Here is a 55,469-nt window from a genome sequence, read left to right on the forward strand (position 1 = left end):
GCCTCGTTCGGGAAGCTCATCTCGAAGAGCACCCGACCCGGCTTGATGTTGGCCACCCACCACTCCGGCGAACCCTTACCGGAACCCATGCGGGTCTCGGCGGGCTTCTTGGTCAGCGGGCGGTCCGGGAAGATGTTGATCCAGACCTTGCCACCACGGCGGATGTGCCGGGTGATGGCGATACGAGCCGACTCGATCTGCCGGTTGGTCACGTAGGCGGGCTCCAGAGCCTGGATGCCGTACTCGCCGAAGGTGACCTTCGTGCCGCCCTTGGCAGCACCGGACCGTCCGGGGTGGTGCTGCTTGCGGTGCTTAACCCTGCGCGGGATGAGCACGACTCAGCCCTCCGTCTTCTCTTCGGTCGGTGCGGCGGCCTGGTCGCCCGCAGCGGCCCGGCCGGCCTCGGTGCTCGTCGCCGTGGTGCCGCTGGCGCCGGAACGACGCGCCCGGTTCGGGCGGTCGGCGCGGTCGCGACGCGGCGCGCGGTCGGCCGCCGGGGCGGCGTCGCGCTCGCGCTTGGCGCTGATGCCACCGACCACGTCACCCTTGTAGATCCACACCTTCACGCCGATCCGGCCGAACGTGGTGCGGGCCTCGAAGAAGCCGTAGTCGATGTCGGCGCGCAGCGTGTGCAGCGGCACGCGGCCATCGCGGTAGTGCTCGGAGCGGGACATCTCGGCGCCGCCGAGACGGCCGCCGCACTGCACGCGGATGCCCTTCACCTGGGGCGAACGCATGGCCGACTGGATGGCCTTGCGCATCGCGCGGCGGAACGCCACGCGGTTGGACAGCTGCTCGGCCACGCCCTGCGCGACGAGCTGCGCGTCCGACTCCGGGCTCTTCACCTCGAGGATGTTGAGCTGCACCTGCTTCTTGGTGAGCTTCTCCAGCTCACCGCGGATGCGGTCGGCCTCGGCGCCGCGGCGGCCGATGACGATGCCCGGACGGGCGGTGTGGATGTCGACGCGAACCCGGTCACGGGTGCGCTCGATCTCCACCTTGGAGATGCCGGCCCGCTCCATGCCCTTGGAGAGCAGCTTGCGGATCTTGACGTCTTCCGCCACGTACTCGGCGTACTGCTTGTCGGCGTACCAGCGGGACTTCCAGTCCGTGGTGATACCAAGTCGGAAGCCGTGCGGGTTGATTTTCTGGCCCACTACCGAGCCCCCTTCCTGTCAGCGCCGGCCTTCGCGCTGGTCTTCTTCGGACGGCTCTCCACCTCGACGGTGATGTGGCTCGTCCGCTTGCGGATCCGGTAGGCGCGGCCCTGGGCGCGCGGGCGGAACCGCTTGAGGGTCGGACCCTCGTCCACGTAGACCTTCGACACCCACAGGGTGTCGGGGTCGAGGGACAGGTTGTTCTCGGCGTTGGCCACGGCGCTCTGCAGCACCTTGCGGACCGGCTCAGATGCCGCCTGCGGCGCGAACTGGAGCACGGCCAGGGCCTCGCTGGCGCTACGACCCCTGATGAGCTCGACGACGCGACGCACCTTCATGGGCGTGTCACGGACGTAGCGAGCCCGAGCCACGGCGCGCGGGAACTCCGGCGCTTCGGCTTCGTTACGGGCGTTCATCGCTGCTTCCCCTTGCTCTTCCTCTAGTTCGTCGCCTAGCGACGGCGCGACTTCCGGTCGTCCTTGATGTGGCCCTTGAACGTGCGGGTCGGGGCGAACTCGCCGAGCTTGTGCCCGACCATCGCCTCCGTCACGAACACCGGCACGTGCTTGCGGCCGTCGTGCACCGCGATCGTGTGGCCCAACATGTCGGGGATGATCGTCGACCGGCGGGACCAGGTCTTGATGACGGTCTTCTTGCCCGACTCGTTGAGGACGTCCACCTTCTTGAGCAGGTGGTCGTCCACGAAGGGGCCCTTCTTAAGGCTGCGAGGCATCCTTCACTCCCTCCCTGCTCAGCGCTTCTTACCGGTGCGACGACGCCGGACGATGAGCTTGTCGCTTGGCTTGTTGCGGCGGCGGGTGCGACCCTCGGGCTTGCCGGCCGGGTTCACCGGGTGGCGACCACCGGAGGTCTTGCCCTCACCACCACCGTGCGGGTGGTCGACCGGGTTCATGGCGACACCACGCACCGTGGGCTTGCGGCCCTTCCAGCGCATGCGGCCGGCCTTGCCCCAGTTGATGTTCTGGTGCTCGGCGTTGCCGACCTCGCCCACCGTGGCGCGGCACCGGACGTCCACGTTGCGGATCTCGCCCGAGGGCATCCGCAGCTGGGCGTAGGGGCCGTCCTTGGCGACGAGCTGCACGCTGGCGCCCGCGGACCTGGCGATCTTCGCGCCGCCGCCGGGGCGGAGCTCGATCGCGTGGATCACGGTGCCGACCGGGATGTTGCGCAGCGGCAGGTTGTTGCCCGGCTTGATGTCAGCCTTCGGGCCGTTCTCCACCATGTCGCCCTGCTGCAGCTTCGACGGGGCGATGATGTAGCGCTTCTCGCCGTCGAGGTAGTGCAGCAGCGCGATGCGCGCGGTGCGGTTGGGGTCGTACTCGATGTGAGCGACCTTGGCCGGCACGCCGTCCTTGTCGGTGCGGCGGAAGTCGATCAGGCGGTAAGCCCGCTTGTGACCGCCACCCTTGTGCCGCGTCGTGATCTTGCCCGACGCGTTGCGACCACCACGGCCGTGCAGCGGGCGGATCAGCGACTTCTCCGGCGTCGTCCGAGTGATCTCGGCGAAGTCGGAGACGCTCGCACCGCGACGACCGGGGGTCGTCGGCTTGTACTTGCGAATGCCCATCTCTACGCAGTCCTCGTCGTCATCAGGCGGCCGGGCCGCCGAAGATCTCGATCGGCTTGCTCTCGGCGGACAGCGTCACGATGGCGCGCTTGGTGTCCTTGCGCTTGCCGTATCCCGTGCGGGTCCGCTTGCGCTTGCCCTGGCGGTTGATCGTGTTGACGCTGACGACCTTGACGCCGAAGACCTTCTCCACGGCAATCTTGATCTGGGTCTTGTTCGAGCCGGGAGCCACCACGAAGGTGTACTTGTTCTCCTCGAGCAGCCCGTAGGACTTCTCGGAGATGACCGGCGCGAGCAGGATGTCCCGGTGGTCGGGGATCACTTCGCGGCCTCCTCGTCGGCGTCGGACGACGTCGCGGTGGCCTCGGCGGAACCCTGCCCGTGCTGGGCCTTGCTCGCCAGGAACACGTCGAGCGCGTCCTTGGTGAACACCACGTCGTCGTTGACCAGCACGTCGTAGGTGTTGAGCTGGTCCGGCGCGATGATGTGCACGTGCGGCAGGTTGCGCAGGCTGACCCACGAAACCTCGTCGGTGCGCAGCAGCACGGCCAGCACGCGGCGGGCCTCGGTCACCGACTCCAGCACCTTGCGGGCCGACTTGGTCGACGGCGCGTCGCCCTCGACGAAGCCCGTCACCACGTGGACCTGGCCGGCACGCGCCCGGTCGGAGAGGGCGCCACGCAGGGCGGCGGCCTTCATCTTCTTGGGGGTGCGCTGGGTGTAGTCACGCGGCTGCGGGCCGTGGACCGTGCCACCGCCGGCGAACTGCGGCGCGCGGGTCGAGCCCTGGCGGGCGCGACCGGTGCCCTTCTGCCGGTACGGCTTCTTGCCACCGCCGCGGACGTCGCCGCGGGTCTTGGTGGCGTGCGTGCCCTGGCGGGCCGCGGCCAGCTGGGCCACGACGACCTGGTGCAGCAGCGACACGTTCGCCTGCGCGTCGAAGATCGCGGCGGGCAGCTCGACGGAGCCGTCGGACTGGCCGGCCGGGGTGCGGATCTCAACGGAAGTCATGATCAGGCACCACCCTTCGCAGCGGTCTTGATGAACACGGTGCCGCCCTTGGGGCCGGGCACGGCGCCCTTGATCAGCAGCAGGCCGGACTCGCCGTCCACGCGGTGCACCTTCAGGTTCTGGGTGGTCACCCGGACGTGGCCCATCCGACCGGCCATCCGCAGGCCCTTGAACACGCGGCCGGGCGTGGCGCAGCCGCCGATGGAGCCCGGGGAGCGGTGCTTGCGCTGCGTGCCGTGGCTCGCGCCGAGGCCGCGGAAGCCGTGGCGCTTCATGACACCCGCGGTGCCCTTGCCCTTGCTGGTGCCGACCACGTCGACCACCGCGCCGGCCTCGAAGACCTCGGCGGTGATTTCCTGGCCGACCGTGTACTCGGACGCGTCCGTGGTGCGCAGCTCCGCCAGGTGGCGGCGGGGCGTGACGCCCGCCTTGGCGTAGTGGCCCGCGACGGGCTTGTTGACCTTGCGCGGGTCGATCGCGCCGAAGGCCAGCTGCACGGCCGAGTAGCCGTCGTTCTCCTGGGTCCGAACCTGGGTGACCACGTTCGGCTCGGCCTTGACGACGGTCACCGGAACGATCCGGTTGTTCTCGTCGAAGACCTGAGTCATGCCGAGCTTGGTGCCCAGGAGGCCCTTAACCTGCCTGTCAGACATGGGTCTCGTTACTCTCCGCCCCAAATGGGATCAACACTGCCGCGTCCAACGCTTACTGGATGTTGACGTCGACGCTCGCCGGCAGGTCGATGCGCATGAGCGCGTCCACCGTCTTCGGCGTCGGGTCGAGGATGTCGATCAGACGCTTGTGCGTGCGCATCTCGAAGTGCTCGCGCGAGTCCTTGTACTTGTGCGGCGAGCGGATGACGCAGTAAACGTTCTTCTCAGTGGGCAGCGGCACAGGCCCGACGACCCGAGCGCCGGTGCGCGTCACGGTCTCGACGATCTTGCGCGCGGACGCGTCGATCGCCTCGTGGTCGTAGGCCTTGAGCCGGATGCGGATCTTCTGTCCCGCCATGATGGCTTGCCGTTCCTCTGCTTCTAGTACCGCTGCGGTGCGGGCACCTTGCACGAGGTCACGGGACCTCCGGCGCGCTCCGCCCCCTATTCAGGACTGACACCGAGCGGTGTCACGGTGCCCGGTCCACGCGGTCGGGCGTGTCGCGCCCCAACCCATAGACCGGTCCCACTGATGAAACCTGTGGGATTGTCTTGCTCGATCAAACCCCGCTCGTGGCGGGGCGGCCGAGTCCAGAACTCGAACCGGCCGCCCCGACGAGCAACCCGTCAATGGTCGCACACGAGGGTGCGCAGACCAAATCGGGGGGTGAGTTTTAGAGCCAGGTCACTTGAGGATCTTGGTGACCGAACCCGCGCCGACGGTGCGGCCACCCTCGCGGATGGCGAACCGCAGGCCCTCGTCCATGGCGATCGGCTGGATCAGCTTCACGGACATGGAGGTGGTGTCGCCCGGCATGACCATCTCGGTGCCCTCGGGGAGGGTCACGACGCCGGTCACGTCGGTGGTGCGGAAGTAGAACTGCGGGCGGTAGTTGTTGAAGAACGGCGTGTGGCGGCCGCCCTCGTCCTTGGACAGGATGTAGACCTGCGCCTCGAACTCGGTGTGCGGGGTCGTGGTGCCCGGCTTCACGATCACCATGCCGCGCTCCACCTCCTCGCGCTTGATGCCGCGCAGCAGCAGGGCGGCGTTGTCGCCCGCCTGGCCCTCGTCGAGGAACTTCTTGAACATCTCGATCGAGGTGACAGTCGTCTTGCGCGACTGCTCCTTGATGCCGACGATCTCGACTTCCTCGTTGACCTTGATGATGCCGCGCTCGATGCGGCCGGTCACCACGGTGCCACGACCGGTGATGGTGAACACATCCTCGACCGGCATCAGGAACGGCCGGTCGACCTCGCGCTCGGGCTCCGGGATGTTCTCGTCCACGGCGTCCATGAGGCCGATGAGCTTCTCGCCCCACTCGGCGTCGCCCTCCAGCGCCTTCAGCGCGGAGACGCGGACGACCGGCAGGTCGTCACCGGGGAACTCGTACTCGGAGAGCAGCTCGCGCACCTCGAGCTCGACGAGCTCCAGGATCTCCTCGTCGTCCACCATGTCGGCCTTGTTCAGCGCGACCACGATGTAGGGCACACCGACCTGGCGGGCCAGGAGGACGTGCTCCTTGGTCTGCGGCATCGGGCCGTCGGTCGCCGCGACCACCAGGATGGCGCCGTCCATCTGCGCCGCACCGGTGATCATGTTCTTGATGTAGTCGGCGTGACCGGGGCAGTCGACGTGCGCGTAGTGGCGCTTGTCGGTCTGGTACTCGATGTGCGCGATCGAGATCGTGATGCCGCGCTGCTTCTCCTCCGGCGCCTTGTCGATCTGGTCGAACGGCGTGAAGGGGTTCAGGTCCGGGTACTTGTCGTGCAGGACCTTGGAGATCGCAGCCGTCAGCGTCGTCTTACCGTGGTCGATGTGACCGATGGTGCCGATGTTGACGTGCGGCTTCGTCCGCTCGAACTTCGCCTTCGCCACTGGAATGTCCTCCTGGACTTCTATTGCTTAGCCCGGCGGGCGGGTTCCCACCCGCCGAGCTTCACGTCAGGGTCGGTTGTGCGGACCCCGGGGCATCCCCCCGGAGAGCCCGCGTGGTGCTGCGGTGCTCCGGTTGGGGTTACTCGCCCGTCGCCTTCGCGATGATCTCCTTCGCGACGTTCGCGGGAACCTCGGCGTAGGAGTCAAAGGTCATCGAGTAGTTCGCGCGACCCTGGGTCTTGGACCGCAGGTCGCCGACATACCCGAACATCTCCGACAGCGGGACCAGCGCCTTGACGACGCGGGTGCCGCTGCGCTCTTCCATGGCCTGGATCTGGCCACGGCGGGAGTTCAAGTCGCCGATCACGTCGCCCATGTACTCCTCGGGCGTGGTGACCTCGACCGCCATCAACGGCTCCAGGATCGCCGGGCTCGCCTGCCGCGCGGCTTCCTTGAGCGCCATGGAGCCCGCGATCTTGAACGCCATTTCCGACGAGTCGACCTCGTGGTAGGCGCCGTCGACCAGCGTCAGCTTGACGCCCACCAGCGGGTAGCCCGCCAGCACGCCGTACTGCATCGCGTCCTGCGCGCCCGCGTCCACGGACGGGATGTACTCCCGCGGGATGCGACCACCGGTGACCGCGTTGACGAACTCGTAGAGAGCGCCGTCCTCGTTCTTCTCCAGCGGCTCCAGGTCGATGAGGACCTTCGCGAACTGGCCGGAACCACCGGTCTGCTTCTTGTGGGTGTAGGAGTACTTCTCCACCTTGCGGCGGATCGTCTCCCGGTACGCCACCTGCGGCTTGCCGATGTTGGCCTCGACCTTGAACTCGCGGCGCATGCGGTCCACCAGGATGTCCAGGTGGAGCTCGCCCATGCCGGCGATGATCGTCTGGCCGGTCTCCTGGTCCAGGTTGACCCGGAACGTCGGGTCCTCCTCGGCCAGCTTCTGGATCGCGGTGCCCAGCTTCTCCTGGTCGGCCTTCGTCTTGGGCTCGATCGCCACCTGGATGACCGGCTCGGGGAAGGTCATCGACTCCAGCACGATGGGCGCCTGCGGGTCGCTCAGCGTCTCACCGGTGGTGGTGTCCTTCAGACCGATCACGGCGTAGATGTGACCGGCGATGGCCTCGTCGACCGGGTTCTCCTTGTTGGCGTGCATCTGGAAGATCTTCCCGATGCGCTCCTTGCGGTCCTTGGTCGAGTTGATGACCTGGGTGCCGGAGGCCACCCGACCCGAGTAGACCCGGATGTAGGTGAGCTTGCCGAAGAACGGGTGCACGGCGATCTTGAACGCGAGCGCGGAGAACGGCTCGGTGCTGTCGGCCTTGCGGAAGGCCGGCGTCTCGCCGTCCTGCAGCGTGCCCTCGACCGGCGGCAGGTCCAGCGGCGACGGCAGGTAGTCGATCACCGCGTCGAGCATGGGCTGCACGCCCTTGTTCTTGAACGCGGAGCCGCACAGCACCGGGTACGCGGTGCCCTCCGCGACGATCCTGCGGATGCCCGTCTTGATCTGCTCGACCGTGAGCTCCTCGCCACCGAGGTAGGACTCCATCAGGGCGTCGTCGGTCTCGGCGACGGCCTCGATGAGCTGCTCGCGGTACTCCTGCGCCCGCTCCAGGAGGTCCGCGGGGATCTCCTCGACGGTGTAGTCCTCGCCCTTCTGGACCTCGCCGCGCCAGGTCAGCGCGCGCATCTCGACCAGGTCGACGACGCCGATGAAGTCGCTCTCCGCGCCGATCGGGATCTGGATCGGCAGCGGCTTCGCGCCGAGGCGCTCGGAGATGGTGCGGATGGTGAAGTAGAAGTCCGCGCCGAGCTTGTCCATCTTGTTGACGAAGCAGATGCGCGGGACGTCGTACTTGGTCGCCTGGCGCCAGACCTGCTCGGACTGGGGCTCGACGCCCTCCTTGCCGTCGAACACGGCAACGGCGCCGTCGAGGACGCGGAGGTTGCGCTCCACCTCGACGGTGAAGTCGACGTGGCCCGGCGTGTCGATCAGGTTGATCTGGTGGTTCTTCCAGAAGCAGGTCGTCGCGGCCGACGTGATCGTGATGCCGCGCTCCTGCTCCTGCTCCATCCAGTCCATGACCGCGGCGCCGTCGTGGACCTCGCCGATCTTGTAGCTGATCCCGGTGTAGAACAGGATCCGCTCGGTCGTCGTGGTCTTGCCCGCGTCGATGTGGGCCATGATCCCGATGTTGCGGACCTTGGCCAGGTCGGTGAGCACGTCCTGTGCCACGGGTGTCTTCCCCTGTCTTGAGCTAGCTGGGTAGCAGGCTCACTAGGGCTGGGAGAGCCCCACCGGTCCTCGGGGAACCGGCGGGGCGTCACATCACCAGCGGTAGTGGGCGAAGGCCTTGTTGGACTCGGCCATCTTGTGCGTGTCCTCGCGGCGCTTGACGCTCGCGCCCAGGCCGTTGCTCGCGTCGAGCAGCTCGTTCATCAGGCGCTCGATCATGGTCTTCTCGCGGCGCTGCCGGGAGAAGGTGATCAGCCAGCGCAGCGCGAGCGTGGTGGAGCGGCCCGGCTTCACCTCGACCGGCACCTGGTAGGTGGCGCCACCGACGCGGCGGGACTTCACCTCGAGGGCGGGCTTGACGTTGTCGAGCGCGCGCTTGAGCGTGACGACCGGGTCCGTGCCGGTCTTCTCGCGGGCACCTTCGAGGGCGCCGTACACGATCCGCTCGGCCACGGAGCGCTTGCCGTCGACCAGCACCTTGTTGATGAGCTGGGTCACCAGCGGAGAGCTGTAGACCGGGTCGGAGATCAGCGGCCGCTTCGGGGCCGGTCCCTTGCGGGGCATCAGCTCTTCTCCTTCTTCGCGCCGTACCGGCTGCGAGCCTGCTTGCGGTTCTTCACGCCCTGCGTGTCGAGGGAACCGCGGATGATCTTGTAGCGGACACCGGGGAGGTCCTTCACACGACCGCCGCGCACGAGCACCATCGAGTGCTCCTGGAGGTTGTGGCCCTCACCGGGGATGTAAGCCGTGACCTCGATACCGCTCGTCAGCTTCACGCGGGCGACCTTGCGCAGAGCCGAGTTCGGCTTCTTGGGCGTGGTCGTGTAGACGCGGGTGCACACACCGCGCCGCTGCGGGCTGCCCTTGAGCGCCGCGGTCTTCTGCTTGGCGACCTTGTCCTGCCGGCCCTTGCGGACCAGCTGCTGGATCGTTGGCATACGCCGGCTGCTTCTTCCCTTTACGTGCCCGCCGCGTGGGCGACGAGCCCTGTTTACTTGGTCCCTCTCTGCACCCGAGGTCGGGCGTGTCGCCGCTCTCGGCACCGCCGAAAGTACGTGCACAGCGCCCCAGGTCCGCAGGCGACATCCCAGGATGCCCCTACGCGTGGAGGTCACCGCGGCCGGCTTTCCAGCACCACTGGCGCGTAGGCACGCGGAGCGGCCCGACATCGGTCGGGCACGAGTACCAAAGATACCCCGCCTGGTTCCCACGGGTCAAAACGGATCCACCACCGGGCCTGTTCGCGGGGGCGGCGCAGTGGTAGCCGGCCCACCGCAGGCAGTTTTGTGACCATTCTCGCAGCCGTCGCCCGGTCGGACCCCGCCGGCGGGGCACTGGAGCGACTCACCGGCCATCAGAACACAGACCGGCGGAACGCGCCGGTCGACGTGACCGCAATTTCACTCGATCGAGTAGTGCGCGGGGTCGGGCCCTGATCGGGTCACACTGGTCCGGTGAACTCCGATCTCATCGCGGGCATGGCGGCGCTGGTGGCCGCCGACGCCTCGCCCGAGGTGCTCGCGGTGCGCGGCGACGTCGTGGTGGTCCGGGTCGCCGACGTGGTGCTCAAGGCGCACGAGCCCGGCACGGACCCGACCCTGCTCGCCGCCCGGCTCCGGCTGGCCGCCGACCCCCGGCTGGGCGAGCTCCTGCTCGCGCCCCGGTCGGCGCCCGCGGTGGTGCTCGGCCGGGTCGTGACGGCGTGGCCGATGGGCACGCCGGTGCCGCAGGGCGAGCCCGAGGACCTGCCGATGGAGGCCGCCGGGCGGATGCTGGCCGCGTTGCACCGGTTCCGCGCGGCGGACTTCGCGCCGCCGGTGCCGCCGGCGGGCGCACGGTCGCGGATGGAACGGGCGGTGCGCGAGTTGACCGTGGACACGCCGGCTGCCGACCTGGTGCGACGGGCGTTCGCGACGTTGCCGGAGTTCGGCGAGGGGCCGCCGACGCTCATCCACGGCGACTGGCACCTGGGCCAGCTCGTGTGGCGCGACGGGTACCGGCTGATCGACGTGGACGACCTGGGCGTGGGCGACCCGGCGTGGGACCTGGCGCGGCCGGCCGCGCTGCACGCGGCGGGCGTGCTCGACCCGGTCGCCTGGGGACGGCTGCTCGGGGCCTACCTCGACGCCGGTGGCGCGGGCGTGCCGCGCGACGACCCGTGGTCGGTGCTGGACGGGCCGGCGCGCGCATTGGTCGTGCAGATGGCAGCGCGTGCGCTTTCCGCTGCGCAGCGCGACGGAACTCGGTTGAACGACGCGCAAGAAGCATTGATCGACGCTTGCGACCGGATCGTGTCGACACACGAACCCATTCGGCGCGGCTAATATCGAATCCATCGCGTCAAGAGCAGGAGGCTCACACGATGCAGTGTCCCAAGTGTCATGCGAACATGCGCACCTTCGACCGCATGGGCGTGCACATCGAGCAGTGCGATGGCTGCCGCGGGGTCTTCCTCGACTACGGCGAGCTCGAGGCCATCACCCGGCTCGAGCAGCAGATGGCCCCTCCGCCGCCCCCGCCGCCCGTCGCGCCTCCTGCGCAGGTGCACTACGTGCAGCAGCCGGCCCCGCAGCCGGGTTGGGGCTACGGCGGCCACTACGGCCACCGCAAGCACCGCGGCCTGGGCGGGTTGTTCTTCTCGTCCTGATCTTCACCCTTCGGTGGCCCCGCACCCCTCGGTGCGGGGCCACCGTTGCTACTACCGAAAAACCGGGCGATAATCGGTAGTGACCCGAGGAGGCCCGTCATGTCCGTCGCCACCGAGGCTGCGCAGATCCGCGACCTGTTCGACCAGATCGAGGAGATCGAAGAGGTCGCGTCGAGCTTGTCGGAGGACGACGAGCGGCGGCGCAAGCTGCACGGCGTGGTGGCGAAAGCCCTGCGCAAGGCCCCTCCGGTGCGGCCGGTCGTGGCCGGTGAGCTGCTGGACCTGACCGAGAAGACGGTCAAGGCGTGGGCGCGCGAGGGCGTGCTCGCGATCCACAGCCAGGAGCCCCGGATGCTGTTGGACGCCGTGCGGCTGCACGAGGTGCTGCACGTCGTGACGGAGTTGAGGCGCGCGGGCAAGAGCCGCGCGTTGTTGGACGAGGTGCACCGGCGGTTGAGCGACGCGGCCCTGCTCGACCGCGACGACCTCGCCACCAGCCTGGAGCAGATGCACCGCGGCGAAGGGCGCGTAGTTCGCTGATCACCGTCGTCGAAACGCCCGTCGCGGCCGTTCAGGCCGCCGGCCTGCGCGGTGCCGCCCGGGTCGCCTACGACCGGTTCCTGGACGAGCTGGCGCACAGCGGCTGCCTGGCCCTCGGCTACCGCGTCACCGGCCCCGAGCCCCTGCCCCGGCTGTGCGTCAAGCACCTGCGCGGTGCCGACCGCGTCGTCGTCGCCTTCCCCGCGCCGAGCACCGCGTGGATCCTGCTCGTCGGCCCGCACGACGACGACCCCGGCCGCGACCTCTACGAGACGCTGTACGAACTGGCCGGCGTCCGCCCGAAGCTGACCGAGAAGCGCACCAAGCCGCCGTGCTGCTCGGACGCCACTCCCCCGGTCGCGGACTCGGACCTGGTCGACGACCTGGTCGCCCGCGCCCGCTCCCTGGCCAAATCCCGCCGCCGCCCCACCTGACCCGCGTGTCGAGCGTTCACGCGGGACCTGGACGTTCGACACGCGGAAAGGGAAAGGCCCCCGGAGCGGGAGGCTCCGGGGGCCTTTCGGTCGACTGGCTGCGTCAGCGGTAGTCGCGGCCGAAGTCGTAGTCGTCCAGCGGGACCGCGGCACCGGTGCCCGTGCCGAAGACGTCCGGCGTGTAGTAGCCGTCGTCGTAGCTCGGGATGGCGTACGCCGCCGCACGCGCTTCCTCGGTCGGCTGCACCTGGATGTTCCGGTACCGGTTGATGCCGGTGCCGGCCGGGATCAGCTTGCCGATGATCACGTTCTCCTTCAGGCCGATGAGCTTGTCCGAACGCCCGTTGATGGCGGCGTCGGTCAGCACCCTCGTCGTCTCCTGGAAGGAGGCCGCCGACAGCCACGAGTCCGTGGCCAGCGACGCCTTCGTGATGCCCATCAGCACCGGACGGCCGGCGGCGGGCTCGCCACCCTCCGCCACCACGGCCCGGTTGCCCGACTCGAACTCCGCGCGCTCGACCAGCGAGCCCGGCAGGAACTCGGTCGCACCCGAGTCGATGATCGTCACCCGGCGCAGCATCTGCCGGACGATGACCTCGATGTGCTTGTCGTGGATCGCCACACCCTGGGCCCGGTAGACCTTCTGGACCTCCTGCACCAGGTGCAGCTGGGCCTCGCGGGGACCCATCACGCGCAGCACCTCGTGCGGGTCGGGCGTGCCCTCCAGCAGCTGCTGGCCCACGTGCACGTGGTCGCCGTCCTGCAGCGGACCGGTGGCCGTGTTGGCCAGTCGCTGGCGCTTCGACAGCTTCTCGAAGACGATCTCCTCGGACCCGTCGTCCGGGATGAGGGTGATCTTCCAGAACCGGTCGCCGTCCTCGATGCGCACCCGGCCGTCGACGTCCGCGATGGGCGCCTTGCCCTTCGGCACGCGAGCCTCGAACAGCTCCTGCACACGCGGCAGACCGGTGGTGATGTCGTCACCGGCCACACCACCCTGGTGGAACGTGCGCATGGTCAGCTGCGTGCCGGGCTCACCGATGGACTGCGCGGCGACGATGCCGACGGCCTCGCCGACGTCGACCAGCTTGCCGGTCGCCATCGAACGGCCGTAGCAGGACGCGCACACGCCGACCGCGGACTCGCAGGTCAGCACGGACCGCACCTTGACCCTGGTCACGCCCGCCTCGACGAGCGTCGCCAGCGCCGGGTCGCCCAGGTCGTCACCGCGGTTGAGCACGATGTTGCCATCGGCGTCGGTGATGTCCTCGGCGATGGTCCGCGCGTACACGCTGGTCTGCGCGAACTCGTGCAGCACGACCTTGTCGCCCTGCCGCTCGCCGACCGTCATGTTCACGCCGCGGCTGGTGCCGCAGTCGACCTCGCGGATGATGACGTCCTGCGAGACGTCCACCAGACGACGGGTCAGGTAACCCGAGTCGGCGGTGCGCAGCGCGGTGTCGGCCAGACCCTTGCGGGCGCCGTGCGTGGCGATGAAGTACTCCAGCACCGACAAGCCCTCGCGGAACGAGTTCTTGATCGGCCGCGGGATGTACTCGCCCTTCGGGTTGGTCACCAGACCACGCATGCCGGCCAGCGACCGGACCTGGGTCATGTTGCCCGCCGCGCCGGACTTCACGATCATGCGGATCGAGTTGTCCTCGGGGAAGTTGGCCTCCATGACCTCGGCGACCTCTTCGGTGGCCTTGGTCCACACCTTCACGAGCTCGTTGTTGCGCTCGGTGTAGGAGAGCTGACCGCGCTGGTAGCGCTTCTCCACCGCGTCCGCGAGCTTCTCGTACTCGTCCAGGATGCCCTGCTTGGCCTCCGGCACGAGCACGTCGGAGATCGCGACCGTGACGCCCGACCGGGTGGCCCAGTAGAAACCGGCGTCCTTCAGCTTGTCCAGCGTCCGGGCGACGGTGACCATCGGGTACCGCTCGGCGAGGTCGTTGATGATCGTCGCCTGCCGCTTCTTCGGCATGACCTCGTTGATGAACGGGTAGTCCTGCGGCAGGACCTCGTTGAACAGCACGCGACCCAGGGTGGTCTCGGCCAGCCACGGCTGACCGGGCTCCCAGCCCTCCGGCTCCTGGCCCTTCGGCGGGTTCTTGTCCGTGATCCGGATCTTGACCATCGCCTGGAGGCCGAGCACCTTGCGGTCGAACGCCATCAGCGCCTCGGCGGGCGAGGAGTACGCCTGGCCCTCGCCGAGGTCGTTCTCCTTGTGCCGGGTCAGGTGGTACAGGCCGGTCACCATGTCCAGGCGCGGCATGGCCAGCGGCTTGCCCGACGCGGGCGAGAGGATGTTGTTCGACGACAGCATCAGCACGCGCGCCTCGGCCTGCGCCTCGGCGGACAGCGGCAGGTGGACCGCCATCTGGTCACCGTCGAAGTCGGCGTTGAACGCCTCACAGACCAGCGGGTGCAGCTGGATGGCCTTGCCCTCGACCAGCTGCGGCTCGAAGGCCTGGATGCCCAGCCGGTGCAGCGTGGGCGCGCGGTTGAGCAGCACGGGGTGCTCGGTGATGACCTCTTCGAGCACGTCCCACACGGCGGGGCGCGCGCGCTCCACCATCCGCTTGGCGGACTTGATGTTCTGCGCGTGGTTGAGGTCGACCAGCCGCTTCATCACGAACGGCTTGAACAGCTCCAGCGCCATCTGCTTGGGCAGGCCGCACTGGTGCAGCTTCAGCTGCGGGCCGACCACGATGACCGAACGGCCCGAGTAGTCGACGCGCTTGCCGAGCAGGTTCTGGCGGAACCGGCCCTGCTTGCCCTTGAGCAGGTCGGACAGCGACTTGAGCGGCCGGTTGCCCGGACCCGTCACCGGCCGGCCGCGGCGGCCGTTGTCGAACAGCGCGTCGACGGCCTCCTGCAGCATCCGCTTCTCGTTGTTGACGATGATCTCGGGCGCGCCGAGGTCGATCAGCCTCTTGAGGCGGTTGTTGCGGTTGATGACGCGGCGGTACAGGTCGTTCAGGTCGGACGTGGCGAAGCGGCCACCGTCGAGCTGCACCATCGGGCGCAGGTCCGGCGGGATGACCGGGACGCAGTCCAGCACCATGCCCTGCGGGTTGTTGCGGGTCGCCTGGAAGGCGGCCACGACCTTGAGCCGCTTGAGGGCGCGCAGCTTCTTCTGGCCCTTGCCGCTGCGGATGGTCTCCCGCAGCACGTCGGCCTCGGCGTCGACGTCGTAGTCACCCAGCAGCTTCTGGATGGCCTCCGCGCCCATGGCACCGGTGAAGTAGTCGCCGTAGCGGTCGTACAGCTCGCGGTAGAGCAGCTCGTCCGCGATCAGCTGGGCGCGCTCGAGCTTGGTGAAGGTGGACCAGATCTCGTCGAGCCGGTCCAGCTCGCGCTGGGCCCGGTCGCGGAGCTGGCGCATCTCGCGCTCGCCGCCCTCCTTGACCTTGCGGCGGACGTCGGACTTGGCGCCCTCCGCCTCCAGCTCGGCCAGGTCGGCTTCCAGCTTCTGCGCGCGGGCCTCGACGTCGGCGTCACGCCGGTTCTCGACGCGCTTGCGCTCGACCTGCATCTCGTTCTCGAGCGTGGGCAGGTCGTTGTGGCGCAGCTCGGTGTTCACGCCCACGATGACGTAGGCCGCGAAGTAGATGATCTTCTCGAGGTCCTTGGGTGCCAGGTCGAGCAGGTAGCCCAACCGGCTGGGGACGCCCTTGAAGTACCAGATGTGCGTGACGGGCGCGGCCAGTTCGATGTGGCCCATCCGCTCGCGGCGCACCTTGGCGCGGGTCACCTCGACGCCGCAGCGCTCGCAGATGATGCCCTTGAAGCGGACGCGCTTGTACTTGCCGCAGTAGCACTCCCAGTCCCGGGTGGGACCGAAGATCTTCTCGCAGAACAAGCCGTCCTTCTCCGGCTTGAGCGTGCGGTAGTTGATGGTCTCGGGCTTCTTGACCTCGCCGTAGGACCACTGGCGGATGTCGTCCGCGGTCGCGAGACCGATGCGAAGCTCATCGAAGAAGTTGACGTCGAGCACGTCTACTCTCTTCCCCTTTTTGGTTCGGTGCTGCTTGGGGTGCTGGTGGCTGGGTCACCGGGGCCGCCCCCCGACTGGCGGGGGGCGCACCCCCGGTGACCGGCGAGCGTCAGTTGACGACGTCGTCCACGGACGGCGACTCGGACCTCGACAGGTTGATGCCGAGGTTCGCGGCCGCGCGTTCGAGGTCCTCGTCGTCGCCGTCGCGCATCTCGATCGCGGCGCCGTCCGAAGACAGCACCTCGACGTTGAGGCACAGCGACTGCAGCTCCTTGAGCAGCACCTTGAAGGACTCCGGGATGCCCGGTTCCGGGATGTTCTCGCCCTTGACGATGGCCTCGTAGACCTTCACGCGGCCGAGCACGTCGTCGGACTTGATCGTGAGCAGTTCCTGGAGCGTGTACGCGGCGCCGTACGCCTGCATCGCCCAGCACTCCATCTCACCGAACCGCTGGCCACCGAACTGCGCCTTACCACCCAGCGGCTGCTGCGTGATCATCGAGTACGGGCCGGTGGAACGGGCGTGGATCTTGTCGTCCACCAGGTGCAGCAGCTTCAGGATGTACATGTAGCCGACCGACACGGGGAAGGGGTACGGCTCGCCGCTGCGCCCGTCGAGGAGCACCGCCTTGCCGTTCTCCTTGACCATGCGCTCGCCGTCGCGGTTCGGGATCGTCGAGCCGAGCAGGCCCGTGATCTCGTCCTCGCGCGCGCCGTCGAAGACCGGCGTGGCCGTCTTCGTGCCCGGCTCCACGTGGTAGAGCTCCTCGGGCAGGTTCTTCGCCCAGTCCGGGTCGCCGTTGATGCTCCAGCCCTGCTTGGCGATCCACCCGAGGTGGGTCTCCAACACCTGGCCGATGTTCATACGGCGCGGCACGCCGTGCGTGTTCAGCACGATGTCGACCGGGGTGCCGTCCTCGAGGAACGGCATGTCCTCGACCGGCAGGATCTTGCCGATGACGCCCTTGTTGCCGTGGCGGCCGGCGAGCTTGTCGCCGTCCTGGATCTTGCGCTTCTGGGCCACGTAGACGCGGACCAGCTCGTTCACGCCGGGGGGCAGCTCGTCGTCGTCCTCGCGGCTGAACACGCGGATGCCGATGACCTTGCCGTACTCGCCGTGGGGCACCTTCAGCGACGTGTCGCGCACCTCGCGCGCCTTCTCGCCGAAGATCGCGCGCAGCAGGCGCTCCTCCGGGGTCAGCTCGGTCTCGCCCTTGGGCGTGACCTTGCCGACCAGGATGTCGCCGGGCTGGACCTCGGCGCCGATGCGGATGATGCCGCGCTCGTCGAGGTCGGCCAGGACCTCCTCGGAGACGTTCGGGATGTCCCGGGTGATCTCCTCGGCGCCCAGCTTGGTGTCCCGCGCGTCGATCTCGTGCTCCTCGATGTGGATCGAGGTCAGGACGTCGTCCTGCACGAGGCGCTGCGACAGGATGATCGCGTCCTCGTAGTTGTGGCCCTCCCACGGCATGATCGCGACGAGCAGGTTCTTGCCCAGCGCCATCTCGCCGTTCTCGGTGCACGGGCCGTCGGCCAGGACCTGGCCCTCCTGCACCCGGTCGCCCTCGTTCACGATGGGCTTCTGGTTGATGCAGGTGCCCTGATTGGACCGGCGGAACTTGTGCAGGCCGTAGGTCTGCCGCGAGCCGTCGTCGGCCATGACCGTGACGTAGTCGGCGGAGATCTCCTCGACCACACCGGTCTTCTTGGCCACCACGACGTCACCGGCGTCGACCGCGGCGCGCAGCTCCATGCCGGTGCCGACCAGCGGGGACTCGCTGCGCAGCAGCGGCACCGCCTGGCGCTGCATGTTCGCGCCCATCAGGGCGCGGTTCGCGTCGTCGTGCTCGAGGAACGGGATCATCGCGGTCGCGGCCGACACCATCTGCCGCGGCGAGACGTCCATGTAGTCCACGTCGGACGGGTCGATCATCTCGACCTCGCCGCCCTTCTTGCGGACCAGCACCTTCTCCTCGAGGAAGTTGCCGTCCTCGTCGATCTTGGCGTTGGCCTGGGCCTTGACGTAGCGGTCCTCTTCGTCGGCCGTCAGGTAGTCGATCTGGTCGGTGACCCGGCCGTCGACGACCTTGCGGTACGGCGTCTCGATGAAGCCGAACGGGTTGACCCGCCCGTAGGAGGACAGCGAGCCGATCAGGCCGATGTTCGGGCCTTCCGGCGTCTCGATCGGGCACATGCGGCCGTAGTGCGACGGGTGGACGTCGCGGACCTCCATGCCGGCGCGCTCACGCGACAGACCACCCGGGCCCAGCGCCGACAGGCGGCGCTTGTGGGTCAGGCCCGCGAGCGGGTTGGTCTGGTCCATGAACTGCGACAGCTGGGACGTGCCGAAGAACTCCTTGATCGCCGCCACCACCGGGCGGATGTTGATCAGGGTCTGCGGCGTGATGGCCTCGACGTCCTGGGTCGTCATGCGCTCGCGGACGACGCGCTCCATGCGGGACAGGCCGACCCGGATCTGGTTCTGGATCAGCTCGCCGACGGTGCGCAGGCGGCGGTTGCCGAAGTGGTCGATGTCGTCGACCTCGACGGGCACCTCGACGTCGCCGGGCTTCATCGTCGTCTCACCCGCGTGCAGGCGCACGAGGTACTCGATCGTGGTGACGATGTCGTCCTCGGTCAGCACGCCCGTGGTGATCGGGGTGCTCAGGCCCAGCTTCTTGTTGACCTTGTACCGGCCGACCTTCGCCAGGTCGTAGCGCTTGTCCTTGAAGAACAGGTTCTCCAGCAGCGCCTGCGCGGACTCCTTCGTCGGCGGCTCGCCCGGACGCAGCTTGCGGTAGATGTCGAGCAACGCCTCGTCGGTGCCCGCGGTGTGGTCCTTCTCCAGCGTCGTCAGCAGCGTCTCGCTGAAGGAGAAGCGCTCGCGGATCTGCTCGGTGGTCCAACCCAGCGCCTTCAGCAGCACGGTCACCGGCTGACGGCGCTTGCGGTCGATCCGGACGCCGACCGTGTCGCGCTTGTCGACGTCGAACTCCAGCCAGGCACCCCGGGACGGGATGATCTTGACGCTGAAGACGTCCTTGTCGGTCGTCTTGTCGATCGCGGTGTCGTAGTAGACACCCGGCGAGCGGACGAGCTGGGAGACCACGACCCGCTCGGTGCCGTTGATGATGAACGTGCCCTTGTCGGTCATCATCGGGAAGTCACCCATGAACACCGTCTGGCTCTTGATCTCGCCCGTGGTGTGGTTGGTGAACTCCGCCGTGACGAACAACGGGGCGGCGTACGTCATGTCCTTGTCCTTGCACTCCTCGGTCGAGGCCTTGACCTCGTCGAAGCGCGGGTCGGAGAAGGAGAGCGACATCGAGCCGGAGAAGTCCTCGATCGGGGAGATCTCGTTCAAGACCTCCTCGAGGCCGCCCGTCGGCGCCTCGTCACCTTCGTCGACGCGGCGCTGGAACCACGCCTCGTCGCCGGTGAGCCATTCGAACGACTGGATCTGCAGGTCGAGCAGGTTGGGCGTCTGAAGCGGTTCGTGGATCTTCGCGAAAGAGACTCGCTTCGGCGCTCCGGGAATCCCCGACGTGGAGTTGGTCGCAGCAGTGGCCTTGGTCGCGCGAGAGATCGCCAAGATGCGTCCTTCCAGGGACAGGTAGCTGGCTAGTCAGCGGAACTAGCACGGCTGTCAAGGGTGCGGCGATGCCCGGCAATCCAGCTCTCGGCGAAGGGCAAACGGAAAGAGGGCAGCGCAAAGGAGCAGTCTAGCCACGCGCGCGGCAACTGTCGAGAGGCACCTGGAAGGACCTTTCTCGTGCTCACCGACAGAGTGACCCGGCCAACGCCCACAGTCAAGATGCCACGCGGCGATCACTCCACTGGCGCAAGGCGCGATAACGCGGAGTTACCGCTGTGACCTGCGAAAATACATGGACGTGAGCTTGCGTGAACCTTTGGCGGGTGTCGCGACCCCGAAGGGAGATGCCGACGGCCCCGTTCGGTCACCGGCCGAAAATGTGGTGCAGATCACGTTGTGCTGAGGCTTAGAACCGGGTTCGGAGTCCTCAGTGGACGCCCGTCGGGGCCGCACGGCCGCCGGCGGGTCAGCACTTGGCGGTCTCGGCCGCCTGGTCGCCGGTCTGGCCGAACATCTCCATGTTGTCGACCTTCCACCGGCCGTCGACCCGCTGCGCGCCGACCCGCATCATCGCGATCCCGCCGCCGCTCTGGTTGTCGGTCGTGCGGGTGGTGACCTGGTCGAGGAAGAGCAGCACGGTGGCGCGGTCGCCGTCGAGCGCCGTGACACCGCTGGACACGGCCTTCACCGTGACCACCAGCTTCTGCTCCGGGGCGAGCGTGCGCACCGGGCCGAAGATCGCGTTGTACTGGCACTTGGCCTTGCCGACCAGCAGCTCGTTGGCGGCCTTCTCGGTGGTGGAGACGTCGGCGTAGTTGTAGGAGAACGCCTTCTCGACCGCCTCGCGCGCCTGGCCCGCGACCTCGGTCGTGCCGGCGCTGTCCACCAGGGCCTCGTTGTAGGCGACCTGGCCCGCCCGGCTCTGGAACCACGCGCCGAGCCCGACCAGCAGGGCGGCCAACACGACCAGCGCGATCGGCAGGACCAGGCCGGGCCCGGTCCGGTCGTCGGTGTGCCGGTCGGCCCAGTCGTCGGCCTCGGACTTCGCGTGCTCGGGCTGGGGGTCGGCCAGGACGCCGGCCGCGACGGCCTCACCCGTGCGCTTGCGGCGGCCCGTGGGGCGGGGCCGGGTGTCGGGGGTCTCGTCCTCGGGCTCGGTGTCCTCGCGCGGCTCGATCAGGCCCGTGACCTCGGTCGAGCGGGTGATGTCGCGGTCGCTGGGCAGGGTGTCGGAGTCGAGGTGGGCGGGCTCGGCGGCCCGGCGGCCAGTGGTGCGACCCCCGACGGACGTGTCGGTGGCCGGTTCGGCGTGCGTGCCGGCACCCGGACGGGCAGCGGTCTGACCTGCGACGGCCGCGTCAGCGGTCGGGTCGGTGGCGAGGCCGTCGGCGGGCGAGCCGGTGGGTTCGGTGGCCGGGGCCGGGCGTTCGTCGCGTGAGGTCGCCGGGTCGTTCTCGGGCCGCGCGCCCCCGGCGGCCCGGGTGTCCTCGACCGGCGTGGGTGGCGGGTCGGTGCGCTTGCGCAGGCCGGCGACGCGGGGCCGGGTGGTCGGCGGGGTCGGGACCGGGCGGCGGCGGGACGGTGGCACGGACGTCATCTCCTCGGGTCACGCGCCGCCGGCCGCGACCGGCCCCAGCGCGCTGAGCTTCCAACCGCCATCGGTGCGGGTCAGGTCCGTCTGGTACCGGTTGACCTTCTTCACCGCCTGCCCGCCCTCCGGCGTGACCGTGGTCTCCACGACCGCGATCAGGTGCGCCTTGCCGGCCCGCGCGTCGAGCTCGGTGACGGCCGCGTCCAGCACCCGGCTCACGGTCACCGTCTTGGCGTCCTCGATCTGCTTCTTGCGCTTGTCCCGGCCGTCCTCGATCTCGGCGCGCAGCTCACCGGTGGACGACTCCAGCCACCGGTCCAGGTCGGCGTCGACCTTCTTGTAGTCGAGCGTGGTGAAGTTGGCGATCCCGACCTGCCCGACCCGCAGCACCTCGTCGCGCTCCCGCGAGAACGCCACCGAGTCGTTGGACGAGGCGCTCCACCACGACACCCCGGACCACACCGCGTACCCGGCGGCCAGCACCGCGAGCACGGCCGCGACCGGCAGCGCCCAACGTCGAACGTCCATCCGTCCCCCTCCTCAGCCCGGCAGACCGAGCAACTGGCCCAGGCTGGTCAGCAGCGGGGCCTCGGCGGCGGTCTGGCCGGCGGCCGGTTCCCGGCCCGGCTGCGACGTCGCGTCACCGGTCGGCGTCGTGGCCGGGATGCCACCGTAAGGCGCGTTCTGGGCACCCCGCACCCCGGTGGCGCTGCCGCGGGCCAAGGCGCAGTAGGCCTGCGTGTTGAGCTCGGCCGGGCTGGTGTCGGTGCCCTGGCGGATCGTGGTGCCGTCGTAGCCGACCGTGCACGGCGGCGGGTCGAACACGTTCAGGGCCAGCCCGAAGTGCGCGCCCGTGCCGTCGCCCTTGGCCACGGTGAACCCGCCGCCGACGACGATCGGGTACGTCACCGCGATCTGCTCCAGCCCGTCCAACCGGGTGACCAGGATGTTCCCCGTGGTCAGCAGGTTGGCCAGCACCACGCCCAGGTTCGGCCCGGTCTCCCGCAGCAGCGCCGACACCTGCTCGGCGGCCTGCGGCGAGACCCCGATGAGCCGACGCAGGTCGGTGTCGGAGTTCTTCAGCTGCTCGGCCAGCGACCGCAGGTCCGACGAGAACGACCTGATCGCGCCGCCCTGCTCGGCCTGCGTGTTCAGCACGACCAGGCCGCTGTCCAGCAGCGCCTTGGTCTGCGGCAGGTGCTCCGTCGCGGCCTGCGTGAACACCTTCGTGTTGTCCAACAGCACCTGCAGGTCCGGCCCCGTGCCGTTGAACGCCAGGTCCAGCTCGTCCACCACGGTCCGCAGCGACTCGGTCGGCACCGACTTGGCGAACGCGTCGAGGTTGGTCAGCAGGCCGTCCAGCGGCGGCGGGGTCTTGGTGGCCGAGCGCGGGATGACCGAGCCGTCCGCCAGGAACGGCCCGTCCTCGCCGCGGGGCCGCAGGTCGACGAACTGCTCGCCCACGGCCGACCGGTTGGCGACCACGGCCTCCAGGTCGGCCGGGATCGACGGCGCGCTCGGGTCGATGTCGAGGTCGACCTCCAACCCGTCGGCGGTCAACCGCATCTGCCCGACCCGGCCCACGGCGACGCCGCGGTAGGTGACCTCGGCGTTGGTGAAGACGCCGCCGGACTCGGCGAGCTGCATCGTCACCACGTAGCCCGACGCGCCGAACACGCGGCCCAGCCCGACGTACCGCGCGCCGACGTAGCTCACGCCGACCAGGGCGATCAGCACGAACGCGCCGATCTGGAGCTTGACGCGACCGGGGATCACCGCCCACCTCCGAGCAGTCCGCCGAGCAGGTCGCCCAACCCGGAGCCGCCCGGGACGCCGGGCAGCGGCAGGTTCGGCAGGGGCAGCGGCAGCGAGGGCGCGGTGCCGTCCACGCCCGGCAGGCCGGGCAGGCTCGGCAGCGGCGACTGCCGCGACCGGCCCAGGTTGTCCACGATCGAGCCCAGGTCCAGGTCGAGGTCGGCGTAGAGGTTGGTGTAGTCGCCCTTGATGCCGTCTACCGCCGAGTCCGGGAACGGGTAGGTCAGCAGCAGCTCGAAGCCGTTGGGCAGGTTCGTGCCCGCCTCGGCGAGCTTCTGCAGGGTCGGCGTCAACGCCTTGAGGTCGGCCACGATGTCGTCCTTGGACTTGTTCACCGTGTCCACCGCGACGTCGGACAGCGCGTCCAGCGACTGGAGCAGCGTGACGAGTTGGGTGCGCTGCTCGCTGAGCACCTTCAGCCCCGGCTCCAGCCCGTCCAGCACGCCGGTGATCTGGTCGCGCTGGGCGTTGAGCGTGCCGCCGAGCCGGTTGAGGCCGTCCAACGCGCGGGTGATCTCGCCCTTGTGCGCGTCCAGGTCGCCGACCAGCCGGTTCAGGTTGTCCAGCAGCGAGCGGATCTGCGGCTCGTTGCCCTCCAAGGCCGCGTTCAGCTCCCGGCTGATGTCCTGGAGCTGGGCGATGCCACCACCGTTGAGCAGCATGGACAGCGCGCCGAAGACCTCTTCGACCTCCGGGTTGCGGTTGGTCCGCTCGACCGGGATGACCGAGCCGTCGCCCAGCGCGCCCTCTTCGCGCCCCTCGGCGGGCCCGGCCAGCTCCACGTACTTCTCGCCGAGCAGCGCGGACTGGCGCAGCCGGGCGACCGAGTTGCCCGGCAGCTTCACGTCGCCGTTGACCAGCACGGTCACCTCGGCGGTCCAGCCGTCCGCGCCCAGGTCGATCCGGTCCACCCGGCCGACCGGCACGTCGTTGACCTTCACGCCGGCCTGCGGCACGAGGTCCAGCACGTCCTTGAAGTGCACCTTCACCGCGTACGGGCGGTCGCCGACGTCCGCGCCGCCGGGCAGCGGCATGGTGTAGACGCCGTCGAAGCCACCCGAGCCGCAGCCGGTCAGCACCAGCGCGCTCGCCACGAGCACAGCGAACCGCCTCACCGAGGCACCCCCGCGAGCGGCAGGGGCAGCGGCAGCTTGCCCTGGGACAGGTCGCTCACCACTTCGGCGGGCGTCTTCAGCGGCACGGCCCCGCTGAGCACCGGCTCCAGTTGGCGGCACGTCTCGGCGAGCACGCCCGGCACGCGGCCCGGCTCGATGCCCTGCACGATCTTGCAGATCAGCACGATCGGCGGCTGGTTGAGCTCGTTGAGGTCGGCCCTGGTGTCGAGCGTGCCGGAGGCCGCGTTGTAGGCGTTCTGGAGGTTGCCCAGGGCCAGCGGGCCGACGTCCAGCGCCTCGGCCAGCGACGCGCGCTGGTCGACCAGGACCTGCGTGATGCCGGCGAGCTTGTCGACGTTGGACTTGAGCACGGCCCGGTTGTCGGCGATGAAGCCCTGCACCTGGCCCAGCGCCGCGGCCAGCTCGGACAGCGCCGCGCCCAGGTTCTCCCGCTCGTCGGCGAGGAACCCGGCGACGTCGGCGAGCTGCCGGTTGAGGTCGCGCACCTGGCTGTCGTTGGCGGCCAGCATGCCGGTGAACTTCTGGAGGTTGTCCACGGTGCCGAACAGGTCGTCCTTCGAGCCGGACAACGTGCGGGTGGCTTCACCGAGCTGCTTGATGGTGTCGCCGAGCGCCTGCCCGTTGCCCCGCAGGTTGCCGGCGGCCGAGTCGAGCAGCTCCGACAGCGCGCCCTCGGAGTTCGCCCCGTTGGGGCCGAGCGCGGTGGTGAGCTTGTCCAGGCTCGCGTACAGCTCGTCCAGCTCGACGGGGGTCGCGGTGCGCTCGCGGGGGATGGTCGCGTTGTCGCCCATCACCTCGCCGCCGGTGTACGCGGGGGCGAGCTGCACGTACCGGTCGCTGACCACGCTGGGCGCGACCACGACCGCCTGCGCGTCCGCGGGCACCTTCACCGCCCGGTCGACCGACATCACGACCTTCACCGTCCGGCCCTGCGGCTCGACCTCCTCGATCGTGCCGACCCGCACGCCGAGCACCCGCACGTCCGAGCCGGGGTAGACGCCGACGGCCGCGCCGAACACCGCGGTCACCCGGCGGCTGTCCGCCCCGGCGAAGACCCACCACAGGGCCGCCGCGGCGACGAGCGCGAGCACGCACGCCATCGCCACGGCCCGGGCCAGGTCACGGCCTGCCTTCGTGGTCGCCACGTCAGTTCCCTCCCCCGGGCGTCGTGGAGCGCTGCACGCCGGGCGGGAGGCAGCCCTCTTCGTTGAAGCCGACCACGCCGAGGTTGACCGACGGCGGCAGCAGGCCGCAGATGTAGACGTCGAACCAGCGGCCGTTGCCCAGCGTGTTGGCGAACACCCGGAAGAACGGGCCCATCAGCGACAGGCTGCGGTCCAGCGAGTCCTGGTTGCGCTGCAACATCGTGGTCACCCGCTCCAGCTGCTCCAGCGCGGGCCGCAGCTGCGCGGAGTTGTCGGCGACCAGGCCGGACAGCTCCTCGGAGAGCTGACGGGTGCCGTTGAGCAGGGCGCTGATCGCGTCACGCCGCTTGCGCAGCTCGCCCAGCAGCAGGTTGCCGTCGGCGAGCAGCTTCTCGAACTGCTCGTTGCGGTCGGACAGGGTCTTGGTGATCTCGTTGGTGTTGGCCAGCAGCCGCGCCAACTGCTCGTCGCGCGACGAGATCGTCCTCGACAGCGCCGACAGGCCGTCCAACGCGCCGCGCACGCTCTCCGCCGAGCCCTGGAAGGTCTGCGAGAGCACCTGGAAGCTGTCCGCGAGCTGCCCGGTGTCGATCTGGCCGACGGTGTCCGCGAGGCCGTTGAACGCCTCCTGCACGTCGTACGGCGACAGGGTGCGCTCGCGCGGGATCGGCTCGCCGGGGTCGAGCGGCTGGGAGCCCTGCGGGTCCAGCGCCAGGAACTTCTGCCCCAGCAGCGTCTTGATCCGGATCACGGCGGTGGTGCGGTCGCCCACCCAGGCGTCCTTGACCCGGAACGACACCTTCACCTTGTCGCCGTCGAGCTCGACCTTGGTCACCTTGCCGACCTTCACCCCGGCCACCCGCACCTCGTTCGCGGGGACCAGGCCCGCGGCCTCGGTGAACTCGGCCGAGTAGGTCGTGCCGCCGCCGACGATCGGCAGGTCGTCGGAGTTGAACGCGGCGAGCAGCAGCAGGGCGATCACGGTGAGGCTGACCACGCCGACCGTCACCGGGTTGCGTTGGGCCTTCATCGGCGGCACCTCGGTTGCGTGACCGGCAGGGCTGTGATCGGGATCGGGTCGTTGACGATCGGCGGCACGGCCACCTGGCCGGTGCCCTCGCACAGGAAGAAGTTGAACCAGGAGCCGTAGGACGCGGTCCGCGACATCGCCTCGACCTTGCCCGGCAGGTTCCGGATCACGCCCTCCACGATCGACTCGTGGTCGGCCAACGTCCGCGACACCAGGCCGAGGTGGGCGATGTCGTCCTTCAACGGCTGCCGCGACTGGTTGAGCAGGTCGGCGGTCGTCGTGGTCAGCTCGCCCATGGCGCTGATCGCCTCACCGATCGGCTGCCGGTCGCCGGCGAGGCCCGTCGTCAGCTCCTGCAACGTCGTGACCAGCGTGGACACCTGCTCGGTGCGCGAGTTCACGGTGTCCAGCACGGCGTTGAGGTTGGTGATCACCTCGCCGATCACCTGGTCGCGGCTCGCCAGCGTGGAGGTCAGCGAGGCGGTGTGGCGCAGCAGGCTGTCGATCGTGCCGCCCTCGCCCTGGAGCACCTGGATGATCTCGTTGGACAGCTTGTTCACGTCGTCCGGGTTCAGCGCCTGGAACAGCGGCTTGAAGCCGTTGAACAGCACGGTCAGGTCCAGCGCGGGCTTGGTGCGCTCCAGCGGGATCACGTCGCCCGGCTCGAGCGCGGACGCGTCGCCCACGCCGTGCTCCAGCGAGATGTACCGCTGGCCGACCAGGTTGCGGTACTTGATCGTCGCGGTGACCGAGGCGGGCAGCGTGCGGTCGCCCTCCAGCGAGAACTCCACCTCGGCCAGCCGCCGGTCGACCACGCGGATCTCGTCGACCTGGCCGACCCGCACGCCCGCGATGCGGATGTCGTCGCCCTCGTTGAGCGCCGTCACGTCGGTGAACCGGGCCGTGTAGCCGGTGCTGCCGGAGAAGCCGACGTTCGAGATGGTCACCGCGAGCAGGGTGGTCGCCAGGATCGTGATCGCGGCGAACACGCCCAGCTTGACCAGCGGCGCGGCCAGGGACCTCACGCCGTCACCTCCGCTCCCCGGTACAGCGGGCCGAGCAGCAGCGCGGTGAAGCTCGGCATCTCCCGCTTCTTCATCCCGAACTGCGGCGCGAGCAGCGCGGCCAGGAAGTCCTGCTCCTCCGGCGAGTTCGCCAGCGACGGCACGCCGGTGAACGACGACACGACCGTGCCGTCGTCGCGGATCGTGCCCGTGTTCGGCGGCAGCACGCCGTCGGTGGCCGAGCGCGCGGGCGGCGGCGACGTCGAGCCGTCCTTGACCGGGCCCTCCGGCGGGTACTGCGGGAACGGGTCGGGCCGCGGCACGATGTCGTAGCAGCGGGGGCCGCGCTTGTCGGCGTACTCCGGGTCGTCCTTGCCCGGCTCGTACTTGCCGCGGTTGGCGGTGACCTCCAGCGTGATGTGCAGGCCCGGCTCGTCGGTGCCCTTGCCGAACACCTGGTCCATGATCGGCTTGAACTCCGACAGGCCCTTGAGCAGGCACGGGTACTCCGGCGCGTACTTGGCCAGCAGCTCCAGCGTCGGCTCGCTGACGTCGGCGAGCTGGATCAGGTTGTTCCGGTTCACCGCGAGGAAGCTGTTCAGGTCCAGCGCCGTGGTGGTGAGCGTGCCGTACATGGCGAGCAGGTTGTCCCGCTGCTCGACCAGCGTGCGGCTGGTGACGGTGGCGTCCGACAGCGCCTGCACCAGGTCGGGCGCGGCGTCGGCGTAGACGTTCGAGACGTCGGCCAGGCGGCTGATGCCGTCCTTGAGCTTGGGCAGCTGCGGGTTGAACTCGCCCAGGTAGGCGTCGAGCCGCACCAGCGTCTCGCCCAGCGGCTTGCCCCGGTTCTCCAGCGCCTGCGACATCGCGGTCAGCGTGGTGGCGAGCTTCTCCGGCTGCACGGCCTGCAACACCGGCATCAGGTCGTCGAGCACGCGTTCCAGCTCGATGGCGCTGCTGGAGCGGTCCTGCTCGATGACGTCGCCCTCGGCGAGCGGGTCCTGGCGCTGCTCGGGCAGCACGAGGTTCACGTACCGCTCGCCGAACAGGGTCTTCGGCAGCAGGCGGGCGGAGACGTTGGCCGGGATGTGCCTGACCTGCTCCGGGTCCAGCGCCAGGTCGAGCTCGGCGCCGTCACCCGCGGTCCGGATGGCCTCGACCCGGCCGACGACCATGCCGCGGACCTTGACGTCGGAGTCGACCAGCAGCTGGTTGCCGACCCGGTCCGTCTTCAACGTCACCCTCACGACCTGCGTGAAGGCGTCGTTGTACATCGCCACCGTGACGCTCAGGAAAAGCGCGATGACCGCGATGAACACGACACCGAGAAGCCGCCGCTGGATCATCCGGCGATCCTCACCGTCGTCGTCGTGCCCCAGATCGCCAGGCTCAGGAAGAAGTCCAGCAGGCTCGTCGTGACGATCGCCGTGCGCACCGCGCGGCCCACCGCCACGCCCACGCCCGCCGGGCCGCCGCTGGCGCGGTAGCCGTAGTAGCAGTGGGTGAGGATGATCACCACGGCGAACACCAGCACCTTGCCGAACGACCAGAGCACGTCCACCGGTGGCAGGAACAGGTTGAAGTAGTGGTCGTACGTGCCCGCCGACTGGCCGTAGAACTCGACCGTGATCAGCCTCGCCGCCAGGTACGAGGTCAGCAGGCCGATCACGTACAGCGGGATGATCGCGATGAAACCCGCGATGATCCGCGTGGTGACCAGGAACGGCAGGCTGGGGATGCCCATGACCTCCAGCGCGTCGATCTCCTCGGAGATCCGCATCGCGCCCAACTGGGCGGTGAAGCCGGAGCCGACGGTCGCGCTCAGCGCCAGGCCCGCGACCAGCGGCGCGATCTCGCGGGTGTTGAAGTACGCGGACACGAAGCCCGCGAACGCCGACGTGCCGATCTGGTTGAGCGCGGTGAAGCCCTGCAGGCCCACGACCGTGCCGGTGAACACCGACAGGCCCACCATCACGCCGATCGTGCCGCCGATGACGGCCAGCGCGCCCGACCCGAAGCTCACCTCGGCCAGCAGCCGCAGCGTCTCGCGCAGGTAGCGGGTCAGCGTGCGCGGCGTCCAGCACAGGGCCCGGATGTAGAACCACAGCTGGTCGCCGAACGTGTCGAGCACGTTCAGCGGCGCGTTCGCGGCCTTGCGGAGCCGGTCGTTGATCGCGGCCACCTCAGCTCCCCTTCGCCGGGACGACCTGGAGGTAGATCGTGGTGAGCACGAAGTTCACGAAGAACAGCAGCAGGAACGTGATGACCACGGCCTGGTTCACCGCGTCGCCGACGCCCTTCGGCCCGCCCGCCGGGTTCAGCCCGCGGTAGGCGGCCACGATGCCCGCGATGAAGCCGAAGATCAGCGCCTTGAGCTCGGAGATCCACAGGTCGGGCAGCTGCGCCAGGGCGCTGAAGCTCGCCAGGTACGCGCCGGGCGTGCCGTCCTGGAGGATCACGTTGAAGAAGTAGCCGCCCATCACGCCGACCACGCTGACCATGCCGTTGAGCAGCACGGACACCAGCATCGCGGCCAGCACGCGCGGCACGACCAGGCGCTGGATCGGCGAGACGCCCAGCACCTCCATGGCGTCGATCTCCTCGCGGATCGTGCGCGAGCCGAGGTCCGCGCAGATCGCCGAACCGCCCGCACCCGCGATGAGCAGCGCCGTCACGATCGGGCTGGCCTGCTGGATGATCGCCAGCACGCTCGCCGCGCCGGTGAACGACTGCGCGCCGATCTGCCGGGTCAGCGACCCGATCTGCAACGCGATGACCGCGCCGAACGGGATCGACACCAGCGCCGTCGGCAGCACCGTCACGCTCACCACGAACCAGCACTGCTGGATGAACTCGCGCAGCTGGAACGGGCGGCGGAACGTGTTGCGCACGACGTCGATCGCGAGCCCGAACATCCGGCCGGTCTCGCGCAGCGCGCCGACGCCGGGGAACGTCGCCGGTGAGCTCACAGCACGCCCCCCTGCCGGGGCCAGGGGCTGGGCGTGGTCGGCGCGGTGATCGGACCCGTGCGGTCGCCCGCGCCGGCCATGACCCGGTAGTGGTCGCGCTCCTCGGGTGTGAGGCTGGCGATGATGCTCTGCTGCGCCTGCGCCGGCAGCGTGTGCAGGATGCTCATCACGCGGTCCTTGCGCCGCCGCACCGCGCCGCGCGGCGGCAGGCCGGGCGTCGGCTCGAGCTGCGGCACGACCCCGCGCACGTCCTCGTCGGGCGAGCCGTCGGAGTGGCCCGCGTCGCGGTGCGCCAGCTCGGCGGCCATCGTGGCCTGGTCCTTCTCCTCCGACATGCCGATCGGGCCGATGCGGCGGCCGTTGAGGAACTGCTCGACCACCGGCTCATCGCTGGTCAGCAGCACCTCGCGGGGACCGAACATGACCAGCTCGCGGCGGAACAGCATGCCGAGGTTGTCCGGGACCGTGCGGGCCACGGTGATGTTGTGGGTGACGATCAGGATCGTCGCGTCGATCTGCGCGTTCAGGTCGATGAGGAGCTGGCTGAGGTAGGCCGTGCGGACCGGGTCGAGGCCCGAGTCCGGCTCGTCGCACAGGATGATCTCGGGGTCCAGCACCAGGGCGCGGGCCAGGCCCGCCCGCTTGCGCATGCCGCCGGAGATCTCGCCGGGCAGCTTCTTCTCCGCGCCGACGAGGCCGACCATCTCCATCTTCTCCAGCACGATCCGCCGGACCTCGGCCTCGGTCTTGCGGGTGTGCTCGCGCAGCGGGAAGGCGACGTTGTCGAAAAGGTTCATCGAGCCGAACAGCGCGCCGTCCTGGAACAGCACGCCGAACAGCTTGCGGATCTCGTAGAGCTTGTGCTCGGAGCAGCGGACCAGGTCCACGCCGTTGATGACGATCCGGCCCTGCTCCGGTTTCAGCAGGCCGACCAGGGACTTCAGGAAGACCGACTTGCCCGTGCCGGACGGCCCGAGCATCACGCTGACCTCGCCCGGCGGGAGGGTGAGCGTGACGTCCCGCCAGATGGTCTGCTTGCCGAAGGACTTGGTCAGGCCCTCGACGACCACCTCGACGCCCATCGCACCTCCAGGTCAGCTCGCCCGACGCCGGACAAGCCGGCGTCATACCGGTGCAACGAGGCCGCCGCGTCGTGGTTACTCACCAGTTGGGTTAACGCGGTATCAGGTGGGTAACGGTGTGCGCGGGCTCATCGCACCCCGTCTGCGATGGTGGGGCACCCGCGACGACGTGGTCAAGATCACCGGCCGGAGACAGCACGAAGGCGGGCACCCGGTTCGGGCGCCCGCCTTCGCGAGGGTGTGGTGCTAGATCACTTGAGCGAGATCTTGGCGCCGGCAGCCTCGAGCTTCTCCTTGGCGGCGTCGGCGACGTCCTTCGCCACGTTCTCCAGCAGCGGCTTCGGAGCGGACTCGACCAGCTCCTTGGCCTCCTTCAGGCCCAGGCCCGAGACGACCTCGCGGACGACCTTGATGACCTGGATCTTCTTGTCGCCGGCGCCCTCGAGGACGACGGTGAACTCGTCCTTCTCCTCCTCGGCGGGGGCGGCCGGGCCGGCGGGGCCGGCCTGCGCGACGGCGACCGGAGCGGCGGCGGTGACCTCGAAGGTCTCCTCGAACTGCTTCACGAAGGCCGACAGCTCCAGGAGGGTCATCTCCTTGAACGCGTCGAGCAGCTCGTCGGTGCTGAGCTTCGCCATGATGGCGGTCCTTTCTCTTTCAACGCCCGAACTGCGGCCGGGACGCGGAGTTTCTGGGTGTGATCAGCTTTCGGCCGGAGCGTCGGCCTCGGCGGCGGCAGGCGCCTCCGCGGCCTTCTTCTCCTGGAGGGCAGCAGCCAGGCGAGCGACCTGGGAAGCCGGGGCGTTGAACAGACCCGCGGCCTTGGCCAGGTTGCCCTTCATCGCGCCCGCCAGCTTGGCGAGCAGCACCTCACGGGTCTCGAGGTCCGCGATGGCGGTGACCTCGTCGACCGAGAGGGGGCGGCCGTCCATGTAGCCGCCCTTGATGACCAGGGCCTTGTTGTCCTTCGCGAAGTCACGCAGGGCCTTGGCCGCGTCGACCGGTTCGCCTTCGACGAAGGCGATGGCGGTCGGGCCGACGAGCAGGGCCTCGAGCCCCTGCACGCCCGCGTCCTCGGCGGCACGCTTGACCAGCGTGTTCTTCGCAACGGTGTACGTGGTGCCCGCGCCGAGAGCGCGACGCAGCGTGGTGAGCTGCGCCATGGAGAGGCCGCGGTACTCGGTCACGACAGCGGCCGAGCTTCCACGGAACTTGTCCGTGAGCTCGGCGACGGCCGAAACCTTGCTGGGCTTCGCCATGATCGCCTCCTCTCTGGGCTAGTGACGCGCCGGTCGAGCCGAGAGGTCCCCGCACAGCAAAAACGCCCCGGCGCAGCAGCACGGGGCGTGACGGGCGTGCGAACACGCCTGAAGTCTTCCTCGTTCTCCTGCGCGGGCCGCCCGCATCGCGGGACCTTCGTTCCCCGTCACGTGGACAGGGATGACCAGCGGTCTTTGGTGAACCGTTGCCAAGACTACGGGACGTGTAGCCGCGGCTCCAAATCGGCATGATGTGACCTGTGACCGACGAGCCGCCCCGGAACCCGCCGCCACCGGACATCGACCCGGAACAGCTCCGGCAGTTCCAGGAGTTCCAACGGTTCCAGGAGTTCCAGCGCTTCCAGCAGGCCCAAGCCACCAACGCCCCACCAAGCCTGCCGGCGGGCCCCACCGCACCGGGCCTGCCACCGGGCGCCACCCCACCGGGCCTCCCCCCCGGTGCCACCTCACCACCCGGCATCCCACCGACCTACCCCCCACCACCGCCCGCCCCACCACGCACGCCGCTGTGGAAGATCCTCCTGCGCAGCAAACTCATCCGCCGCCTGGTGTACCTGGTCGTGGTGCTGCTGGTGCTCACTTACCTGTACGAGATCAACTTCGGCGGCGGAGATGATGGATCCGGGGCAGGCACCGCCACCAGCCGCGGTGGTGCTACCGGCAACCACTTCGTCTCCAAGATCCCCAGGGAGACGGTGACCGCGCTGTACGACAGCGTGGCGAACAAACGCGAGAACAACGGTTGTGGGCTGTTCGAGAACGACCTCGTCCGGCAGAAGTTCATCGACGCGTTCGGCGGCGCCGACTGCCCCGCCACGATGCGACTGCTCAACAGCAGGGTGACCGATGGCATGGGCTACGTGAGCAAGCTGCTGTACCCGCCGGACGCGCTGAAGGAGCCGGTCGGCGACACCTTCGTCATCAGTTCGTGCGCGATGACGGTGACCGGTGGCCCCAAACTCGGTCGCTTCACCCTCTCGAAGGTCGGCGACGGGGTCTGGATCATCAGCGACTACGCGGCCGAGCCGTCCTGCCCGTGAACGACGCAGCGCCCCCGGCGGGAGGCCGGGGGCGCTGCGGAGGTGCTCGGTGACGAGCCGTCGTCAGACGGTGGCCTCGTCGACCAGCAGGTTGCGGGTGCGGTTCGGGTCGACCGGGATGCCCGGGCCCATCGTGGTCGAGACCGTGATCTTCTTCAGGTAACGACCCTTGGCCGCGGACGGCTTGGCGCGCAGGATCTCGTCCAGCGCGGCGGCGTAGTTCTCGACCAGCTTCTCCGGGTCGAACGACACCTTGCCGATCACGAGGTGCAGGTTGGCCTGCTTGTCCACGCGGAAGTTGATCTTACCGCCCTTGATGTCCGCGACGGCCTTGGTGACGTCGGGCGTCACGGTGCCGGTCTTCGGGTTCGGCATCAGGCCGCGCGGGCCGAGGATGCGGGCGATGCGACCGACCTTGGCCATCTGGTCGGGCGTGGCGATCGCGGCGTCGAAGTCGAGCCAGCCGCCCTGGATGCGCTCGATCAGGTCTTCGGAGCCGACCGCGTCCGCGCCGGCGGCCTCGGCCTCGGCGGCCTTGTCACCGGTCGCGAAGACGATCACGCGGGCGGTCTTGCCCGTACCGTGCGGCAGGTTCACGGTGCCGCGGACCATCTGGTCGGCCTTGCGCGGGTCGACGCCGAGCCGGATCGCGACCTCGACGGTCGCGTCCAGCTTCACCTTGGAAGTCTCCTTGGCGAGCTTGGCTGCCTCCAGCGGCGAGTACAGCCGCTCCCGGTCAACCAGCTCAGCAGCGTTCTTGTACGCCTTGCTGCGCTTCATGCTTCTGTCCTTAAAGTGGATCAGTTGTGGTGACGAGCCAGCGCGCGGCTCTCCCACGACTACGAAAGAGGAGGGGTCAGCCTTCGACGGTGATGCCCATGGAGCGGGCGGTGCCGGCGATGATCTTCGCCGCCTGGTCCACGTCGTTGGCGTTGAGGTCGACCATCTTGGTCTGCGCGATCTCCCGCACCTGGTCCATGGTCACCTTGGCGACCTTGGTGCGGTGCGGCTCGCCCGAGCCCTTCTCCACACCGGCGGCCTTGAGCAGCAGCTTCGCGGCCGGCGGGGTCTTGAGCTTGAAGTCGAACGAGCGGTCTTCGTACACGGAGATCTCGACCGGCACGACGGTGCCGCGCTGCGACTCGGTCGCGGCGTTGTACTGCTTGCAGAACTCCATGATGTTGACGCCGTGCTGACCCAGCGCGGGACCAACGGGCGGCGCGGGGTTCGCGGCCCCGGCCTTGATCTGCAGCTTGATGATCGCTGCGAGCTTCTTCTTCTTGGGAGGCATCTCGGTTCCTTTATTGCGGTGTCCGCGCGCGGCCCTGCCAGCCGCAGCGTGGCTGCCGGCGCCCGTCCATCCGGAGGGGAACCGGAGTTTGTGTTGTCCTGGCTAGATCTTCGAGACCTGGCTGAACGACAGCTCGACCGGGGTCTCGCGACCGAAGATCGACACCAGCACCTTCAGCTTCTGGCCGTCGGCGTTGACCTCGCTGATCGTCGCGGGCAGCGTGGCGAACGGGCCGTCCATGACGGTGACCGACTCGCCGACCTCGAAGTCCACCTCGACGGTCGACTTCGCGGGCGCCGCGGCGCTCTTCTTGCCGGCGGCGGGCTTCTGCTCGACCTGGGGCAGCAGGAACTTCAGCACCTCGTCGATGGTCAGCGGCGACGGCTTCGACGTCGCGCCGACGAAACCCGTCACGCCCGGCGTGTTGCGCACCGCGCTCCACGACGCGTCGTTGAGCTCCATCCGGACCAGGATGTAGCCGGGCAGCACCTTGCGCTGCACCTGCTTGCGCTGGCCGTTCTTGATCTCGGTGACTTCCTCGGTCGGCACCTCGACCTGGAAGATGTAGTCCTCCATGTCGAGCGTCTGGATGCGCGTCTCGAGGTTCGTCTTGACCTTGTTCTCGTAACCCGCGTACGAGTGCACGACGTACCAGTCGCCGGGCGCGCGCCGCAGCGCTTCGCGCATCTCCTCGGCGGGGTCCGCGGGCTCGGCGTCGATGTCGGCGACGGCGGCGGTCTCGACGTCGCCGCCGGACTCCACCTCGTCGCCGGGCTCGGCACCCTCGTCGGACTCGTCCTCGTCGGACCCGGTCTCGACGGTGGCGGACTCCTCGGTGTCCTCCGACGCCTCCGCCTGCTCGACGTCCTCGACGCCACCGTCGAAGTCACGCTCGTCGGTCAGGTCGTTCAGCTCCTGGGCGTCAACGCCGCCGTTCTCGGAGGTCACTGTGGGTCTCGCTTCCTCTCATGCATCACATGTCCGCCGCCACCCGGGGCGGCAGGTGATCGGCTCAGCCGAACACCTTGAACATGCCCCAGGCGAAGGCCGAATCCAGGCCGAACACCAACGCCACCATGAAGGCCACGAAGACCAACACGACTCCGGTGTAGGTGACCATCTGCTTGCGGGTCGGCCAGATGACCTTCCGCAGCTCGCTGACCACCTCGCGGACGTACCGGACGATCCGGGCGAAGAAGCCGACCCGCTTCTCCGAGTCCGTCCGCGAGCGCGTGGGACGGCCCTTCTTGGCCCCCTCGGCGTCGGAGTCGGCCTCGGCCGACTTCTTCGCCTCCACGGAGTCCTTGCGGCCCGCCGGACGCGCGGAACCACGGCGCTCGCGCCGCGCTGCGGCGGTAACCGGCCGGGACGCGCCCTCGCGCTCGTCCGGCTGGTCCTGCTCGCGGCCCTCGCTCATGCCGTCCTCCGCTCACCATCGCGCTTCGACGCAGGGGCGACAGGACTTGAACCTGCAACCTGCGGTTTTGGAGACCGCTGCTCTGCCAGTTGAGCTACACCCCTTTGGGATCCGAACGACTACCGGATCCCCTGGCTGGAGACGTCCCGCACCCTCCTCACGTGGCCCGTGAGGCAGCGACTGGACGTTCCAAGACCGGAAGCATACGGCACCAGGTGCCCCTCCTTCCAACTGGCCCGGTCAGAGGGGGTGCCGGCGGCTTGCCCGGTTGTGCGATCTGCCACGATTGGCGGCATGGGCACGCCTGAGACGACCACCGGGACCAGTACCTCCGAGCACCCGCGGATCTCCAAGCGGATCGGCGGCATTGCCGAGTCCGCCACCCTCGCGGTCGACGCGAAGGCGAAGGCGCTCAAGGCCGCGGGTCGACCGGTGATCGGCTTCGGTGCCGGCGAGCCGGACTTCCCGACCCCCGACGCCATCGTAGCCGCAGCTCAGGCCGCGTGCGCGGACCCGAAGAACCACCGCTACACCCCCGCCGCCGGCCTGCCCGAGCTGCGGGAAGCCGTAGCCGCGAAGACCAAGCGCGACTCGGGCTACGAGGTCACCGCCGCGCAGGTGCTGATCACCAACGGCGGCAAGCAGGCCGTGTACCAGGCGTTCGCCACGGTCGTCGACCCGGGCGACGAGGTGCTGCTGCCCGCGCCGTACTGGACCACCTACCCCGAGGCCATCACGCTGGCGGGCGGCGTCCCGGTGCAGGTCACGGCGGACGAGTCGACCGACTACCTGGTCACGGTGGAGCAGCTGGAAGCGGCGCGCACCCCGAGGACCAAGGTGCTGCTGCTGTGCTCGCCGTCCAACCCGACGGGCTCGGTCTACACCCGCGAGCAGATCACCGCGATCGGCGAGTGGGCGCTGGAGCACGGGCTGTGGGTGATCACCGACGAGATCTACGAGCACCTGGTCTACGACGGCGCGGAGTCGGTGTCGCTGCCGGTGGCCGTGCCCGCGATGGCGGACCGCACGATCGTGCTCAACGGCGTGGCCAAGACCTACGCGATGACGGGGTGGCGGGTCGGCTGGCTGATCGGGCCCACCGACGTGGTGAAGGCCGCCGCGAACCTCCAGTCGCACCTGACCTCGAACGTGGCCAACGTGTCGCAGCGGGCCGCGCTAGAGGCCGTGTCGGGGCCGCTGGACGCGGCGCACGAGATGCGCGAGGCGTTCGACCGCCGCCGCCGCACCATCGTCGACCTGCTGTCGGCCATCCCCGGTGTGGAGTGCCCCACCCCGAAGGGCGCGTTCTACGTGTACCCGTCGGTGAAGGCGTTGATCGGCAAGGAGCTGCGCGGCACGACGATCACGGACACGGTGCAGCTCGCGGCGCTGATCCTGGAGCACGCCGAGGTGGCCGTGGTGCCCGGTGAGGCGTTCGGCACGCCCGGCTACCTGCGGTTGTCGTACGCGCTGGGTGACGACGACCTCAAGACCGGCGTGACGCGGATGGCCGAGCTCCTGGCCGAGGTCAAGTAGCACACAGTTTCGACGTTCCGTCACGAAAGGCACCCCCGATGGGGTGCCTTTCGGCGTATTGAGACTCATTCACATCACCCGGTGTAACTGTGATGTGTACCACCCTGACGGAGTGGAGGGGTCATGTCCGACCAGCAGCGCAACGTCCCGGGCACCGCCGGCTTCGCGCTCGGGCTCGTGGGCCTGGTGGCCGCGTTCTTCCCGGCCGCCGGCCTGGTCGCGTGGCCGCTGGTGGCCGTGGGCTTGGGCCTGGGCCTGCTCGGCCTGGTCAGGGTCCACCGCGGGCAGGCGGGCGACAAGGCCGTCACGATCGCCGGCGTCGCGTTGTCCGCGCTCGGCCTGGCCGTGGGCGTGGCGTGGGTGCTGCTGTTCGGCCAGGCTTCCACCGAGGCCGAGAACGCGCTGGACGACCTGCGTGAGCAGGGCGACAAGAGCTCCGTGCTGGTCTACGAGGTGACCGGTGACGCGCTCACGGCGACCATCAGCCACGCCGCCTCCGCGACCGTCGAGCAGGAGGTCGCCGCCCTGCCGTGGGCCAAGGAGTTCACCGTCATGGGCGAGTTCGGCGGCGCGACGCTGGACGTCACGACCGGCGCGGACGGCGGCACGGTGACGTGCCGGGTCACCGTGGACGGCGTGGAGCGCCGGACCGCCACCGCGTCCGGGCCGCACGCGGTCGCGCGGTGCTCCGACTGACCGTCGGTAACTCCTTTGGGTGACTCGTGTAACCGTCGGTAGAACTGCCCCGATGGTCCATTCAGCCCAACCGATCTTCACCCGAGGAGCCCAAGCCCATGACGGAGTCCGACCCTTCGGAGCGCCCGGCCCGCAAGTGGCTCGTGATCGCCGCCTCGGCGCTGCTCGTGGTCGGCGCGCTGGCGCTGGTGCTGTGGACCACCGCGCCCGAGCCGCCGGTCCGGGTCGTCTACCACGTCACCGGCACCGCGACGCGGGCCACCGTCACCTACTCCACGTTCCAGGGCGACCAGACGCGCCAGGAGGAGCTGACCGAGCTGCCCTGGCGGATGGAGCTGCTGGCCACCGGCGAGCCCGAGCACGGCGTGCTGACCGTCACGATCGGGCCCGGCGGTGGTGACGTGGCGTGCGAGGTGCGCGTGGCCGAGGTCGAGCGCCGTTCGGCCACCGCCACCGGCGAGCACACGAGCGCGCTGTGCGGGTTCTAGGCCCGCAGGCGGACCAGGGCCGACGCACCGCCCAGCACGGACTTGCCCTCGAACGTGGCCGTCACGTTGACCTTGGCCGTGCCGTCGTCGTTGACCTTGGTGACCTTGGCGGTGACCTCCACCAACGCGCCCTTGTCGTCGTCGGGGACCGGGACGGGGCGGCCGAAGCGCACGCCGTACTGCACGACGGCGCCGGGGTCGCCCGCCCACTCGGTGACGATCCGGGCGGCCATGCCCATGGTGAGCATGCCGTGCGCGATCACGCCGGGCAGGCCGACCTCGCGGGCGAACCGCTCGTTCCAGTGGATCGGGTTGAAGTCGCCGGACGCGCCCGCGTACCGGACCAGGTCGGCGCGCGTGATGCGCAGCGACAGCGGCGGCAGCTCGTCGCCGACGGAGACCTCCGATGCGCGGATCACGCGTCCTCCCCCCGCACGACGAGGGTGCAGCGGCCGGTCGTGACCGGTTCGCCGTCCTCGGTGCTCAACTCGGCGCGGATCGCCAGCATGTCGTTGCCCATCCGCGAGGTGATGCCGTCCACGTGCAGCACGGCGGTGAGCCGGTCGCCCGCCACGATGGGCCGGTGGTGGACGAACGTCTGGTCGCCGTGCACCACGCGGCTGTAGTCCAGGCCCAGGTCGGGGTCCTCGACCAGCACGTCGTTGGCCTTGAGCGAGACGATGATCGCGAACGTGGGCGGCGCGATGACGTCGCGGTAGCCGGCGGCGCGGGCAGCCTCGGGGTCGCGGTGCAGCGGGCTGGTCTCGCCGACGGCTTCGGCGAACTCGCGGATCTTCTCGCGGCCCACCTCGTAGGGCGGCGACGGCGGGTAGGAACGTCCGACGAACGACTGGTCGAGAGGCACCCGAGGAGGTTATACGCGGGTCGGGTCACACGCGACGAGGCCCGCCCCGGATCCCGGGACGGGCCTCGCACGTGCGGTCTGGCTACCGGCTCAGCGGGTTTCCTTGTGAGCGCGGTGGGTCTTGCAGTTCGGGCAGAACTTCTTGATCTCCAGGCGGTCCGGGTCGTTGCGCCGGTTCTTCCTGGTGATGTAGTTCCGGTGCTTGCACTCCTCGCACGCGAGGGTGATCTTGGGGCGTACGTCGGTTGCAGCCACGGTCCTTGCCTTTCTAGAGCTCGTGTGCCCCGACCCGACCGGGCGACCGCGGCGGGCTTACCACCACGGCGGGGTTCCAGCACCACCAACTGGCGGCCACCGGCAGAACAACCCCACCGGCCCAAGCGGGCCGGCACCCAACCACGGAAACCGACCACCTGGGGGTCCAGGGGGCTCGCCCCCTGGGCGGGGTTCGGGGGCTGCGCCCCCGATGTGATGCGGAGCGAGCGGGTCCACGCTCTCCGTGGACACACCTCACCCCTCGCGTAGCGGTGGCCGGACTTGAACCGGCGACACAGCGATTATGAGCCGCTTGCTCTACCAACTGAGCTACACCGCTTTACACAACACGGCCGCGATGCTCGTGCACCGCGGCCAGTTGTTGAGCCCCTTTACGGAATCGAACCGTAGACCTTCTCCTTACCATGGAGACGCTCTGCCGACTGAGCTAAAGGGGCTTGCTCTTGCGGAGCCAGGAGAACTCTACAACAGGCGTGCCGCAGAAAGGAAATCGGGGGGCCCTCCTAGTGGACCAAGGTGAGCACCGTCTCATCCCGGGCACCCCTGACCTGCACCGTCCGCGCCCGCAGCCACGCCTCGAAGCGGTCCTCCGACAGCGGCCGGGAGATCAGGTAGCCCTGCGCCACGTCGCAGCCCATGCCGACGAGCTGGTCGCGCGCGGCGTCGTCCTCGACGCCCTCGGCGACGACCGTGAGGCCCAGCGAGTGGCCCAGCTCGACGATCGAGCGGACCACCGCCATGTCGCCCAGGTCGGTGCCCATGCCGAGCACGAAGCTCTTGTCGATCTTCACCTCGTCCACGGGCAGCTGCCGCAGGTACGCCAGTGACGAGTAGCCGGTGCCGAAGTCGTCCACGGCCAGCACGACGCCCATCTGGTGCAACCGCCGCAGCACGGGCAGCGCGCGTTCCGGGTCGGCCATCACGCCGGACTCGGTCAGCTCGAACGTCAGCAGCTCCGGCGGCACCTCGTGGCGCTTCAACGCCGCCGCCACGCGGTCGGGGAACTCCTCGTCGGCCAGCGTCCGCACGGACAGGTTCACCGCGATGGACATGCGCAGCCCGCGGTCGACCCACAGCCGCACCCGGGCCAGCGCGGTGTCCATGACGAAATCGGTGAGCACGTCGACCAGGCCGGTGGCCTCGACGGCGGGCACGAACTCGTCCGGGTCGACGCGGCCGAACTCGGGGTGCTTCCAGCGCACCAGCGCCTCCGCGCCGACCACCTGGCGGCTGGGCAGCGCGACCTTCGGCTGGTAGTGCACGGAGATCTGGCCGTTCTCCAGCGCGGAGCGGAACTGCGTCACGAGCTGGAAGCGACGCAGGAAGATCTGGCCCATGCTGGGCGCGTACTGGCGCAGCGGCTCGTTGTCGCTGGTCGCCCGCACGGCCACGTCGGCGCGTTGGAGCAGCGCGTCCGGGTCCGGCTCCTCGACCTCGCAGTCGGTGGTGGAGACCCAGCCGACGACCGCGCCCGCCTCCACGGTGAGCCGGTCGACCGGGTACGGCACCGACAGCGCGGCGCGCAGCCGTTCGGCGATCTCCTGGATGCGCTCGGCCTGCCGGTCCAGCAGCAGCGCGGCGAAGGCGCCGCCCTCCAGCCGGGCCAGCGGCACCTCGGGCCCGAGCTCGTCGCGCAGCCGTCGGCCGGCGGCGACGACCATCCGGTTGCCCCACGCCTGGCCCAGCGCGTCGGAGACGGTGGACAGCACGTCGAGGTCGACGCGGACCACCACGGCCGTGTCGGCCTCGCGCAGGGGCTCGGTCGCGGCCTCGCGGAAGCCCGGTCGGTTCAGCAGGCCGGTCAGCGGGTCGTGGTAGGCGTCGTGGCGCAGCCGGGCCAGCAGCCGCCGGTTGTCCACGGCGGTGGACAGGTGGCTCGCCAGCGTGCGCAGGAGCTGGATGTCGGCCTTGCCGAAGCCGCGCCACCGGCTGAGCCGGTCGTGCACCTCGACCGCGCCGAGCAGCTGGGTCGCCCCGCGCAGCGGCACGACCAGCGCCTCCTGCGCGTCCCGGCGGACCAGCGCCTCGGAGACCTCCTCGCCCGCTTCCACGAGGCGGAAGTACCGCACCTGCGCGCCGGGCAGTTGGAGCATGGCGTCCTCGCGCAGCACCCGCGGGTCGTCGCGGCGCATGCCCGGCGGCAGCGGCTCGCCCGCGACCAGCGTGCGCATCGGGGCCTGCGGGTCGGTGCGCAGCCGGAGCACCACCCGGTTGGCGTTGAGCTGCTCGCGGATGCGTTCGGCGATGAGCTGCCAGTCGTCGTCCTCGCCGCGGCCGTCGTCCTCTTCCGGCCCGGCGCCGCGCGGGCCGGTGGCGTGGCGGCCGGAGCGGGCCACCCGCAACGAGACCTCGCTGAGCGCCTCCAGGTCCCGCTGCTCGCGCAGGAGGCCGGAGTAGGCCAGGTAGATGGCGGTGATGCCGAGGAAGACCAGGCCGATCAGCAGGCCGCCCCACGGCGCCTTGTCGGCGATCTCGTAGCCGGCCAGGCCCGCGGAGGTGTTGAGCAGGGCCACCACGAGCGTCTGGAGCACCAGTCGCAGGCTCGGCGCGACCCGCATGCCCTTGCCCATGATCCGCAGCGCGGTCAGGCCGAGCACGCTGGCCAGCAGCGGCACCGCGATCGTGCCGACGAACGCGCCCGCCCAGAACGGCCCCTCCGCGCCCAGGAACCGCTTGACCAGCTCGGCGACCGCGAAGGCCACCGAGATCTCCATGAACATCAGGCCCGCGTTGTAGACGGCCCGGTCGAGCACGCGGCGGCCGAGCAGCGTGCCGACGCCCGCGACCACGTGCGCGGCGAGCACGATCTCGAACGGCGCGACCAGCAGGCCGAGCACGAGCGGGATCTCGGTGAACGAGATGGTCCAGGCCACCCCGCTGCGCACGTCGACGTTGATGGCCAGTTGCTCGGCGAGCAGGAAGCCGATCACCAGCAAGGGGCCGGTCCACCACAGGTCGACGTCGGGTTGGGTGTCGGGCAGCCAGGAACCGACGAGGAACGCGGACAGCGTGCCCGCGACGAGGAGCAGGACCGCGAACACGCTGAACGCGCGGTTCGTGGACCGGGTCGGCGCGCTGGGCGCCGTGGCCGACGCGTGGTCGGACATCCAGCCTCCTCGTCGGCCGTCGTCGCGGCGGGCCGGGTCGCGGCCTGCGTGCTCCGGGCGTGACTGAGGGGTCCCGAACACCGACCAGGACCCCTCCAAGGCTGCCAATGTACCCCGGTCGGGGGACGAAATGGCAGGTCGTGTAGCGGAATGCCACCAGAAGTAACAGTCCCGATCACACGATCAGTCGGCCCTGGATCACCGTCACGGCCTGCCCGGCGAGCCGCACGCGATCTTGGTCCACAGTGGTCCGGACCAGCCCTCCGCGGGCGGACGCCTGCTCGGCCAGCAGGTTCGCCCGACCGAGCCGCGGCGACCACCAGGAGGCGAGCGTGCAGTGCGCGGAACCGGTTACGGAATCCTCCGGGACTCCGTAGGAGGGGTAGAAGCACCGGCTCACCACGTCGAGCCCCGGCCGGTCGCCCGCGGCGGTGACGATCACACCCCGGCCGGGCACCTCGGCGAGCGCGGCGAAGTCGGGGCGCAGCTCGCGCACCTCGTCGGCGGAGGCGGCCTCCACCAGGACGTCGGACACGGCCCGCGCGACCGCCCGCACCGTCACGCCCGGCAGGCCGGCGCGCAGCGGCGTGGTCACCTCGATCGGCTCCGCCGGGTCGGCCGGGAAGTCCATTTCCACCCAGCCGTTGTCGGCGGTGCAGGTCAGCACGCCGCTGCGGGTGGCGAACCTGCGGCCGCCGCCGAGGACGTGCGCGGTGGCCAGGGTGGCGTGCCCGCACAGGTCGACCTCGGCGACCGGCGTGAACCAGCGCAGCGGGAGCGGGTCGTCCCCTTCACCGTCGATGCGCACGAACGCCGTCTCGGCGTGCTTCATCTCGGCGGCGACGGCCTGCATCCACCCGTCGTCCACCGGACCGTCCAGCAGCACCACGCCCGCCGGGTTGCCCGCGAACGCGCGGTCGGTGAACGCGTCGACCACGTAGAGCTCCACAGCGGCAATCTACGTCCGGAACCGGTTAGCTGGCAGGCGTGGACCCGTTGCTGCCCGACATCGCTCCCGCCGACGACCCGTACTCGTTCTCCGAGCTGCCGGAGGACGACCTGAACGCCTCGTGGATCGCGCTGCGCACGCACTCGCTGCACTGGCACCCCGGGGCGGACCTGGAAGACCTGCTGCGCCGGTGGCCGTTGACCGGTGAGGGCGACCCCGAGACGGCCGCGATGGTGACCGTGCCCAGCCGTGCCGTGGAGGCCGCGGACGTGCTGTCGCGGCACGGTTTCGCGCCGATGGTGGTGGTCGCGGCACGGCTACCCGGTCGCGGGCGCACCGGCCGTTCGGCGGTGGGGATCCGGCCGCTGGAGCCGGAGGACCTGGACGTCGCCGTGGAGCTGCACCTGGAGACGATGCGCTTCGACAGCTTGTTCGGCATGGTCACCGCACGGCCGTCCAGCGCGGCGCGGCTGCGCGAGCACATCGCGTCGCTGCTGGAGCGCCCCGAGCCGTGCGGGTGGTTGGCCGAGCGCGGTGGTGAGGCCGTCGGGTTCCTGTACTGCGACCTGCCGGGGCACTCGGACTGGATCGCCGCGCGGACGTCCGTGCGGCCGGTGGCCTACATCGGGCTGCTCAGCGTGCGGGCGGACTCGCGCGGCCAGGGCGTCGGCGCGGCGCTGGTCGACCACGCGCACTCGGTGCTGGACGGGGCGGGCGTCGGCGTGACGCTGCTGCACCACGCCCTGCCCAACCCGCTGTCGACGCCGTTCTGGTACTCCCACGGCTACCGGCCGCTGTGGACGACCTGGCAGCGCCGGCCCGCCCGTTAGACCCGCGCGAGCAGCCGCTGCTCGTGGCGCAGGCCGGCGCGGATCTCGTCCAGCACCTGGCGGGCCTGCGTGGCGGCGACGTGCTGCGCCGCGCCGCTGCCGATGGCGTCGCGCAGGGCCAACCAGACCGCGGCCTCGTCCTCGCGGACCGCGGTGAGCAGGTCGCGCTGCTCGGGGTAGGGGTGCAGGGCGATCTTGTCGGTGTGCGCCTTCAGCGTGGCCAGGTTCGCCCGCGACACCTCACCGGTCAGGGCGACCCGGTCGAGCTTCGCGGGCAGGTCGACCGCGGCGAGCTCGGACAGCGACAGGGGGCCGAAGTCGAGCACGGTGTTCAGGCCGTACTCCAGGTCGTCGGCGGCGTGGAGCAGTTCGCGCCGGTCCGCGAGCACGGGCGGACGGCGTCGCCCCGAGGACCGGACGACCAGGCCGAGGACGACACCGGCCGCGAGTGCGGCGAGGCCGATGAGGATTTCGCTCATGTGTTCCAGTCTCGACGCCCCACCGGCCCCGCTCGGACCAACGGGCGACAACGGGTCGATCGGAGCGCCGGCCGGTCAGCGGTAGTTCGGCTGGACTGAACGGCGCAACCGGTCGGCGTGGCGTCACCCTCCGAACGGCGCAGCGGGGCAGAGTGGTCCACCTGAGTGAACTTGTCCGGGCGGGGTACTCGAAGTACAGGTCCAGACCTCCTACAGGGTGAGGGAAGCAGGCGAGAAAGGACGGGCGAGGGGGTCGCCATGAACGTTGCGAGGGAGCTGTCCGGGCGGGCGAAAGCCATGCTCCGCGCCGTTGCCGCTGGTCGGGCTCAGCTGACGGGGGGACGGGAGCCGGACCTGTACGTGGACGGGCTGCCGTGCTGCGACCAGATGGTCACGCACGACCTGGTCCACGCGGGGCTGCTGCGGGCGCGGCGGGCCGTGGGTCTGGACGAACGCGCGGACGCCGAACTGACCGACGCGGGACGCGCCGCCATCGCTTAACCCTCGAACAGGCGTTCGATATGGGTTATGCTGCACACGAGGCCGGCACGCAAGCGAGAGGAAGCGCTTGCGCGCTGGCCTCACCTGCATCAACGCCGAGTCACCCACCCCGCTCGCCACCTGTCCAGCGACGAGCCACGCGACCGACCCTCCCAACCCGGAACGGAACCTGACCGCGCACCTCAACCGTTACGAACGGGGGTCCGGGGACAGCGCCCTCCGGGCGGGGTCCGGGGGTTGCACCCCTAGCAGACACAACGCAAAACCCCTGCTCGCGCTTTCCGCGAGCAGGGGTTTCCGTTTCATGTGGCGGGTAGAGGATTCGAACCTCTGTAGCTTTCGCGACGGATTTACAGTCCGCTCCCATTGGCCGCTCGGGCAACCCGCCCCGCCCCCGGTGGTGCCGGGTGCGGTGCAGACAATACATAAGCCCGTGGGGGCATGCGCAACCGGGTTCCCCGGTAGGCTTCCGGGCGGTTCCAGACACACCTACGCGGAGGTACCGGGCACGTGGCAGACCCGTCGTTCGACGTGGTGAGCAAGGTCGACCGCCAGGAGGTCGACAACGCGCTCAACCAGGCCGCCAAGGAGCTGAGCACGCGGTTCGACTTCCGAGGCACCGGGACGCAGGTGTCCTGGGCGGGCGAGGAGGCGATCACGTTCCAGTCCGAGACCGAGGAGCGCTGCCGGGCCGCGATCGACGTCTTCCAGGAGAAGCTGGTCAAGCGCGGCATCTCGATGAAGGCCTTCGAGATCGGGGACCCGGCGCTGTCGGGCAAGGTGTTCAAGGTCACCGGCACCGTGGTCCAGGGCATCTCCAGCGAGAAGGCCAAGGAGATCGCGAAGAAGGTCCGCGACGAGGGCCCCAAGGGCGTGCAGGCGCAGATCCAGGGCGACCAGCTGCGCATCTCGGGCAAGAAGAAGGACCACCTCCAGGACGTCATCGCGCTGCTGAAGAACTCCGACTTCGGCATCGCCCTCCAGTTCACCAACTACCGGTGAAGGGCATCGTCCTCGCGGGTGGCAGCGGCACCCGCCTGCACCCGATCACCCAGGCCGTGTCGAAGCAGTTACTCCCCGTGTACGACAAGCCGATGGTGTACTACCCGCTGTCGGTGCTCATGCTGGCGGGCGTGCGGGAGATCCTGCTCATCTCGACCCCGGTGGACCTGCCGCTGTTCCGCCGACTGCTCGGTGACGGCTCGCAGTTCGGCCTGGACATCTCCTACGCCGAGCAGGCTCACCCGAACGGGCTGGCCGAGGCGTTCATCATCGGCGCGGACTTCATCGGCGACGACGACGTCTCGCTGGTCCTGGGCGACAACATCTTCTACGGCCAGGGCTTCTCCAAGGTCCTGCAGCACAACGCCGGCTCGTTGGACGGCTGCGTGCTGTTCGGCTACCCGGTGAAGGACCCGGAGCGCTACGGCGTGGGCGAGGTCGACGCGAACGGCAAGTTGATCTCCATCGAGGAGAAGCCGGCGCAGCCGAAGTCGAACAAGGCCATCACGGGCCTGTACTTCTACGACAACGAGGTCGTGTCGATCTCCAAGGGGCTCAAGCCGTCGCCGCGCGGCGAGCTGGAGATCACCGACGTCAACCTGGCCTACCTGCGGCAGGGCCGGGCGCACCTGGTCGACCTCGGTCGCGGTTTCGCGTGGTTGGACACCGGCACGCACGACTCGATGCTGGAGGCGGGCCAGTTCGTGCAGGTGCTGGAGCACCGGCAGGGCGTGCGCATCGCGTGCCTGGAGGAGATCGCGTTGCGGATGGGGTTCATCAGCCCCGAGCAGTGCTACGCGCTGGGCGAGAAGCTGGCGAAGTCCGGCTACGGCCAGTACGTGATGAACGTCGCACAGGAAGCCCGCTAGGACCGTCGCGCGAGTTCCTCGAGCCGGCGCACGCGGTCGGCGATCGGGGGGTGGGTGGAGAACAGCCTGGCCAGGTTCTCCCCCGCCCGGAACGGGCTCGCGATCATCAGGTGCGACTGGGCGACCACGGCGGGCTCGGGCGCCAGCGGCGCGGCCCGCGTGCCGAGGTCGATCTTGCGCAGCGCCGAGGCCAGCGCCAGCGGGTCGCCGGTCAGCTCCGCGCCCGACTCGTCGGCCTGGTACTCCCGGGACCGGCTGACGGCCATCTGCACGATCCCCGCCGCGATGGGCCCGAGCACGGCGATGAGCAGCATCGCGAACGGGTTGGGCCGGTCGTCGTCGCCGTCGCCGAACACGCTCGCGAACACGGCCAGGTTGGCCAGCGTGCTGACCGCGGTGGCCAGCGCGCCCGCCACGCACGAGATGAGGATGTCGCGGTTGTAGACGTGCGACAGCTCGTGCCCGAGCACGGCGCGCAGCTCGCGCTCGTCGAGCAGGTCGAGGATGCCGGTGGTGCAGCAGACGGCGGCGTTGCGCGGGTTGCGGCCGGTCGCGAAGGCGTTGGGCGCGATGGTGGGGCTGAGGTAGAGGCGCGGCATGGGCTGGCGGGCCGTCATGGCCAACTCCCGGACGATCCGGTACAGCGCGGGCTGCTCCACCTCGGACACCGGCCGGGCGCGCATGGCGCGCAGCGCGAGCTTGTCCGAGTTGAAGTAGGCGTAGCCGTTCACGGCCAGCGCCAGCAGCAGGCCGACGACCAGCGCGGTGCGGCCGAACAGCGAGCTGACCGCCACGATCAGCCCGCTCATGGCAGCGAGCAGCAACGCGGTCTTCAACGCGTTGAAGTGCTTGTGCACGCTTCGCCTCCGGCTGTCGCTAAGTCCTCTCCCTCAACGCGCCCGGGCGGCGCGCGGTTCCGGTACCGGGGCGTGCCGGGCGTGTGGCCGTGGTCTCCGGCGCGGGTTCGGCGTCCGCGTCCAGCGGCGGTGGCGGCGGCACGTGCGCGACCCACGTGGCCAGCACGTCGCGTTCCTGCACGAGCTCGGCCACCGCGCCCTCGCCGTCGGGGCCGCCCGTGCCGGGGTAGGAGAAGTCGGGGGCCCAGTGCAGGGCGTCGAACGGGCACGCCTCCACGCAGATGCCGCAGTACAGGCACTGCCCGTAGTCGATGGCGAACCGGTCGAGCACGTTGCGCGCACGCGGCCGGGCCGAGCCGGGCTGCTGCTCGACCTCGGTGTGCGAGTCGATGTGGATGCACCAGTCGGGGCACTCGCGGGCGCAGATCATGCACACCGTGCAGTTGGCCTCCAGCAGGGCGATGACGCCGCGGGTGCGCGGGGGCAGGTCAGGCACGGGTGTCCTCCTCATAGCGCGGTCCCCACGAGGGGTCGGGCACGCCGGGCGGCGCGGTGCGCCTGCGGCTGGGCGCGGACGTGCCGTCCTCGCCCGGTTCGAGCCGGCCCGGCCACGGCCGCACGACGCGGGAGGCGAGCACGAAGTCCTTGCGCAGCGGGTGGCCGCTGAAGCTGTCGGGGAGCAGCAGGTGGGCCGGTTCGCCGTCGGCGAGGGCGATGCCGAACATCTCCGCGGCCTCCCGCTCGTGCCACGCCGCGCCCGCCCACAGCCCGGCCACGCTCGGCAGCGCGTCGTCCGGCCCGAGCTCGGTGCGCAGCAGCACGCCGTCCTTGGTGTCGGGGTCGAGCACGTGCAGCAGCACGGCGTGCCGCTGCCCCACCGCGCCCGGCCGGCCGGCGTCCTCGACGCCCAGCCAGTCGAACTGCGCGCAGCCCAGCTCGTGGCGGGCGTGGCGGGCGGCGTCGAGCCAGGCGTCCAGCCTCACGTGCGCGGTCGTCTGGCCGAACGCCGTCTTGACGTCGGCGTGCGGGATCCGGGAGGCCGACGCCTCGGCCGCGGCGCTCACGACACCATCCGGTGCAGCGCGGCGAGACCGTCGAGCAGCGCCTCGGGTCGTGGCGGGCAGCCCGGCACGGCGACGTGCACCGGCAGAGCCTGGTCGATGCCCTTGGTGACGCTGTAGGAGTCCCAGTACGGGCCGCCGGTGTTGCTGCACGCGCCCACGGAGATGACGTAACGCGGTTCCGGCATCTCCTGGTAGGTCGCGATCACCGCGGGCAGCATGGCGTCGGTGACCGTGCCGGAGACGACGAGCACGTGGGCCTCACCCGCCGCGTGCACCGGGTCGACGCCCAGGGCGGCGAGCTGGTCGGGCCGGTGGCCCTCGAGCGCGGCCATCACCTCGACGCCGCAGCAGGCCAGGCCGAGGTCGAGCACGGTGACCCGGTACGTCGTGCCCCAGTCCAAGGTGGAAACCGTCACGCCGGTGAGGTTAATACGTGGGGGCCCGCCGGGCTCCCACCCGGCGGGCCCCCAACCCCCCAATACCCCCCTGATTGCCCCCACGTGAACAAGCACCTGGTTGCGGCAGAAGTCTCTTACGGATCGCGTATACCTGTCCAGGGAAATCCATCAAGATCTTCGGATAATTTCAGCACGAACTGCGGTCAAGTTCAGTACAACTAATCGGTAGAACATCACGCCCCGACCCGAGAGGCCCTGCATGTCGACCTCGGCCCAGCTGCTCCTGCCCGCGGGCAACCAGCTCAGCAGGCTCCTGCACACCTCGCCCCTGCTGCTGGACACCACGTTGGACCAGCTCAGGACGTTGATCGCGGTGTACGAGACGCGGTCGGCACTGCGCGCGGCACGGGTGCTGGGCCGGGAGCAGTCCAGCGTGCAGAAGCAGATCGACACGCTCAACCGCAACTTCAAGTCGCTGTGCGGCGAGCCGCTGGTCGTCAAGCAGGGCCGGGGAAAAGACGTGCTGATCACACCCACCGGCGAGGCGCTGGTCGAATTGGCGCGCACCACGTTGTCGGAGTGGCTGGATTCGATTCACGAGTGCCGCCGCAAGCTCGGCACCACGGTCACCGTCGGCACCACTCGGTTCATGCTGGACTCGCTGGCCAAGGCGTGGCACCACGTGGCCGACGACTTCCGGCAGCGGGACGTGGAGCTGAAGGTCGTGCACATCCGCACCAAGGACATCTGGAAGAGCCTGGAGTCCAAGGAGGTCGACATCGTGTGCGGCAGCGTGGTCACGCACGCGGGCCGCAACAGCGGCGTCGAGGACTTCGACGTGATCGAGTGGCGGCGCGGCGGGTTGGCGCTGCTGACGAACCTGCCGGAGCACAAGCTGGGGGCGCGCATCGGCACCGGGGAGTTGCCGAAGCTGCCGCTGGTGGTGCCCGGCGAGGGGTTGATCGCGGAATTCCTGCGCGGCTGGTTCGGCCCGGATTACCGCAATGAACTGGACATAGCGGCGGAGATCGACGAGATCCAGTACGGGATGTCGCTGCTGCGGTCCGGGCTGGTCGAGGGCTGCATGATCGTCACGTCCGGGCTGGGCGTCGTGGCCGCGAACAACGAGCTGCGCGAGGGGTCGGGCCTGCGGGTGGTCGAGCTGACCAACGACCGCAAGCCGCAGCTCGAGCGACTGGTCGGGGTCTTCGCCCGCAAGGAGGAGCGGGCGAAGTTCCCGGCCGACCACCCGTTGAACCTGCTGTGGGCGGCGTTCCAGCGCGAGGTGTCGGACTAGCGGCCGCGGGCTAACGCGCCGGGTCCGCCGGGCGTTCCTCACGACGCCGTTGGGCTTGGCGCACCAGCCACTCCAGGCCGGTCAGCGGCTTGGGGACCTCAGGCTTCTGCCGTTCCACGGGCTCCTCCTGCTCCTGTTGCGGTTGGGGCGACGGACGCTGGGCGTCGAGGTCGTTCATGGCGCGCTCCCTACCTTGGTCGACAGCGAGTGCCGTCGATCGGAGCACCGACCGGGGTCCGTTCGCTAGAGCGATCAGCCCTATGGGTGACGTGAGCGGGTCACCGCCGCCCGGTCGCCGCGGTGTCGCGGTAGCGGTCGGCGTACTTGGTGGGCGTCTCGCCGACCATCGCGGTGAAGTCGCGCACGAAGTGCGGTTGGTCGGCGTAGCCGAGGTCGGCCGCCAGCTCGGCCCAGTCGATCGCACCGCCCGCCGCCATGCGCTCGGTGACCTCGCGCAGCCGGTAGCGGCGGATCACCCACTTCGGGCCGACGCCCACGTGCTCGGCGAACAGGCGCTGGAGCTGCCGGACGCTGCCGCCGACCTCGCGGGCCAGCACGTCGACCCTCGTCATCAGGGGATCATCGGCGATCCGGTCGACGACCTCGACCGCCTGCCGTGCCCTCGGGTCGGGCTCGGGCAGGTGACGGCGCAGCGCGTCCTCGACGGTGGCGAGGTCGGCGTGGGCGGGCAGGTGGTCGAAGATCGTCGCGGCGGGCACGGCGCGGTCGGTGAGGGACTGGACCGGCGCGCCCAGGAACGGCCGGAAGGCACCGGGGCGGAAGGCGACGCCGAACACCCGGCCCGTGCCGTCGAGCTCCTTGACCACGTGCCCGCTGGACACGCCGGACACCACCGCACCGCGGTCGCCGAACGTCAGGTGGACGTTCGGGTAGGGCACCACGAGCTGCCGGTACGGCCGGTCGTAGGTCCACTCCACCACCCAGTACCGCGCCACGTGCGCGGCCAGGTCGGGCGACGGCGGGTGGAACTCGTGGCGCTGGTGCCGCCGCCACGCCAGTTCCCGCTGGTCCCTGGTCACGGTGGCGAGCGTATGTCGCCTTTGTTCAATACACCCGGCACCCGCCGTCCCTAGGGTGGCGGCATGTCCCGTGAACAGTTGATCGACAAGGCCGTGGCGACCGCGCTGGAGGTCGCCGGGAACGTCAAGCCCGACCAGATGGACGCGCCGACGCCGTGCGCCGAGTTCGACGTCCGCAAGCTCGTGAACCACCTGCTGTTCTGGGGCCCGTCGCTCAACGGCGCGGCGCGCAAGGAGCCCGTGCCGACGCCCGCCGCCTCGGAGTCGGACGTCGACCTCACCGAGGGCGACTGGGCCGCGGACCTGGCGGCCGTGCTGCGCGACCGCGCCGACGCGTGGCGGGAGCCCGCGGCGTGGGAGGGCACGACGACGCTCGGCGGCCCGCAGGAGATGCCCGCGCCGATGATCGGCGCGATGGTGCTGGGCGAGACCGTCGTGCACACGTGGGACCTGGCCCGGGTGACCGGTCAGGCGCCCTCGTGGGACGCCGACCTGCTGGAGTTCCTCCACGCCGACCTGCTCCAGACCTCGCAGATGGGGCGTGACATGGGCATCTACGGGCCGGAGGTGCCGGTGGCGGCCGACGCGCCGCTGATCGAGCGGATCGTCGGCCTCACCGGCCGCACGCCGTAAACGCCCCACCGCCCGCCCGGCATGGAGATGCTCGCTGGACCTGCTCTCCGGCCTGCCCACCGCGGGCAACACGCACGAGGTCGCGCAGGCACGCCACCCCGGCGCCAAGGTCGTCTACGTCGACTACGAGCCGGTCGCCGTCGCGCTCGGCACGCGCATCCTGCGCGACAACCCGGACGCGGTCATGGTCGAGGCCGACGCCCCGACGAGCTGTCCGCCCGTCCCGCCGTGCGGGACGGGCTCGACCTGAACCGGCCGTCGGGGGTCATATCGACCGCGGTGATGGTGTTCGTGGGCGTGATGTTCGCCTGGTCAACGGGCTAGAGCCGAGCTGACCAGCGCGAAGTCGAAGGGGTGATCAGCCCCGCAGTTCCATGGTGCAGCACTTGGGGCCGCCGCCGGACTTGCGCAGTTCCGAGATGTCCACGAAGACCGGCTCGAAGCCGCGGCGGGCCACCTGGTCGGCGAGGGCGGTCGCCTCGACCGGCAGGACCACGTGACGGCCGTCGGAGACGCCGTTCAGGCCCAGGCAGGCGGCGTCCTCGGCGGTGGCGATGACGGCGTCCGGGAACAGGCGGCGCAGGACGCGTTGGCTGCCCGGTGAGAAGGCGTCCGGGTAGTAGGCGACCAGGTCGTCGTCCAGCACGAACAGGGCCACGTCCAAGTGGTAGTAGCGCGGGTCGGTCAACTGGAGCGAGATGACCGGGACGCCCAGCACCTCCTGCGCCTCGGAGTGGGCCAGGGGGTCGGTGCGGAAGCCCGTGCCGGCCAGCAGGTACCTGCCGGTCCAGACGAGGTCGCCCTCGGCTTCGTTGGTCCGCTCCGGCATGACGACGTCGCGGTAGCCGTTGGCCAGGAACCAGCGGCGGAAGTGGTCGGCTTCGGCGGCGCGCTGCGGCGCGCGGAAGCGGGAGCCCAGGACCTGGCCGTCGATCACGGTGCCGGAGTTGGCCGAGAAGACCATGTCCGGCAGGCCGGGCTGGGGGTCGATGGTCTCGACCACGTGCCCGAGTCGCTCGTAGGTCTCCTTCAGGGCCGTCCACTGCTCCATCGCCAGCGACGTGCTGATCGGCTGCGTGGGGTCCATCCACGGGTTGATCGAGTACTCCACGGTGAAGTACGCGGGCGGGCACATGAGGTACCGACGGGTGGTCGGCACGCGCACCTGCGCGGCGGGCGTGGCGACGTCGAGCACGATCGGCTCGTCACCGGGGCCCGCGAAGGAAACCGAGGTCATGGATCGAAATGTAGATTGCCGTTCGACCATCGAACAACGCCGCGATATTGCGTCTCCTAGGGCAGAATGTTGCGTGTGGACACGATCGACCAGCGAATCATTTCGTGCCTGATGGCCAACGCCCGCTCCAGCTACGCCGACATCGGCAAGGAGGTCGGCCTGTCCGCGCCCGCGGTGAAGCGGCGGGTCGACAAGCTGCTGGACACGGGCGTCCTGCGCGGCTTCACGGCCGTCGTCGACCCCGAGCAGCTGGGCTGGGGCACGGAGGCGTTCGTCGAGGTGCACTGCCGCGGCAACGTGGCACCGCACGACATCCAGCAGCGCCTGGAGACGATGCCGGAGGTGCGCGCCGCCTACACCGTCTCCGGCGCGGCGGACGCGATCGTGCACCTGCGCGCGGCCGACATCCACCACCTGGAGACCGCGCTGGAACGGCTGCGCGCGGTCGAGATCATCGACCGCACCGTCTCGACCGTCGTGCTCTCCCGACTCTTGGACCGCCCACCGGCCCCTTAGAGTCGCCCGCATGGCCGAAGTGCTCCTGCAACGCTCCGACCGCGTGGCGGTCATCACCGTGCACGACCCCGACCGCCGCAACGCGCTCACGTTCGACCTCTCCGACCAGCTCGTCGCGGCCGTGCGGACCTGCGAGGACGACCCCGACGTGCACGCCGTCGTGGTCACGGGCACGCCACCGGCGTTCTGCGCCGGCGCGGACCTGACCGCGCTGGGCGAAGCCCGCGAGGAGGGCCTGCGGCGCATCTACGCCGGGTTCCTCGCGGTGGCCGGCTGCACGCTG

General features: G+C 69.9%; 61 protein-coding genes and 4 tRNA genes (2 of these 65 running past the window's edge). 16 read left to right on the plus strand and 49 right to left on the minus strand.

The window, feature by feature from the left end:
* The 13 genes from rplP to rpsL form a co-directional block, all read right to left on the minus strand.
* A protein-coding gene (gene rplP / locus LZG04_RS35545) for a 50S ribosomal protein L16 (protein ID WP_233825489.1) crosses the window boundary here: on the minus strand, window positions 1-335 show its 5' portion. It extends 85 nt beyond the left edge of the window; the window shows 335 of its 420 coding nt (coding positions 1-335); the start codon lies at window positions 333-335; its stop codon lies beyond the left edge, outside the window.
* A 3-nt stretch (window positions 336-338) separates the two neighbouring features.
* Entirely contained in the window at window positions 339-1,157 is an 819-nt protein-coding gene (gene rpsC / locus LZG04_RS35550; RefSeq protein WP_233825491.1) for a 30S ribosomal protein S3, read from the minus strand.
* Complete coding sequence (rplV, locus tag LZG04_RS35555) at window positions 1,157-1,573, minus strand: 50S ribosomal protein L22 (RefSeq protein ID WP_053715232.1); 417 nt, start codon at window positions 1,571-1,573, stop codon at window positions 1,157-1,159. Before rplV ends, rpsC begins: the two co-directional genes overlap by 1 nt.
* A 35-nt stretch (window positions 1,574-1,608) precedes the next feature.
* Window positions 1,609-1,890, minus strand: coding sequence for a 30S ribosomal protein S19 (rpsS, locus tag LZG04_RS35560; RefSeq protein WP_015105260.1), 282 nt, complete (start codon window positions 1,888-1,890; stop codon window positions 1,609-1,611).
* Between the two features lie 18 nt (window positions 1,891-1,908).
* A complete protein-coding gene (gene rplB, locus LZG04_RS35565; protein WP_053715233.1) occupies window positions 1,909-2,745 on the minus strand; it encodes a 50S ribosomal protein L2 in 837 nt (278 codons plus the stop codon).
* A 22-nt stretch (window positions 2,746-2,767) separates the two neighbouring features.
* Complete coding sequence (rplW, locus tag LZG04_RS35570; protein ID WP_073885918.1) at window positions 2,768-3,067, minus strand: 50S ribosomal protein L23; 300 nt, start codon at window positions 3,065-3,067, stop codon at window positions 2,768-2,770.
* Complete coding sequence (gene rplD / locus LZG04_RS35575) at window positions 3,064-3,756, minus strand: 50S ribosomal protein L4 (protein ID WP_233825493.1); 693 nt, start codon at window positions 3,754-3,756, stop codon at window positions 3,064-3,066. Before rplD ends, rplW begins: the two co-directional genes overlap by 4 nt.
* A gap of 2 nt (window positions 3,757-3,758) precedes the next feature.
* Window positions 3,759-4,409 carry a 50S ribosomal protein L3 gene (rplC, locus tag LZG04_RS35580; RefSeq protein ID WP_233825495.1) on the minus strand — a complete coding sequence of 217 codons (651 nt, stop codon included), beginning with the start codon at window positions 4,407-4,409 and terminating at the stop codon, window positions 3,759-3,761.
* A gap of 52 nt (window positions 4,410-4,461) precedes the next feature.
* Window positions 4,462-4,767, minus strand: coding sequence for a 30S ribosomal protein S10 (gene rpsJ / locus LZG04_RS35585; protein ID WP_003938093.1), 306 nt, complete (start codon window positions 4,765-4,767; stop codon window positions 4,462-4,464).
* A gap of 327 nt (window positions 4,768-5,094) precedes the next feature.
* Entirely contained in the window at window positions 5,095-6,288 is a 1,194-nt protein-coding gene (gene tuf / locus LZG04_RS35590; protein ID WP_233825497.1) for an elongation factor Tu, read from the minus strand.
* 139 nt (window positions 6,289-6,427) lie between these two features.
* Window positions 6,428-8,530, minus strand: a complete 2,103-nt coding sequence (fusA, locus tag LZG04_RS35595) for an elongation factor G (protein WP_233825499.1) — start codon at window positions 8,528-8,530, stop codon at window positions 6,428-6,430.
* Between the two features lie 93 nt (window positions 8,531-8,623).
* Window positions 8,624-9,094 (minus strand): 30S ribosomal protein S7, encoded by a 471-nt coding sequence (gene rpsG, locus LZG04_RS35600; protein WP_073885923.1) that lies wholly within the window; start codon window positions 9,092-9,094, stop codon window positions 8,624-8,626.
* Window positions 9,094-9,468 (minus strand): 30S ribosomal protein S12, encoded by a 375-nt coding sequence (gene rpsL / locus LZG04_RS35605; RefSeq protein ID WP_030473471.1) that lies wholly within the window; start codon window positions 9,466-9,468, stop codon window positions 9,094-9,096. Before rpsL ends, rpsG begins: the two co-directional genes overlap by 1 nt.
* Before the next feature lie 516 nt (window positions 9,469-9,984).
* Here rpsL and LZG04_RS35610 point away from each other — a divergent pair.
* From LZG04_RS35610 to LZG04_RS35620, 3 genes are all read left to right on the plus strand, one after another.
* The gene (locus LZG04_RS35610; protein ID WP_233825501.1) at window positions 9,985-10,854 is read left to right on the plus strand and encodes an aminoglycoside phosphotransferase family protein; all 870 of its coding nucleotides are present in this window, start codon (window positions 9,985-9,987) and stop codon (window positions 10,852-10,854) included.
* A 38-nt stretch (window positions 10,855-10,892) separates the two neighbouring features.
* Complete coding sequence (locus LZG04_RS42810) at window positions 10,893-11,177, plus strand: zf-TFIIB domain-containing protein (protein ID WP_308199638.1); 285 nt, start codon at window positions 10,893-10,895, stop codon at window positions 11,175-11,177.
* Between the two features lie 99 nt (window positions 11,178-11,276).
* Window positions 11,277-11,717, plus strand: coding sequence for a hypothetical protein (locus tag LZG04_RS35620; RefSeq protein WP_233825503.1), 441 nt, complete (start codon window positions 11,277-11,279; stop codon window positions 11,715-11,717).
* 537 nt (window positions 11,718-12,254) lie between these two features.
* On the opposite strand, the gene LZG04_RS35625 is transcribed toward LZG04_RS35620, so the two are convergent.
* From LZG04_RS35625 to rplJ, 15 genes are all read right to left on the minus strand, one after another.
* Window positions 12,255-16,151, minus strand: a complete 3,897-nt coding sequence (locus LZG04_RS35625) for a DNA-directed RNA polymerase subunit beta' (protein ID WP_233825505.1) — start codon at window positions 16,149-16,151, stop codon at window positions 12,255-12,257.
* A 109-nt stretch (window positions 16,152-16,260) separates the two neighbouring features.
* A complete protein-coding gene (gene rpoB / locus LZG04_RS35630) occupies window positions 16,261-19,743 on the minus strand; it encodes a DNA-directed RNA polymerase subunit beta (RefSeq protein ID WP_233825507.1) in 3,483 nt (1,160 codons plus the stop codon).
* 469 nt (window positions 19,744-20,212) lie between these two features.
* A complete protein-coding gene (locus LZG04_RS35635) occupies window positions 20,213-21,343 on the minus strand; it encodes a hypothetical protein (protein ID WP_233825509.1) in 1,131 nt (376 codons plus the stop codon).
* Window positions 21,344-21,352: 9 nt separating this feature from the next.
* Window positions 21,353-21,865 carry a nuclear transport factor 2 family protein gene (locus LZG04_RS35640; RefSeq protein WP_233825511.1) on the minus strand — a complete coding sequence of 171 codons (513 nt, stop codon included), beginning with the start codon at window positions 21,863-21,865 and terminating at the stop codon, window positions 21,353-21,355.
* A 12-nt stretch (window positions 21,866-21,877) separates the two neighbouring features.
* Window positions 21,878-23,113 (minus strand): MCE family protein, encoded by a 1,236-nt coding sequence (locus LZG04_RS35645; protein ID WP_233825513.1) that lies wholly within the window; start codon window positions 23,111-23,113, stop codon window positions 21,878-21,880.
* Window positions 23,110-24,267, minus strand: coding sequence for an MCE family protein (locus LZG04_RS35650; protein WP_233825515.1), 1,158 nt, complete (start codon window positions 24,265-24,267; stop codon window positions 23,110-23,112). The genes LZG04_RS35645 and LZG04_RS35650 overlap by 4 nt, the downstream gene beginning before the upstream one ends.
* Entirely contained in the window at window positions 24,264-25,433 is a 1,170-nt protein-coding gene (locus LZG04_RS35655) for an MCE family protein (RefSeq protein ID WP_233825517.1), read from the minus strand. Before LZG04_RS35655 ends, LZG04_RS35650 begins: the two co-directional genes overlap by 4 nt.
* Window position 25,434: 1 nt before the next feature.
* On the minus strand, window positions 25,435-26,463 hold the full coding sequence (locus LZG04_RS35660) for an MCE family protein (RefSeq protein WP_233825519.1): 1,029 nt from the start codon (window positions 26,461-26,463) through the stop codon (window positions 25,435-25,437).
* Window positions 26,460-27,488, minus strand: a complete 1,029-nt coding sequence (locus tag LZG04_RS35665) for an MCE family protein (RefSeq protein WP_233825522.1) — start codon at window positions 27,486-27,488, stop codon at window positions 26,460-26,462. The genes LZG04_RS35660 and LZG04_RS35665 overlap by 4 nt, the downstream gene beginning before the upstream one ends.
* Entirely contained in the window at window positions 27,485-28,813 is a 1,329-nt protein-coding gene (locus tag LZG04_RS35670) for an MCE family protein (protein ID WP_233825524.1), read from the minus strand. Before LZG04_RS35670 ends, LZG04_RS35665 begins: the two co-directional genes overlap by 4 nt.
* Window positions 28,810-29,649: an MlaE family ABC transporter permease gene (locus LZG04_RS35675; protein ID WP_374202957.1), complete on the minus strand. Its 840-nt coding sequence runs from the start codon at window positions 29,647-29,649 to the stop codon at window positions 28,810-28,812. The genes LZG04_RS35670 and LZG04_RS35675 overlap by 4 nt, the downstream gene beginning before the upstream one ends.
* 1 nt (window position 29,650) lies before the next feature.
* A complete protein-coding gene (locus LZG04_RS35680; protein ID WP_233825595.1) occupies window positions 29,651-30,382 on the minus strand; it encodes an ABC transporter permease in 732 nt (243 codons plus the stop codon).
* Window positions 30,383-30,432: 50 nt separating this feature from the next.
* Window positions 30,433-31,518: an ABC transporter ATP-binding protein gene (locus LZG04_RS35685; RefSeq protein WP_233825526.1), complete on the minus strand. Its 1,086-nt coding sequence runs from the start codon at window positions 31,516-31,518 to the stop codon at window positions 30,433-30,435.
* A gap of 251 nt (window positions 31,519-31,769) precedes the next feature.
* Window positions 31,770-32,156, minus strand: a complete 387-nt coding sequence (gene rplL / locus LZG04_RS35690; protein ID WP_233825528.1) for a 50S ribosomal protein L7/L12 — start codon at window positions 32,154-32,156, stop codon at window positions 31,770-31,772.
* A gap of 63 nt (window positions 32,157-32,219) precedes the next feature.
* Complete coding sequence (rplJ, locus tag LZG04_RS35695) at window positions 32,220-32,777, minus strand: 50S ribosomal protein L10 (RefSeq protein WP_233825530.1); 558 nt, start codon at window positions 32,775-32,777, stop codon at window positions 32,220-32,222.
* 260 nt (window positions 32,778-33,037) lie between these two features.
* Between rplJ and LZG04_RS35700 the strand changes: the two genes are divergently transcribed.
* On the plus strand, window positions 33,038-33,838 hold the full coding sequence (locus LZG04_RS35700; protein WP_233825532.1) for a hypothetical protein: 801 nt from the start codon (window positions 33,038-33,040) through the stop codon (window positions 33,836-33,838).
* A gap of 63 nt (window positions 33,839-33,901) precedes the next feature.
* Here LZG04_RS35700 and rplA read toward each other — a convergent pair whose 3' ends face one another.
* From rplA to LZG04_RS35725, 5 genes are all read right to left on the minus strand, one after another.
* A complete protein-coding gene (gene rplA / locus LZG04_RS35705; protein ID WP_233825534.1) occupies window positions 33,902-34,618 on the minus strand; it encodes a 50S ribosomal protein L1 in 717 nt (238 codons plus the stop codon).
* A 76-nt stretch (window positions 34,619-34,694) separates the two neighbouring features.
* A complete protein-coding gene (rplK, locus tag LZG04_RS35710) occupies window positions 34,695-35,129 on the minus strand; it encodes a 50S ribosomal protein L11 (protein ID WP_121224842.1) in 435 nt (144 codons plus the stop codon).
* A 102-nt stretch (window positions 35,130-35,231) separates the two neighbouring features.
* Window positions 35,232-36,077, minus strand: a complete 846-nt coding sequence (nusG, locus tag LZG04_RS35715) for a transcription termination/antitermination protein NusG (protein ID WP_233825537.1) — start codon at window positions 36,075-36,077, stop codon at window positions 35,232-35,234.
* A 64-nt stretch (window positions 36,078-36,141) separates the two neighbouring features.
* Window positions 36,142-36,546 carry a preprotein translocase subunit SecE gene (gene secE / locus LZG04_RS35720; RefSeq protein WP_233825539.1) on the minus strand — a complete coding sequence of 135 codons (405 nt, stop codon included), beginning with the start codon at window positions 36,544-36,546 and terminating at the stop codon, window positions 36,142-36,144.
* 31 nt (window positions 36,547-36,577) lie between these two features.
* A tRNA-Trp gene (locus LZG04_RS35725) sits at window positions 36,578-36,650 on the minus strand.
* A 190-nt stretch (window positions 36,651-36,840) separates the two neighbouring features.
* On the opposite strand from LZG04_RS35725, the gene LZG04_RS35730 reads away from it, so the two are divergent.
* The 3 genes from LZG04_RS35730 (at window position 36,841) to LZG04_RS35740 (ending at window position 39,266) form a co-directional block, all read left to right on the plus strand.
* Window positions 36,841-38,082 carry a pyridoxal phosphate-dependent aminotransferase gene (locus tag LZG04_RS35730; RefSeq protein WP_233825541.1) on the plus strand — a complete coding sequence of 414 codons (1,242 nt, stop codon included), beginning with the start codon at window positions 36,841-36,843 and terminating at the stop codon, window positions 38,080-38,082.
* A 123-nt stretch (window positions 38,083-38,205) separates the two neighbouring features.
* Window positions 38,206-38,778, plus strand: a complete 573-nt coding sequence (locus LZG04_RS35735) for an MmpS family transport accessory protein (protein ID WP_233825543.1) — start codon at window positions 38,206-38,208, stop codon at window positions 38,776-38,778.
* Between the two features lie 98 nt (window positions 38,779-38,876).
* Window positions 38,877-39,266 (plus strand): hypothetical protein, encoded by a 390-nt coding sequence (locus LZG04_RS35740; protein ID WP_233825545.1) that lies wholly within the window; start codon window positions 38,877-38,879, stop codon window positions 39,264-39,266.
* Here the strand turns inward: LZG04_RS35740 and LZG04_RS35745 are convergent.
* From LZG04_RS35745 to LZG04_RS35775, 7 genes are all read right to left on the minus strand, one after another.
* Entirely contained in the window at window positions 39,263-39,685 is a 423-nt protein-coding gene (locus LZG04_RS35745) for a MaoC family dehydratase (RefSeq protein ID WP_233825547.1), read from the minus strand. The genes LZG04_RS35740 and LZG04_RS35745 overlap by 4 nt on opposite strands.
* Window positions 39,682-40,131: a MaoC family dehydratase N-terminal domain-containing protein gene (locus LZG04_RS35750; protein WP_233825549.1), complete on the minus strand. Its 450-nt coding sequence runs from the start codon at window positions 40,129-40,131 to the stop codon at window positions 39,682-39,684. Before LZG04_RS35750 ends, LZG04_RS35745 begins: the two co-directional genes overlap by 4 nt.
* A gap of 90 nt (window positions 40,132-40,221) precedes the next feature.
* A complete protein-coding gene (rpmG, locus tag LZG04_RS35755) occupies window positions 40,222-40,386 on the minus strand; it encodes a 50S ribosomal protein L33 (protein WP_015105301.1) in 165 nt (54 codons plus the stop codon).
* A 267-nt stretch (window positions 40,387-40,653) separates the two neighbouring features.
* Window positions 40,654-40,726, minus strand: a tRNA-Met gene (locus LZG04_RS35760).
* A 45-nt stretch (window positions 40,727-40,771) separates the two neighbouring features.
* Window positions 40,772-40,844: transfer RNA gene (locus tag LZG04_RS35765), tRNA-Thr, on the minus strand.
* A gap of 66 nt (window positions 40,845-40,910) precedes the next feature.
* The gene (locus LZG04_RS35770) at window positions 40,911-43,514 is read right to left on the minus strand and encodes an EAL domain-containing protein (RefSeq protein ID WP_233825551.1); all 2,604 of its coding nucleotides are present in this window, start codon (window positions 43,512-43,514) and stop codon (window positions 40,911-40,913) included.
* A gap of 175 nt (window positions 43,515-43,689) precedes the next feature.
* Window positions 43,690-44,463, minus strand: coding sequence for a PhzF family phenazine biosynthesis protein (locus LZG04_RS35775; protein ID WP_233825553.1), 774 nt, complete (start codon window positions 44,461-44,463; stop codon window positions 43,690-43,692).
* A gap of 38 nt (window positions 44,464-44,501) precedes the next feature.
* Between LZG04_RS35775 and LZG04_RS35780 the strand changes: the two genes are divergently transcribed.
* The gene (locus LZG04_RS35780) at window positions 44,502-45,293 is read left to right on the plus strand and encodes a GNAT family N-acetyltransferase (protein ID WP_233825555.1); all 792 of its coding nucleotides are present in this window, start codon (window positions 44,502-44,504) and stop codon (window positions 45,291-45,293) included.
* Here LZG04_RS35780 and LZG04_RS35785 read toward each other — a convergent pair.
* A complete protein-coding gene (locus LZG04_RS35785) occupies window positions 45,290-45,772 on the minus strand; it encodes a hypothetical protein (RefSeq protein WP_233825557.1) in 483 nt (160 codons plus the stop codon). The two genes, LZG04_RS35780 and LZG04_RS35785, sit on opposite strands and share 4 nt — an antisense overlap.
* A 258-nt stretch (window positions 45,773-46,030) precedes the next feature.
* On the opposite strand from LZG04_RS35785, the gene LZG04_RS35790 reads away from it, so the two are divergent.
* The gene (locus LZG04_RS35790) at window positions 46,031-46,273 is read left to right on the plus strand and encodes a hypothetical protein (protein ID WP_233825559.1); all 243 of its coding nucleotides are present in this window, start codon (window positions 46,031-46,033) and stop codon (window positions 46,271-46,273) included.
* A 307-nt stretch (window positions 46,274-46,580) separates the two neighbouring features.
* Here LZG04_RS35790 and LZG04_RS35795 read toward each other — a convergent pair.
* Window positions 46,581-46,661 (minus strand) — tRNA-Tyr (locus tag LZG04_RS35795).
* Window positions 46,662-46,783: 122 nt separating this feature from the next.
* On the opposite strand from LZG04_RS35795, the gene LZG04_RS35800 reads away from it, so the two are divergent.
* Window positions 46,784-47,275, plus strand: a complete 492-nt coding sequence (locus LZG04_RS35800) for a YajQ family cyclic di-GMP-binding protein (RefSeq protein WP_233825561.1) — start codon at window positions 46,784-46,786, stop codon at window positions 47,273-47,275.
* Window positions 47,272-48,144, plus strand: a complete 873-nt coding sequence (rfbA, locus tag LZG04_RS35805; protein ID WP_233825563.1) for a glucose-1-phosphate thymidylyltransferase RfbA — start codon at window positions 47,272-47,274, stop codon at window positions 48,142-48,144. The genes LZG04_RS35800 and rfbA overlap by 4 nt, the downstream gene beginning before the upstream one ends.
* On the opposite strand, the gene htpX is transcribed toward rfbA, so the two are convergent.
* Genes htpX through LZG04_RS35825 form a run of 4 tightly spaced genes read right to left on the minus strand, consistent with a single transcriptional unit; the run spans window position 48,141 to window position 50,481 of the window.
* Window positions 48,141-49,001, minus strand: a complete 861-nt coding sequence (gene htpX / locus LZG04_RS35810; protein WP_233825564.1) for a zinc metalloprotease HtpX — start codon at window positions 48,999-49,001, stop codon at window positions 48,141-48,143. The genes rfbA and htpX overlap by 4 nt on opposite strands.
* Window positions 49,002-49,020: 19 nt before the next feature.
* Window positions 49,021-49,497: a 4Fe-4S binding protein gene (locus tag LZG04_RS35815; protein WP_233825566.1), complete on the minus strand. Its 477-nt coding sequence runs from the start codon at window positions 49,495-49,497 to the stop codon at window positions 49,021-49,023.
* Window positions 49,490-50,065 (minus strand): NADH-quinone oxidoreductase subunit C, encoded by a 576-nt coding sequence (locus tag LZG04_RS35820; RefSeq protein ID WP_233825568.1) that lies wholly within the window; start codon window positions 50,063-50,065, stop codon window positions 49,490-49,492. Before LZG04_RS35820 ends, LZG04_RS35815 begins: the two co-directional genes overlap by 8 nt.
* Window positions 50,062-50,481 carry an NADH-quinone oxidoreductase subunit B gene (locus LZG04_RS35825; protein ID WP_233825570.1) on the minus strand — a complete coding sequence of 140 codons (420 nt, stop codon included), beginning with the start codon at window positions 50,479-50,481 and terminating at the stop codon, window positions 50,062-50,064. The genes LZG04_RS35820 and LZG04_RS35825 overlap by 4 nt, the downstream gene beginning before the upstream one ends.
* Before the next feature lie 241 nt (window positions 50,482-50,722).
* On the opposite strand from LZG04_RS35825, the gene LZG04_RS35830 reads away from it, so the two are divergent.
* A complete protein-coding gene (locus LZG04_RS35830) occupies window positions 50,723-51,760 on the plus strand; it encodes a LysR family transcriptional regulator (RefSeq protein ID WP_233825572.1) in 1,038 nt (345 codons plus the stop codon).
* Window positions 51,761-51,770: 10 nt separating this feature from the next.
* Here the strand turns inward: LZG04_RS35830 and LZG04_RS35835 are convergent, their stop codons facing one another.
* A complete protein-coding gene (locus LZG04_RS35835; RefSeq protein ID WP_233825574.1) occupies window positions 51,771-51,938 on the minus strand; it encodes a hypothetical protein in 168 nt (55 codons plus the stop codon).
* Between the two features lie 100 nt (window positions 51,939-52,038).
* Complete coding sequence (locus LZG04_RS35840; protein ID WP_233825576.1) at window positions 52,039-52,800, minus strand: helix-turn-helix domain-containing protein; 762 nt, start codon at window positions 52,798-52,800, stop codon at window positions 52,039-52,041.
* A 63-nt stretch (window positions 52,801-52,863) separates the two neighbouring features.
* Here LZG04_RS35840 and LZG04_RS35845 point away from each other — a divergent pair, with 63 nt between their 5' ends.
* Window positions 52,864-53,433: a TIGR03086 family metal-binding protein gene (locus LZG04_RS35845; RefSeq protein ID WP_233825578.1), complete on the plus strand. Its 570-nt coding sequence runs from the start codon at window positions 52,864-52,866 to the stop codon at window positions 53,431-53,433.
* Between the two features lie 40 nt (window positions 53,434-53,473).
* A complete protein-coding gene (locus LZG04_RS35850) occupies window positions 53,474-53,683 on the plus strand; it encodes an SAM-dependent methyltransferase (RefSeq protein ID WP_374202961.1) in 210 nt (69 codons plus the stop codon).
* Between the two features lie 108 nt (window positions 53,684-53,791).
* On the opposite strand, the gene ddaH is transcribed toward LZG04_RS35850, so the two are convergent.
* Complete coding sequence (gene ddaH / locus LZG04_RS35855) at window positions 53,792-54,670, minus strand: dimethylargininase (RefSeq protein ID WP_374202959.1); 879 nt, start codon at window positions 54,668-54,670, stop codon at window positions 53,792-53,794.
* A gap of 75 nt (window positions 54,671-54,745) precedes the next feature.
* Here ddaH and LZG04_RS35860 point away from each other — a divergent pair, with 75 nt between their 5' ends.
* Together LZG04_RS35860 and LZG04_RS35865 are read left to right on the plus strand one after the other, a co-directional pair.
* The gene (locus LZG04_RS35860; RefSeq protein ID WP_233825580.1) at window positions 54,746-55,186 is read left to right on the plus strand and encodes an Lrp/AsnC family transcriptional regulator; all 441 of its coding nucleotides are present in this window, start codon (window positions 54,746-54,748) and stop codon (window positions 55,184-55,186) included.
* A gap of 10 nt (window positions 55,187-55,196) precedes the next feature.
* Window positions 55,197-55,469, plus strand: partial view of an enoyl-CoA hydratase gene (locus LZG04_RS35865; RefSeq protein WP_233825582.1) — the 5' end (the start) only. Its footprint extends 489 nt past the window's final position; the window shows 273 of its 762 coding nt (coding positions 1-273); its start codon is at window positions 55,197-55,199; its stop codon lies beyond the right edge, outside the window.

The sequence above is a fragment of the Saccharothrix sp. S26 genome (assembly GCF_021390395.1).
Classification (GTDB): Bacteria; Actinomycetota; Actinomycetes; order Mycobacteriales; family Pseudonocardiaceae; genus Actinosynnema.

Excerpts from the sequence above, each read along its gene's own strand:
- rpsJ (WP_003938093.1), bottom strand. The coding sequence starts at position 4,767 with ATGGCGGGACAGAAGATCCGCATCCGGCTCAAGGCCTACGACCACGAG.
- rplB (WP_053715233.1), bottom strand. The coding sequence starts at position 2,745 with ATGGGCATTCGCAAGTACAAGCCGACGACCCCCGGTCGTCGCGGTGCG.
- rplA (WP_233825534.1), bottom strand. The coding sequence starts at position 34,618 with ATGAAGCGCAGCAAGGCGTACAAGAACGCTGCTGAGCTGGTTGACCGG.
- ddaH (WP_374202959.1), bottom strand. The coding sequence starts at position 54,670 with ATGACCTCGGTTTCCTTCGCGGGCCCCGGTGACGAGCCGATCGTGCTC.
- rplJ (WP_233825530.1), bottom strand. The coding sequence starts at position 32,777 with ATGGCGAAGCCCAGCAAGGTTTCGGCCGTCGCCGAGCTCACGGACAAG.
- rplL (WP_233825528.1), bottom strand. The coding sequence starts at position 32,156 with ATGGCGAAGCTCAGCACCGACGAGCTGCTCGACGCGTTCAAGGAGATG.
- rpsL (WP_030473471.1), bottom strand. The coding sequence starts at position 9,468 with ATGCCAACGATCCAGCAGCTGGTCCGCAAGGGCCGGCAGGACAAGGTC.
- rplK (WP_121224842.1), bottom strand. The coding sequence starts at position 35,129 with ATGCCTCCCAAGAAGAAGAAGCTCGCAGCGATCATCAAGCTGCAGATC.
- LZG04_RS35830 (WP_233825572.1), top strand. The coding sequence starts at position 50,723 with ATGTCGACCTCGGCCCAGCTGCTCCTGCCCGCGGGCAACCAGCTCAGC.
- LZG04_RS35735 (WP_233825543.1), top strand. The coding sequence starts at position 38,206 with ATGTCCGACCAGCAGCGCAACGTCCCGGGCACCGCCGGCTTCGCGCTC.
- LZG04_RS35680 (WP_233825595.1), bottom strand. The coding sequence starts at position 30,382 with ATGTTCGGGCTCGCGATCGACGTCGTGCGCAACACGTTCCGCCGCCCG.
- LZG04_RS35640 (WP_233825511.1), bottom strand. The coding sequence starts at position 21,865 with ATGGACGTTCGACGTTGGGCGCTGCCGGTCGCGGCCGTGCTCGCGGTG.
- LZG04_RS35740 (WP_233825545.1), top strand. The coding sequence starts at position 38,877 with ATGACGGAGTCCGACCCTTCGGAGCGCCCGGCCCGCAAGTGGCTCGTG.
- LZG04_RS35845 (WP_233825578.1), top strand. The coding sequence starts at position 52,864 with ATGTCCCGTGAACAGTTGATCGACAAGGCCGTGGCGACCGCGCTGGAG.
- rplV (WP_053715232.1), bottom strand. The coding sequence starts at position 1,573 with ATGAACGCCCGTAACGAAGCCGAAGCGCCGGAGTTCCCGCGCGCCGTG.
- LZG04_RS35770 (WP_233825551.1), bottom strand. The coding sequence starts at position 43,514 with ATGTCCGACCACGCGTCGGCCACGGCGCCCAGCGCGCCGACCCGGTCC.
- LZG04_RS35620 (WP_233825503.1), top strand. The coding sequence starts at position 11,277 with ATGTCCGTCGCCACCGAGGCTGCGCAGATCCGCGACCTGTTCGACCAG.
- rpsG (WP_073885923.1), bottom strand. The coding sequence starts at position 9,094 with ATGCCCCGCAAGGGACCGGCCCCGAAGCGGCCGCTGATCTCCGACCCG.
- LZG04_RS35785 (WP_233825557.1), bottom strand. The coding sequence starts at position 45,772 with ATGAGCGAAATCCTCATCGGCCTCGCCGCACTCGCGGCCGGTGTCGTC.
- LZG04_RS35835 (WP_233825574.1), bottom strand. The coding sequence starts at position 51,938 with ATGAACGACCTCGACGCCCAGCGTCCGTCGCCCCAACCGCAACAGGAG.
- rplD (WP_233825493.1), bottom strand. The coding sequence starts at position 3,756 with ATGACTTCCGTTGAGATCCGCACCCCGGCCGGCCAGTCCGACGGCTCC.
- LZG04_RS42810 (WP_308199638.1), top strand. The coding sequence starts at position 10,893 with ATGCAGTGTCCCAAGTGTCATGCGAACATGCGCACCTTCGACCGCATG.
- LZG04_RS35790 (WP_233825559.1), top strand. The coding sequence starts at position 46,031 with ATGAACGTTGCGAGGGAGCTGTCCGGGCGGGCGAAAGCCATGCTCCGC.
- LZG04_RS35660 (WP_233825519.1), bottom strand. The coding sequence starts at position 26,463 with ATGAAGGCCCAACGCAACCCGGTGACGGTCGGCGTGGTCAGCCTCACC.
- LZG04_RS35635 (WP_233825509.1), bottom strand. The coding sequence starts at position 21,343 with ATGACGTCCGTGCCACCGTCCCGCCGCCGCCCGGTCCCGACCCCGCCG.
- LZG04_RS35730 (WP_233825541.1), top strand. The coding sequence starts at position 36,841 with ATGGGCACGCCTGAGACGACCACCGGGACCAGTACCTCCGAGCACCCG.
- rplC (WP_233825495.1), bottom strand. The coding sequence starts at position 4,409 with ATGTCTGACAGGCAGGTTAAGGGCCTCCTGGGCACCAAGCTCGGCATG.
- LZG04_RS35685 (WP_233825526.1), bottom strand. The coding sequence starts at position 31,518 with ATGGGCGTCGAGGTGGTCGTCGAGGGCCTGACCAAGTCCTTCGGCAAG.
- secE (WP_233825539.1), bottom strand. The coding sequence starts at position 36,546 with ATGAGCGAGGGCCGCGAGCAGGACCAGCCGGACGAGCGCGAGGGCGCG.
- rpsS (WP_015105260.1), bottom strand. The coding sequence starts at position 1,890 with ATGCCTCGCAGCCTTAAGAAGGGCCCCTTCGTGGACGACCACCTGCTC.
- LZG04_RS35670 (WP_233825524.1), bottom strand. The coding sequence starts at position 28,813 with ATGATCCAGCGGCGGCTTCTCGGTGTCGTGTTCATCGCGGTCATCGCG.